This is a genomic window from Halomonas daqiaonensis (assembly GCF_900109725.1).
Classification (GTDB): domain Bacteria; phylum Pseudomonadota; class Gammaproteobacteria; order Pseudomonadales; family Halomonadaceae; genus Halomonas; species Halomonas daqiaonensis.
The window spans coordinates 1-52078 of sequence record NZ_FOBC01000024.1; the positions used below are offsets into that span (position 1 = coordinate 1).

Here is a 52078-nt window from a genome sequence, read left to right on the forward strand (position 1 = left end):
ACTGGCTGCAGAGCGCCCATCAGTGGCCAGGCCTGAAGGCCGTGGGGCGCATTACTCGCCGTCGTGAGCTGGCTGACAAGACCACCGAAGAAGTCGCTTACTATCTCCTGAGTGACGCGCTGTCGCCGGAGCAGCTGGTCGACGTGACACGCGAGCACTGGGGAATAGAGAATCGCCTCCATTGGGTGCTGGACGTCACGATGCAGGAAGACCAGAGCCGCCATCGCCGAGATCATGGCCCTGAGAACCTGGCCCTGCTGCGCCGACTGGCGTTCAATGTGGCCAAGTTAGAGCCTTCCAAAGGGTCTATGAAAGGAAAGCGAAAGCAAGCAGGCTGGAATGACGACTACTTGCTGAGCCTCATTCGTCAGTTCGCTCAACTGCGATAGCCCTGGAGCCGTCCTGCTTCACCAGTTCCGTGTCCAGGAGATCCACCAACTCGTCGCCCAGTACCTTCCTGGGCTCGCCGGCCAGGGCATCCGCCACGCTGATACCCAGGAAATCCTCGATATTGGCACTGACCTGGCGAATCCGTCCCAGGTTGGCATCCAGGCTCACCAGGCAGCCCATCGGCTGGATAGCGCCAGGGATATGCACTGGTTCACGGGCACAGGCCTCGAGGGCGGCAGCGATCTCGGCATCACTGTAATGGGTGTTGGACATGCACGAGCTCCGGGCGGTGGGGTCAAAGGGTGGCCAGGACAGCGACGGGTCGTGAGGCATCGAGGTTCTGACTGAACCTAGCGTAGACCTATCGTGCCATGCTGGCAGTGGTGGTCTTGCCCTGTCGAGCGCGATTTCCGAGGGGATGCCGTACATGTGCCCTCTGGAATGTCCGTCTGGTGGGCCATCCTGGCGAAATGAGCGCAGCAGAAGATGATGCTGCGGGAGCGCCTAGAGATGCCTTAAGAGCCGAGAAAGGTCGTTAGTTTGACGATATACCCACACCGAGCTCAGCAGCCAAGTAGCTGTGCTGCGAGATTCTCGGGAGTGATCCACTATACATGGCTTAACGCCGCGACCGCGGACTTCGGTCTGCCCGCAGGGACAGATCATGATCCAGGTGCCATCAGGTACCGGCTTCATCTCGATCTCGTCCATGAGGGCTCCCACCGTGTCATAGCACCGTAGTCCGGACGGCATATTGCCGCCGTAAGCCAGTGCCGACGGCGGATGTACGATTCGATTGATCCTGAGACGCGCGGGGGTGACCATGCTCGCTTTTTATCAGGAGGTTTGAATGCTCACACGCTGGCTTCTGTCACTGATGGTCGCGTTCCCGGAGTTGGTCCAGGCCGACGATGCTTACCTGGGCGGCGAGCGTAGCGTTGGCAAGGCCGGACGCGGGTCGGAGAACTAAGGTATAGCTCATGGCTACGGTCGCGCTCAACGATGACGGCCATCTCCTTTCCTTTAGGCTCACCCCCTAAGGGGATTACTCAGACGAAAAACCAACAAGTGCCCAGGATGGCGCAGCTCTGTGGTTCTTTATCCGAGGATCGGGAGTCATGTCTATAGCCATGCACCGAAGTTCAACACTATAGACATGCTGTAGTACTATGGCTCGAAGCTGCAATTTTTCTGTGACAACACCCGATCAACCCAGCTGCGATCGCTCTTTCTTGCACGGATCTGCGCCAGCTCCTCCAGTTCAGCACTCTGCTTGGCATTCGCCGTCCTCAGGATTTCCTCAGCCTGGTCCCTGGGGACACAGAGAACACCATCTTCATCGCCGATGACCAGATCACCTGGCATCACCACCATTCCATCAATGGAAACCGGTACATTGATCTCCCCTGGGCCATCCTTGTAAGGCCCCCGATGAGTGACACCGGCAGCGTAGACCGGAAGGCCGAGTTTACGGATCTCGTCCAGGTCACGAATGGCACCATTGATGACGATACCTGCCAGACCGAGCGCTGCCGCATGGTGGGCCATCAGCTCTCCCATCATGGCGTTGGTCAGATCCCCGCCTGCATCCACAACGACGACATCACCCGGAACGGCCATGTCCAATGCCTTGTGGAACATCAGGTTGTCTCCCGGGCGAGTCTTGACCGTCAGCGCTGCTCCAGACAGTCGCCTTCCCCCGCCATGGTAGGGGCGAAGCCTGGTCCCGGCCGACGTCATCCGAAACATCGAGTCGCTGACATTGGCGACGGGGACATCATCAAAGGCTTTCGCCAGGTCAGGGGCAACAGCTGCCGCGCGGTCGAGTACACGAAATCCTAAGCTCATCACTTCATTACCTTTGCTGGTTCGCGCCTGGGCGCATGTTTTAGTTAGCTCTTCGGCCCATATCAATCGACATCGAGCTCCGCCAGAACCTTGCTGACGACTTCGAGTCCTGTTCTTCGAAGCCCCTCACGAGTCGAGCCACCGATATGCGGGGTGGCGATAAACCCTGACTGCTGGAGGAGTGGAAGATCTGGAGAAGGTGGCTCCTGCTCGAAGACGTCAGAGGCAGCGCCGCCGAGGTGTCCTCTTGCCAGCGCCTCGGCAAGGGCTGATTCATTGACGACACCTCCCCTTGCGCAGTTGATTAAGAAGGCCCCTTCGGGAAGCGCTGCCAACTCCTCGCTACCGATCATTCCCCGGGTGGCATCGTTAAGGCCGACATGCAAGAACAACAGTCGGCTCGACGAAAGAAGCTCACGGAGAGTACCGGCACGGCCTATTCCCTTGGGCCAGGCATCAACGGGAATCCCGGGATCATAGGCAGTCACCGAAACGCCGAAGCCTCCTTCAAGCCGCTTAGCAACAGCCTTTCCGATTGCGCCGAGCCCGATGATGCCGGCCGGCAACTCACTGACTTCCCAACCGATCCGCTGCGGCCCCGTCAGGGGGGTTCCTCGCTGCAATGCAAGGGTGTGCCCTATCAGGTTGCGCGTCAGAGATAGCGCCATGGCAACCGCCAGGTCAGCGACGGACGCCGCATTGACCCCCGGAGTGGAAACCACTTCAATCCCCTGTCGCTCCGCTGCCTCTACATCGATCGTATCGGTTCCAGCGCCGTGCTTACCGATCACCTTCAACTTCTGCGCCTTGGCAATGTCGGCAGCACTCACTTGATGGCTGCGAACGATGATGGCATCCGCCTTGTCGAGCCAGTGCTCGATGCCTTTCTCTTTCCAGGTCACCACATGCACGTTGGTGCGAAGCCTTTCGATGGCCTCTTCGTGGATGGGCTCCAGCACATAAACGGTGAACCGCTCTGCACCATCGGGTTTTGTCATTTCTCGTACTCCTGTCTTCAGACGAAAGGAAGGCCTGGGCCAATTCACGTCACTGCCGGCCAACCCCCGGTCATCGCGAGTTGCTGGCGATTACCCCCGACCGGGCCTTTGCACTGGAACCAGCACGAAATGCTCATGGATTCCAAACGCACTCCGGTCACAAAGTGATCAACTCAAGTACAGGAAAAGTACATTGCGGATGCAGATCGAACAAGGAGATTTTGAGGCAGTCCTCGATATTTCAGCTTATACCAAAGGATAACATCATATAATGTATTGTTTTATATGATTAAAATTCCCGATATGTACAGTTGTCATGGATGAACCTAGAATTGCCCTTGACGCAATCATGCGCCAGTCTCAGTGTTCTCTGTATCCAGAGTCTGGATGCGCAATCACTACAAAAGGAAGAGCTCCAATGAATGCAAAAATGCCGATCACCCTTATTGCCGCGGGCCTGCTGGGAGTCGCTGGCATGAGCAACGCCTGGGCCAGCTATCCCGAGCGCCCGGTGACGATGATCGTTGCCTATAGCGCCGGCGGCGGAACGGATGTGGCCGCTCGCACACTGGCCCCCTACATCGAGGAACATCTCGGGCAATCCATCACCGTGCTCAACAAGCCGGGAGCCGGAGGGGAGATAGGTTTTACCGCGCTCGCCCAGGCGGAGCCGGATGGCTACACCTTCGGCTTCATCAACATCCCCAACATGCTGGCGATCCCGATTCAGCGTGAAGCACGCTACTCCATGGATGACATCGATCCTGTCGCCCAGATCGTCTACGATGCCGGCGCCCTCAGTGTTCGCTCGGACAGCGAAATCGACTCACTTGAGGAACTGGTCGCAGAAGCGAAGGAAAATCCCGGCACCGTCACCTATGGCACCACTGGTATCGGCTCCGACGATCACCTGGCGGTGCTCTCGTTCGAACGCAAGGCCGACATCAAGCTGCGCCATATCCCCTTCCCTGGCGCGGCCGACTTACGTGCGGCCACCCTGGGCGGACACATCACCATGGCGAGCATGAACATGAGTGAATCCGTTGATGACATGGAGGCAGGTAACCTGCGCATCCTGGGTCAGATGGCGGAAGAGCGCTGGGAAAGCGCCCCTGAGGTTCCGACCTTCCAGGAGCAGGGCTATGACGTGGTGATGGGATCGCATCGCGGTATCGGCGCTCCGGCCGATCTGCCGGAAGATGTGTTCGCCGCACTGAGCTCTGCAGTGGAGAAGGCTGTTGCCGATCCTGAATTCCAGGAAAAGTCCTTGCAGCAGGGCCTGCCCATCTCCTATCAGGGACCGGCCGAGTTCGATGCGCAGCTGGATATGCTGAATGACGAGTTGCTGGAACTCTGGAAAGACCAGCCCTGGGCACAAACTAACTAAGTCTAATGACGGGGGCATGTCGGCTGGACCGGCATGTCCCTCCCTGTGACGACACCTGGAAGCTACTATGCCAAGGCCCTTGATTGAACTGGTCTGTGCGCTGCTCGTGGGCGGACTGTGTATTGCGGGATTCGTGGAAGCGACAAACTATACGGGACCTTCGGGATATCTACCCAAGGCCGTTATGCTCCTCGCGCTGCTGCTTTCGTTGATCTGGGCACTCCAGAGTGCCTTGTCACTAAGAAGGAGGGAGAAGGGGATCACTCAGGAGCCGGGGAATCTGTCGAGAACAGTCCTGTTCATGGGCTCATCCCTTGCCTACGTCATAGCGATTCCCTTCATCGGCTATTTCACTGCAACGGTAGTGTTCATACCGGTAGTTTCCAGGGCACTGGGGTACCGGAAGATTCATATCCTGCTGGGAGCGCCGGTCGTCTTCGTGGTCGCACTCTACATCCTGTTCAGCTTCGTCCTGCAGGTCCAACTGCCTGATGAACTGCTGCTTCAACTCGTGGGTATCCGCTAATGGACATACTCAATCACATCATGTCGGCACTTCCGCTGATATTTTCCGTAGAAGTGATCATCGCCATGATCATCGGCACCGTCGTGGGAATCACGGTAGGGGCCCTACCGGGTCTGTCGGCAACGATGGGCATTGCCGTGCTGATTCCCCTTACCTTCACTATGGAGCCACTGGTGGCCCTCGGCATGGTCGCCGGCATCTACAATGGGGCCATGTATGGCGGCTCCATCCCAGCCATTCTCCTGCGAATTCCTGGCACACCAGCGGGCATCGCCACCGTCTTTGACGGCTATCCCATGGCGCAGAAGGGCCAAGCTCGCCTGGCATTGAAAATATCGTTGGTCTCTTCTGCCATCGGCAGTGCCGTCAGCGCCGTCGCCCTTCTGGCACTGGCGCCTCCCCTGGCCGCCATCGCCTTGAAGTTCGGTCCCGCCGACTATTTCTGGCTGGCTCTCTTCGGCATGACGACGATTGCTGTTCTGCTGAGCAGCAACCCCGCCAAGGGACTGCTCAGCACTTGCCTTGGTCTGGTGGCTGGGATGGTCGGCATCGACGCCATGACCGGATCGGAGCGCTTCGCTTTCGGAAGCATGGATCTATTGAGCGGCATCAACATCATCGTGCTGCTGACCGGCCTTTTCGCAATTCCACCGGCGATCGACCTGGCGGCAAAGAGCATCTTCGAGAAGAAGGCGACCCAACTCGACTTGCCGGACGAACGGGTCCGGTGGAAACCCTTTATCCCCGTCTGGATAAAGTCTTCCGTCTTGGGGGTCGTCATCGGCATCATTCCGGCGCTGGGCGGGAACATCGCGGCCGTCCTGGCCTGGAACGAGCAGCGACGATCCGATCCGAACAATGACCAGTACGGCAAGGGCGAGCCCAAGGGAGTTGCTGCACCGGAGTGCGCGAACAACGCTGATACCGCGGCAACGCTGATTCCCGCCCTCACGCTTGGTATACCAGGCAGTGCTGTTGCCGCCGTCATCCTCGGTGCCTTGCTCGTGCACGGCCTGCGCCCCGGTCCTCAGCTGTTCAGGGATGACCCCGAGATTGTCTTCGGTTTCATGCTGACTATGTTTGTCACCGCGATCCTGATGTTTGTGATCGGTCGCTTCGGGGCACGGGCCTTTGTCCACGTGCTCAAGGCACCGACCACGCTTCTGGCTCCGATGATCATCTGTCTCGCGGTCGTGGGGATCTACTCGATCCACAACAGCATGTTCGAAGTCTGGCTGATGCTATTCTTCGGCGTGCTGGGGTATGGCATGGAGCGCCTAGACATCCCGACCGCGCCTGCCGTGCTGGCTGTCATCCTGGGCCCCATGGCGGAAGAGTCGCTGCGTCGGGCCCTGCTGATCTCCGGTGGGTCTTTCGACTATCTGGTGCAGAGCTGGATCTCTTGGATCATCATCGCCATGATTGCTGTGACGCTGATCGTCCCTTTATGGAAGCGTCTGCGGAGGTCGCAACCCTCTAGTGGAGATCAGGAATAAGCCCGTGGGGTCTGCCGGCATCAGTGACTGTAAGAGTACTGATGCCGGCAACGCGGGACAGGCCCCGAGGTGAGGGTCACGCCACTAGCTCCAGGCAGAGACGGATTCTTGCGGACCGGGGTGCTCGTTGCAGCCATGTCAGTTATCATCAGCACTAGGACCGCTCCCAACAACCACTTCCTCGGCTCCTTCTCACCCTCTCAACGACGGCTCTCGTAAAACCCATGTTTCGAGTCCTGCAATGAAAATCGGCGAACGAGTCTATCAAACGCTGCGGCGTCGGCTCATGGTGAACCACTACGAACCTGGAGCTCACTTACGCGAAGAGGTAGTGGCAGAAGAGCTCGGCGTCAGTCGAACTCCTGTCAGGAATGCCTTCCATCGACTGATTTCTGAGGGGCTACTAAGTCAGGAAAAAAGCCGCGGAGCGACCGTCACGGGATGGAGCAAATCGGACACAGAGGACATCTTCAAGCTCCGAATTCTTCTCGAAGGGCACGCTGTTGCCCTTTCAGCGCAACATATCACCACTGAACAGCTCGACGAGCTGATCATGGTAAATGACGGCATGCGGGAAGCCATCGCCGGTAAAAGCACCGATCGAATAGAAAAAATCGCTCAGGCAAACAAACGCTTCCACGAAGGGCTATTCGATGCCTCGGGACAGGGATACTTGCGCATGTTTGCTCGAACACTGCTGCATCTTCCTATGGTAAGCGGATTCTTTATCTATAGTCGTGATGAGATGGAAGAAAGCGTCCGTCAGCATCAGGAAATCATTACAGCATTGCAGGCTGGCAACGAAGATTGGGCAAACGCTGCCATGACGTGTCACCTGAACGGTGCACTGGAACGGTTTCGCCGGTCCCGTTGAGCAGAATCGGTATACACACTACCCGACGAGTGCGTCCCGACACCCGCATTGCCACGATCCTGCATACCAGCCCGCTCACCGGCATGAGCATGGACATCGCCGAGATCGCACAGGCGATTCGTGCCGTGACCCCGGAGTGCATAATCATCGTCGACGGCATCCAGCATGCGCCACATGGTTTCCTGGCCGTCGATGACTATGGTGTCGATGCCTACGTCATCTCGCCCTACAAGGCATACTGCCGTTTCAATAACGGCTATGCCTGGCTCTCCGGTCGGCTGAGCGTGGTTGATCATGACCGACTCTCAGGCAAGCCAGCCGATGCCTGGGAGTTGGGCAGCCGCGACCCGTCGGCCCTGGTCGGTGTCAGCATGATGATCGACTATCTCGACTATCTCGACTGGCTCGGCGCGCACTTCACCGATGAATCGTCACGCCGTGCTCGCCTGCTCGCGGCCGGCCAGGCGATGCAAGCCCATGAGCGCGCCCTTGTGAACCGGCTGCTGCATGGTGGCACGGGCCTGCCAGGGCTTTGCGACTATCCCGGATTACATCTGATTGGGCCGGCGGATGCGCCGCAGCGCGAGGGGGTAGTGTCGTTTGCCGTTGAGGGGATCGAAGCCAAGCATATCGTCGCCGAACTCGGAGACCGGGGAATACGCGTCCATGCACGAACCGATGATGTCTTCTCCGGCAATATTCTGCGACCGCTGGGGCTGAAGGCGGTCACTCGCATCTCAATGGCACATTACAATAGCCCTGAAGAAATCGATGCTTGCCTAGCTGCTTTGGCTGAGATATTGCCGCGGCCCTGAGAGCCTTTGATTTGTACAAGTCATGGCCGTGGGTTCGTGGTTATTTTCGGTGGAATTACCCCGGTTTAGTGGACGGTACACGGCTTCAGCCTGAGGCAACCACATGCTGATGTTCGAACTGTATAGGAATGGCATAGCGAATCGCCGAGTGGCGGCGATGTGGGTTGTACCATCCTTCGATGAACGCGAAGTCCGCCTTCTTCGCCTCTGCCGGCGTGGCGAACCGCTTCCTGCCGAGCAGTTCGCATTCCAAGGTGGCAAAGAAGCTCTCGGCAATCGAGTTATCGTAGCAATCTCCGACCGATCCCCTCGAGGGCCAAACGGAGACCTTCCGGCAGCGCTCACCGAAGGCAATAGAGGTGTATGCATTACGTGATTACCGCGCCACCCTGGATTGGTACGGGTTCCAGGCCTCGATGTGCCGCAAAGGGAACTGCTGGGACAATGCGGTCATGGAGCGCTTCTTCCACTCACTGAAAAGCGAGTGGCTGGCAGGCCAACGGTATGCGAGCCGACAGGCAGTACGGCGGGACGTGATCGACTACATCGAGAGTTAGTACAAACAGCGGTTCTTCGTCGTTTCATGTGGATTTGGCCTGATCAAGCAGGCGCCCCACAGGGCTGCCGATCAGGTAGATCATCGCGATGAAGTTGGCCCCGTTCCGGTAGCCGCGTGCGCGTGATCGGGCCGCCTGGAAGAGACCGTTCATGCCTTCCAGACGCGCGTTAGTCAGGCCGGAGATCCAGCGCCTCACCACCTGCTCAGCATGCCGCTCCAGCGTCGTCAGGGCCTTCGCCATCGGCGTGAGCAGTGCCTGGCCACTGACGGCCTCCCGCATGACCCTGAGATAGTTCGTGATGCGCCACCGGGCAGCACGCGGCGTCGGCGCCTTCTGAATCCAGCGCAGCTTTTCCTTGATCACCCAGGCATCGCCAGTGGCCCCTTGGTCGGCCACCAGCTCCTGGAGGGCGGTGATCTGGTTGGCCGTCAGGTTGCCGTTATCCAGGTTCTTCAAGACCGCCCAGCGGAGGGCGTTGGGATGCCCCTTCTCACGGCGCTCTTTCTTGCGAACCTCGTCCAGCGCCTTGGTGAAGGTCTGCACGATGTGGAACCAGTCGACCGTCACCTCGGCGTTGGGTAGGTTCTCGGCAACGCCGCTCAGGAAGGCCTGAGACATGTCGCAGACCACCTCGACCACGTTGTCCGGGTCGCCGCCATGCTCCGCCAGAAAGGCGCTGAAGGCCGCGATGGTGGCCTTGCCATGCCCCGGCACGGCGAAGATCACCGGCTCCTGCTTGCGCTGCATGTCGAGGAACACCGTGACGTAGCGCTGGCCGCGTCGTGAGGCCGTTTCATCCACCCCGACAGTGGCCACGTTGGACAGATCCAGTTCCCCCAGCATGCGGCCCACGCAGTGGTGCACGATGCGCCACAGGCGCTTGTCCGAGATCTCCAACTGCCGGGAGACGGCCAGCACCGGCATCTCTTTGACCAGCGACATGGCGGCCTGCTCGAACAGCAGGGTGAAGTCGCTGCCCGGTCGCGCCCAGGGCACCTCGATGCGCTTGACGCCATGCTCGGGGCACTTGGTGCGGGGCACGCGGGCGTGCAGGTAGCAGTGGTGCTGAAAGAAGTTCAGGTGTCGCCACGTCTTGTCGGCAAAGTCATGGGCCGGGCAGGCCTTGCCGCACTCCGGGCAGGGGTAGAGGCTGCCGCGGTCGGCCTCGACATAGAGATCCAGGCGGTGGGGTGACACGGAGGTATCCAGGTGTTGGTCCTTGAGGATCCAGGGCGCTTCCAGGCCTAGGCCGAGGGTCAGAATCTGGGTGCCGTCCATGCCATACCTCCTGTCCATTGAAGGTCATATCCTGGCCCAGCTCAGGGGGCGAATTCCACACCCAACGACGAAGAGCCATTGAAATAATCATTTGGATTTCCTACTTTTATAAGGTGCAACGAAATCGGAGCAATCGAAATAGGAGCTATAAAGATGAGACAACGCAATCTTCTGCCGCTGTCACCCATCCTAACGGCCGGTGCGGTGTTAACCATCACCAGTGCGGGCTTCTTGCCGGCTACTGCTACGGCGGCTCCATGCGATTCCGCTGCAACCGTCGTTTCTGACTTGTGGAGCGAGCACGAAGACATCGTGAAGCAGACCGGCCCCGGAGATAAGGCCGAAATCGTAGACAAGATGATCACTCGCTGGAATGACCTAGCGGACAATAGCTGGGCGAAGATCGGTCCCCGTATGCTGGAGTTCGGTAGCACCCAGAAAGGGACGATCCGAAGCAAGGGGACGCGGGTATTCGTAAGCCCCCACCCGGTTTACGGCGAGATCGATCTGACGATCGAAAAGGTGGGCATGCGCGGCAAGACGTATGTCGAGGCCTGCAAGTTCCCCGAAGGCTTGGATTCGGGCGAGGAAATCTGGTCGTTCACTATCGATCCCGGCGGTCAAAACGTCGGCAAGCAATGGAGCCGGACATTCGACAACGTCGACAGCCATATCGTCGCGGTTAAGTTCGCGGGCCAGAGCTGGGCTAAGGGAATGGAGTACCAGCTCAGCGCCAGCACGGCAGGCAGCACGAACACGAAGCGGTCCGGAAGCACCGCAGTGTCTCACTCCATCATCATCGACGGCACCGCCGCTTCAGGGCGCACCAAGTACACGATCGAAGGCGGCGGCACACTGAATCAGATGAAGGGCAATTTCGCCGGGCACAACGTCAGCATCCAAGGCAACGACAAGGTTAGCGGCAATCACGCAGAGGGTTACGTAGGCAACGGCATAGATGGCTATGCAGTGAGCGGCGAGTTTCCCGATATCCTGCTTGAGAACCCGGACAACGCGGCGGTCTACGTTGACGGGAAAGAATACCATTCCATCGTGATTGACGGCAGCGCCGGCTCCGGCAGTACGAAATACACAATCTCGGGCGGCGGCGACCTGGAACAGGTAAAGGGTATCCTCGCCGATCACAAGGTGACCATCCAAGGCAATGACAACGTCAGCGGCAACAGCGCTGAAGGATATGTTGCCGGCGGTGAGGACGGTTTGCGGGTGTTCGGGTCCGTGCCGAATGTCAACCTCGCCAACCCCCAAGCTGCCGTGGTCTATATCGACGGCCAGCAGAAATAGTGCTCATGCAATCTGGAAGGGGGCTTCAGCCCCCTTCCATTCTTGCGGGCCTCCTCTCTTCGGCCTATCGCGAAGATCTTGTTCTGAGGCAGCGGCGAGAACGCCGCCGATGCCGTACCGGTTCCTAAAGTTGGCTGAGCCTTATGTGTAATCAGGTTACTTTTTAGACCTTTTGACACCTGCCATGCAAAAAAGAAGCATCTGGCAGATGTTCCACCACAGCGTCTCCTCGCGGGAAGCGCTGTGGTGGCTGGTATGCCGTCAGGTTACAGATACCTTCGCTCCGCAAAGGAGACACACCCCTCGCTCCCAACCACGATGTGATCGATGACCCGGATCTCCACCAAGCCCAGCGCTTCTTTCAGGCGCTGGGTGATGCGCCGGTCGGCGTCGCTGGGGGCCGGATCGCCCGAGGGGTGGTTGTGTACGAAGATCACGGCAGCGGCGTTGTGGGCCAGGGCACGCTTGACGACTTCGCGAGGATAGACGCTGGCCGAGTCGATGGTGCCTCGGAACAGCGTCTCGAAGTGGATGAGGCGATGCTGAGTGTCGAGGAACAGGGCACTGAACACCTCGTGCTCGTAGCCTTGGAAGAGCACCTGCAGATAGTCGAAGACCAGGTCCGGCCGGATGAGCTTGCGTCCTCTGGCCAGCCGCCGTCTGGCGAAGGCCTGGGCGATGCTGACCAGCTCGGCCTCGGTGATCGGGGCGGTGATGTCATAGGTGCCGGCGACTTCGCCGGCCTTGAGCTTGCGGTGGTTCATGGTGGTTCTCCTCAGGCTGCCATCACCAGCGCCATGCGGCGCTCCAGTTCCGCGTAGAACGCCTCGACCCGCTCGGCGATGGTGCGGATCATTGCCTCGTCGCGGTAGGCCCGCTTGACGAACAGCGGCATGCCCGGCCAGTAGCTGACGAAGTCTATCCACTCCCGTTCGCTGACCCACAGGCCGCCCTGGCACTGGGCGACATGCTCCTGGGGCAGCTCTCCCTCGAGCAGCAACTCGATCTGGTACTTGGGCAGCTTGGTCTTGATCTCCACCAGGCCACGGCTGTCCACCAGGCAATCCGGTGAATAGCCCACCCCGTGGTTGAGGATGATGCCGACCTGCTCCAGCCGGGGCAGGCCGGTGGCCTCCTGGTAGAGCTCGCGGGCCACGGGCTCCAGTTCGTGGCCCCGCTGGGTATGGCCATTGCCCTGAAAAACATCGCTGGGTTCGCCGGTGATGCGCTCACCGATCAGCTGGTGCATGTAACTCAGGGCACCGGCACCGAAGCCTGACGGCCCCTTGCCCTTGACCAGCAGGGTCTTCAGCTCGGACATGGTGACGATGCCCAGACGCGCGGCATGCCACTCAGGCGTGCCCTGTTCCAGTGTCAGGATCTGCATGACGATCTCCTTTTCGATGACACGGCATAGGCGGCGAGGGGGGTGCCCCTCGCTGGCCGGTCAGTGACGTTGACGGTTGGGCTGTGCCCGCTTGTGCAGGGAGGCCCGCAGCTTGTCGAAGTCGCCGCGTGGCACCCGTTCAGCCTCGCCGTACTTGCCGACGAACCATTCCTGGGTGGCGGGGGGACAGACGGCGATCAGCTGCCTGAGCTGGCCCGCCTGGAAGGGCGTGACCAGCTTGACCGGAGCAGCGGCATGGCCGTTGTCGTCCTGGCCGCGGGTGGTGATGTTGAGCAGGGCGCAGAGCACGTAGCGCTTGCCGTAGCTGGTCGAGGAGCCGAAGGCCTGCACGGCGTTCTTGCTGCCACTGGTGTCCGCTGGCAGCAGCATGCTGGTCTCCTCGCGGTGACCGTCCTGGTGCATCAGTACCCCGGTCACCTGGATGCCGCGCTCCTGGGTCTGGATCCGGAAGCTCACCGCGAAGCCGTGCTTCTGCATGATCGGGCGCACGGTGTCGACGATGTCCTCCAGGGTGGCGTAGGCGCCGTTGTTGCCCTGGCCGCGCTCGGCGATGCTCGGCAGCTCCGTCTGCATGGCCGCCATGGCGGCGCTGTAGGCCATCAGGGCCTGGCGATCGAGGACGCGCTCCTGCATCTGCAGCAGACGCTCCATCTTGTCGATGTCGACCTCGGGATTGAGGGCGGCCCGCTCGATCACCTGGATGATCGCCGTGCTTTCTTGAAGGGGCTGGGTGACGGGTGTCTTGCCGTTGGTATCGGGGTGGATGGGAGTGGCCATGGGGATCTCCTTACTGGTAGCGGTTGATGACGTCCTGAAGCTGGTCGGTAGGGACCGGCTCCAGCGACACGACCACGCGATAGAGATGGCCCTTGGCCAGCACGTGGGTCTGGGCTTGGTGCTCCCTGGCCTCCAGCAGCTGACGGGTCAGCTGGGTCAGGGCGCGGCAGATCTCGAAGGTCATGGGCGGTTGCATCGGCGCCTCCAGAAACAAAAACGCCCAGCCGTAATGGGCTGGGCGCTATGCCGTGGTGTGGGAATGAGTAAAGGAATAACGAACTACCAAGGAAGGGACGACGACGATCAGCTCACCAGCGCCATGGCCGATTCCAGGGCCTTGTCCTTGAGACTGGCCCCCTGGCCGAACCAGGCCGAGTCCATGCGATAGTCGTTGCTGCGCGCCCGCTTCTCATGGTCGACGTACTCGGTCACCGCATTGAGCAGGCCCCATGCCGTGTCCCTGGCGGTACACAGCTGGGAACCACGTCCCTCTCCCTGGTAGAGCGCCTGTACCCGATTCAGGGCGCGGACGTTGGGCAAGCCGGCGGGATCCGCCAGCGGCGCCTCGGCATTGCAGATCACCGACTGGAAGTAGGCCTGGGCCTCGGAACGGGTGACCCGGCGCTCGGCCAGGGTCTTCATGCGGACCATGAAGTCGTCCCATTGCGCAACCGAGATGCCCAGCTGCTGCTTGACCAGTTGCGGGCGGAACTCGGTGCTGTGCGGTACCTTCACGCCCTGAGCCATGCCATCCACGGCGATGGTCAGGGTGTTGTTGCAGACCACCCGTACCGAGGTGGGCGTGGCCACCGTCGCCAGCGAGCCATCACAGGACGTGGCCAGCAGCAGGTAGGCATTCACCTGGTCCTGGCCCTTGATCGCAGCGCCCAGCCCACTGCGGGCCAGTGCCCAGAACTTGCGCCCGCCCTTGAGCACCCCGGCGGTCTCCAGTTCATAGCCGGCGTACTCGGTCAGGTCGCGATAGAACTCCAACACCTCCTCTGGCTGGACTACCTTGTAGCGCTGGGAGACCACCGACAGCGGGGCTCGAGTATCTGAGCGGTAGAGCACCTTCTGCTCCGGGAAGGAATGGATGCTGCCCAGGTGCCCCGCGTCATCGGCGATAAAGCGCACCGGGGAAGCCTCGATGTGCCAGTCCATGCCGGCCTGCTGCCGCCAGACCTCCAGCGGTTGATGACGCGACAGTTGCTGCCCCAGGCCATGCCAGGGGGTGTCGCCGACGTAAGCCATGTGTTCGATCTGATGTGCCATGAGAAACCTCCAAGATGAAAAAAGCCGGCAAGTCGCCGACAGAGGGGAAGAAAGTGGGGGATGGATCAGTCAAGCACCCGAAAGGCATGGCCGCAGCCCAGGCAAAGCCAGGGCGAGCCTTCGCCGGGCGGAAACAGGTGCTGGACCATCTGATGGCCGGCGGCAGCCCCGGCGATACCGCTCGATGCGGCGGCGATCACGGCAACGGCGACACGACTGAGGGGGAAGTGCGCCGAGGAAGCCGGTAACCGGCCAGGCGTATAGAGCGCTACATAGGCGCCCTTGAGGGAGCCGGCCAGCGCGCCGGTCGCCGTCCCCAACTTACGGGCGGTCTCGAGGTTGATCACGCGCGGCGAGACACAGCGCGAGCAGGATGGGGGCATGTCATGTCTCCTGTGCCGGTGGAAAAAGCCTGGGAAGGGCTTGGCTCACAGGAGTGATATAGGTCTGAAAAAAAATACAATCGTCGCTCATGGTGTGAGCGAGTGCCGAGCCTCTGTGGCTCGTCGTTATCTCATCAATAAAATGGAATTATTTTCTATTAGCTGGGATAGACGGAAAGCCGGGATCGGAACGCCGCAATGGCTCATGGAGAGTGGGACACAACCCCCCTACTCCATCGGGCTGTTCCCCGCATGACTGACGGTACTAAGTAGTATGCATACGCAGAACACCACAGGAATACCACCAGGGAGGAGGCCTAACAGAGCCGACGATCCTTACCTATAGAACCACAGGAGATAACCCGTAGGGGGAAAGCCATAGCCAACAGTAGGAGGTCGCTTACCTAGCGACCCTCCCTCAGAGACACATACCGACAGTGACACCAGTAACGGTCCTTCCAGAGAACCAGGGGACCTGACCCCTCAGTAACCCTGATGCCTTCACCAGGGCTATCAGCTGATCAGTGACTGACACGGGGCGTGGGGCCGAAGGCCATGACCACGCGCGTGTCATACCCCGCCAGAGCCTATCCCCTTCCTGCACAGGACGATGGCTGCGCGTTGTAACGCGCCATCGCCTTGGTGTGGGCTAACCCTTCGACCCTTTCACGATGACACCGCCCCGTTGGACACGGCCTCAGTGCCGTGGGCATCCGCGTGGCTGTCTACCAGGAGACAGATGATCATGACACTCAAGCCAACCGTCGGACAGCGCTTCCGTAAACGCCACCCCGACAATCCCGCGCTACGCCTGTGGTTCGATCAGTACTACCACGACATGCGGGTCCAGACCTCATGGGGACCGTTGATCGAGAACTACCTGTATACCCTCCTCCGGGTGATGAACCGAGCACGCCACGCCAATAGTCGAACCTACGCGATCCGCATCGATCTGCGTTTCCCCGAGGCCATGCCGGTCAGTTCCCTGTTGGCCAGTAATGCCGCGATGAACAAATTCTTCAAGGGACTGGACTGGGAACACGGCCTGATCAAGCTCAAGTACCCGCATGACATGCGCTACGTGTGGGTACGGGAGCAGAAGAACAGTGACAAGCCCCATTACCACGTCCTGCTGTTGTTCAACGGCAATGCCCTGCAAAGCCTCGGGCCGTTAAGCGCCTACGTCGGCAAGGGCGCCACGGAGGCATTCGCAGCGGACACCCTCTACCACCGCATTGTGCGCGCGTGGGAAGGGGTCATCGGCTGGCCAGCGGAACATATGGTGGGACTGGTCAACGTCTCCAGGGATAAGGTCACCGAAAAGGTCATTACCTTTGACTTCAAGAAAGACGACCAGGCCACCTTCGAGCAGCTCTTCTTCGCGGCGAGCTATCTGTGCAAGGCGCACACCAAACCCATCGCTCAAGGGGTGCATTGCTGCGATGGGAGTCGCCGGTAGCCACCCTCCTGCCCAACCACATAAGACTAATGTCTAGTGACCAAACGCCAGCCTTAATTTGGCTTTCTCCTATCTCAGTGGGCGGAATTCTTCGCCGATTCCTCTATGCCACTGCTTTTTTCGCTATGCCATAGCGAGAATATCAACAGCACCGGGGCAAGAGCTGTATGGAATACAATTCCTCAATCACAGAAAACACTCAATGTCAATAGATGTACTTGATTATCTACTCCGAAATTAAGCACAGCTCCTGACGAGCATTGCCGGGCTTCTCTACTGTGGCGATGTCGAGTTTGATGCTCGGCATTTTCAACAACCACAGGAGATGCCACATGGCCTATCCGTTTAATCAACACCCTCGCCTGCTGCTACCACCGGGACAGCTCCACTTGAATGAACCTGCAGATACACTTTTTGTACGAGCGGCGATGGAACTGAGCAATAACCTACAGGTACCACTTGACATGGTGCTGTATGCATTGGCGTCGGTGATCAGCACCACAGCTCAAGGACCCTACCGTGTCCGGTTACCAAATGGTCAGATCAAACCACTCAGCTTGGCGGTTCTGATCATCGTTGCCTCGGGTGGACGTAAGTCGACGCTGCTCAAGCACTTGCTCGCTGCGATACTGAAAATCGAACGGGAGGAGCGTCAAGCCTACCACAAGCGCTTGGAGAGCTATGAAGCTGAGCTGGCCCAGTGGGAGGCAGAACGTGATGGTCTATTGCGTGCCATGAAACATCAGCGCAGCAAGGGGCTTCCGACCGAGGAGGCCAAACAAGCCCTGAATGAACATGAGACCTTGAAACCGACTCGTCCGCGACGGTTTCGTCTGGTCTTCGAGGATACCAGCCCATCCCCCTTGTTCACCCACCTCGCGAAGGGAATGCCCAGTGCCAGCCTGATTACGGCAGAAGGCCAGACGCTGTTCGATAGCGCGATGCTCAAGTCCGTAGGTAAAATATGTGGGCTGAACAGTGGAGATCACGTAACCGTGGATCGTGCCAACCAGCCACCGCTAGAGCTGGATGAGGTAAGCTTAGGGATTTTGGCCATGACGCAACCTGGCGCCCTCCAGAAACACCTCGAGACCATGGGTGAAGAGGCAAGAGAGATCGGGCTCTATGCTCGTATGCTGGTTTGCAAGCCAGCATCCCTAAATGGTCAGCGTTTTCTCGACCCAGAAGCCCCCACCCCAACCTGGGATGCGTGGCGGGAATGCGAGGCGCGACTGGAAGCGCTGACTCGGGAAAATCTCCAATTGCTGCGTGCTCCCGAAACAGAGCCCACTATCGTAACCTTTGACGATGAAGCGGGGAGCATGTGGGTTCAGTATCACAATGAGATCGAGGCGGAAATGCGGCCGGAGGGTCGCTTCCCTCACAGCCAGGATCACGCTTCCAAGATATCGGAAATAACCGCACGGATTGCTGCGAGTCTTCACCTGCTTATAGCACAGGATGACCTAATCACCAAAGCGACGCTGCTGCAGGCCATCGACTTGTCCAACTGGTCCTCAATGCAATTCCATGAGGTGTTCGAACCATTACCACAGGTGTGCCGGGATGCTCAACTCCTCAACGTGTGGTTTCAGGATCACCGCAATCGAAACATCCGTTTCCTGCCCCGCACGTGGGTCCGCCAGCGGTGCCCGAATTCGTTGCGCAAACGCGACCGACTCTTGGGGGCCCTTGATGAATTGCAGGCGCATGGACAAGTCATGCAATTCATGGACGGCAAGACTGGAATGCTGGACTTGATGCCTTGGATGCCATTCTAACCGCCGACGGCTCAATTCGTAATGCCAAAGCTGTAATTCAGGCATTATACAAGCGATGCCCCCACCCTTCGGGATGGGGGCATTTTGCGTTTTATGTCACGCGAATAAGCTGTATAGAGCAGTCAGCGTACAGTCAGTGGCTACTTACGAGGGCGACTTTTGCTTCGGTCAAACTTATCATAAACCGATTTAACATCTTTAGTATGTTCTAATAGATCATAAATTTCGTCCATGAGTTTATCGCCCTTCTGTCGGACGGGAAAATGCTGCTCCTCAGCGATACGCTCAATCGCCTTGGCAAGCGTTCGGGCTGCATGGTCAGTATCAGCCCAACCTCTTTGTGCGTCTGGATGGTGCTCTAGCTGTGCTTTAACCAAGGCGATAAGGATGACGTCTTCTTCATTCCGCTTCAATGATCTGGCATTCCCACCGCTTTTTACTTTTTCGGCATGGGCACGCTCTCTTCTTCCACAAAAATCTTCGGCACATGCCCAGTGATAGAACCCCCACCCCAAAGATTCTGCCATCTCAACAGAAATCTCAATGTGATGCTTTATACGGGCACCCCCCTCAGGCATATCCTTCCGCTCGGAATAATACTGAATCATTAGGTGTCGAAAATAGGCTTCCTGGACCTGTGAAGCAAACCAATGCCAGCACATCTCCTCAGTAAGATTCATTGGACGGTCAAGTATTTCTGGCTCATCCAAACGCCAGTATTCTTTTGGGTTAACTACTCCGTTAAAAATATCATCCTCAATATCCTCAAGAGAAGGACCAGGAGCAATGCCATTAATGGCAAATTTACGATCTCGCAATTTTTTTTGTAGCTGAAGGGCCTTTATATTCATGTTGGAAATGAGATCCACAAAGCCTCCTATCAAACAGTATAAATACAGACCTTGAATATACCCTATTATCAAACAAAACAACACATAAGAACAACTTTTCCGGGCTGCCATAGCCTGCCACACACAGACACCTCGCTCACAAAAAAACAACAATGTCAAGAGGAGCGCTTCTTCCTTTATTAAAAATTAAGCACAAAGATTAAAGCGCGCAAATGATCCCGCCATGATCTCCCAGACCATTAAGCCAAGGTAGTGAGCATGAGCAACAAACTACTTAGACCAGAGCACGTGGCTGAACGCTTGGGGATGAGCCTCAGCTGGGTGTATGGCAACAAACACAGCATCGGCTATGTCCAACTGGGCAACGCCGTTCGCTTTGAGTCCGAGGTGGTTGAGGAGTACGCTAAACGTTGCAGGCGCGGTCCTCAGCGGAAGGAGGACCGGAAATGGGATACACAGTCTCGCACAGGAAAGATCGCGGCGCGTGGGTCGTCCGCTGCACAGTCAACGGCCAGCGTACTCAGCGAACTTTTCGCACAGAAGGAGAAGCAAGGCAGTACGCGCTGAAGGCAGAGGCTCAGCGCCAGGAGGACGAGTTCAATGGTGTCATGGGCCGCAAGCCCAAGTACACCTTCTCCGAGGGGCTGCAGCGCATGGTCAGCGAATACGATGTCCGCTCTCAGAAGCAGCACATCCTGCTGGTTGCCAGGTGGATGGATGAGCATGCCCCTGGCGTGATCGTTGGGCAGGAGCTGCTGGACGCAGCGCGAAGGATGCAGAAGGCTCTCAAGGAGAAGGGACTGGCGCAGTCGACCATCAACAACCGCACTCAGGTCGTCAAGCGGGTACTCTCGCTGTCGTACCGCGAGTGGGACTGGATCGACCTGCCGCTGGACGGCAAGCTCCGCAAGCCATCTCCCAAAAACGAGCGCCATATCTACCTGTCCGAGAAGGAGCTCGCCGAACTGCTTGCAGCAGTGCCGGAGCGCTACAAGATCGAGCGGAAGGTCATTCTGCTGGCGATGCTGACCGGCATGAGGCGTGGGGAGTTGATGGCACTGGAATCAGGGAACGTCTACAACGGCCGCATCGTGCTCAGGCCCAACCAGACGAAAAACGGGAAACCAAGGATCATCCCCTTGACGGATGAAGCTCTACCGCTGGTGGAAGGCCTGCCGTTTGATACGACTGGCGATAGGGTACGTGGTGCATTCGAGAAAGCCAGGGAGAAGATTGGTCGCCCTGATATTCGCTTTCACGATTTGCGTCACTGCTACGCCTCACTGCTGGCCAGCAAGGGTGAAGCGCTGACAAGCATCAGGGATCTACTGGGTCATTCGTCCCTAACGGTGACAAGCCGTTATGCCCATGCAGATCCGGCAAGGTGGGAAGGTGTGGTAGCGAAGTTGCCGCGGATCAGCAACCAAACCGCAACCACACATTGATTAAATGTGAGCCTTGGTCACGCAACCACTTAATTTCAATGGTGGGCCCAGTCAGACTCGAACTGACGACCAAGGGATTATGAGTCCCCTGCTCTAACCAACTGAGCTATAGGCCCTTTTTGAGGAAGGTGCGTCGAAACGCCGGAGTATGATAGCGAAAGGCGAAGGAGGTGGCCATAGCCCGCCGCCCTCGCCTGGCCGAATGTCCCGCCGCGACACCGCCTCCCTCGGCTGCGCCCCGCTGCAGACCTGCCCTTCTGGAAATCGAACGGTACGAGGTCGTCCCCTTTCCGGTTTCCCTGCCCTTCCGGCACTGAGCCGGGAAAGGATCAGGGCACGGTGATTTCCAGGATCGTGTAGGGCGCCTCACAGGCGTGGCGCTCGTCGCGTTCGTCGATGCTGCCCAGGCCCAGGTGGCGGTCGTTGTCGTAGGCGACGAACAGGCGATCATGGTCCAGCACCGCCAGGCCCTCGGCCTTGTGTTCGAATTCCAGTTCCGTGCCCGCCGGGGTGGTGACCAGGGTCGGGCGCCGACCGGCCCGGAAATCCTCCAGGCTGATCTCCCACAGGTACCCGCCGATGTGCTCCTCGCCGTCTTCCTCCACTTCGTAGCTGTTCAGGAGATACAGCCGCGCATGGTAGGGGTCGTACTCCAGGCTCGATAGGCCGCAGTCGTAGCGGACCGCGGGATGCTCGCTCGGGTCGAAGGCATAGTGCTCGCGCATCTTGTCGATGAATACCAGATTGCCGCTTTCGCTGATCTCGTAGTGGGCTCCCACGACCCGGCTCACGTAGTCGAAGTCATCGTGGGCGCGACCCTGCTCGCGCACGCCGAACAGCAGCAGGCCGTCGCCCCGCTCCCCAGGGATCGCGGCGAGCCCCTCGATCTTGTAGTAGGGAAAACCGAGGGCGGCATTCAGCTTGTTCCGAAGCTCCAGCGACCCTTCCACGCCGTCGCGCGGGTCGGGGTCCACTACCTGCACCCGATCAGGCTCGCCCAGCGGCCAGATCAGCAGATGATTGTAGTCGTTCAGTGCATGGCTCTCGTCGTCGATGCGATCGAAGCCGGTGGTGGCCAGCACGTGACGGCCGTCGGCGGTCAGCGCGAAGTCCTCGTACTTGGTGGCTTGCTTGATCAGCGGCTGCGTAAAGTAAGTCAGTTGGGTGTCGTCGGGCCCTTCGGGGGTGAGGGGCAACGCGAAGACGGCCGAGCGTCGCTCACCGGGAATCGGCTTGTCGCTGGCCAGCAGCAAGCGCTCGCCGTCGTAGGCCACCGCAGAGACCTCGGCGTTCACGATCCGCCCCTGTTCATCCTTGAGGCCGGCGGGAAAGCAGTGGATGGTTCCCTGCTGCACTATCCTGGCATTCGCCATGTCGTGCTCCTCTGGATTCATTGATGACTCACCCTACTACGGTGAAACGTGCGCCGGGAACCGCTCGGGAAGCAAGACAGCCACTTTATTGATAATGATTATTGTTTGTATAATAGAGCTTTCCGCGGATCCTATGGTCTCGCCATGCCCTCAATCCTGGCCCAGCTCTACGTCGGCCCCCTGCAGCACCTCGCCCCGCCGACGATGGGGTTGGAGGCGCCCGATGGCGTGCCCGCCCAAGCCCTTATCGACCCGGCCTATCTGGATACGCTATTGGAACGATTCGGCGCCCAGTACGGTCACGGCGACCGCCGGGCGGTGGCCTCGCTGTGGTCGAAGTGGCACTTCAGCGCCCTGGCGGCCCACGGCCTGGCGGCCAACCTGCTGCTCGCGCGCGACCTGCCGCTGGGCCTGGACGAGCTCCATCTCCAGCAATCTCCCGAGGGCCAGACCATAGGGTACAGCCTTCGTCACGCCGGCCGCCCCCTGGCCAAGCTCGATGACCTGTCGCGCTTCGCCACCCTGCTCGAGGGCCACCTGGAACCACTGATCGAGGCGCTGGCCGCGGCCAGCGGCGCCTCGCCCAAGGTGTTCTGGAGCAATGCCGGCAACTACCTCGAGTACTTTGCCGGCGCCCTGAAGGACCATCCCCTGGCCTCTCCCGGTATTGCCGAACCCGCCCGGGAACTGATGGCGAGCCGCACGCTGCCCGGCGGCGGTCGCAACCCGCTCTATCGTCCGGTGCGCTACGTCGAGGGCGATATCGCCGGAAACCCCCGACGAGTGCGTCGTCTGTGCTGCATCCGCTATCTGATCGATGAACTGGGCGTCTGCGGCAACTGCCCGCTGGCCTGCCGAGACAGGGCCCGCTCCCTCGAAACACCCTGACCACTACGCAAAGAGCTGGGCCCACCCCGTTGCCGGGATGGGCCCTCGTTCCATGCCTGGTCGTGGAAAGGCTCAGTAGGTCCAGGTCAGATTGGCCATGACATGGCGTGGGGCGCCGTGGAAGGCCTGATCCCACTTGAGGCTGGTCAGGTACTTTTCGTCGGTGACGTTGTTGAGGTTCAGAGAGCCGGTCAGGTTCTCGCTGAAGTCGTAGCTCACCATCAGGTCGACCAGGGCATAGGCGCCCTGGCGGGTCTTGCCCTCGGCGAGGTCGCGGTCACGCTCGATATCATCCTGCCAACGCAGTCGCGCCCCGACCTTGAGCGCATCCAGGGCGGCCGGCCGATAACTGGTGGTGGCGCGCACCAGATGGCGCGGAATGTAGGTGTTGGCGGCCTCGCCCTCGGCGTCCTCGACCTCCAGGTACGTATAGCCTACGCTGGCCTGCCAGCCCGGGGCCAGCTCGCCGGCGAGGGTGGCCTCCACGCCCTCGCTGGTGATGCCGTCGCCGCCCGTGAAGAAGGCGGTGCCATCCGGCCGAGTACCCGCCGGCTGGGCCACGTTGTCCTGCTCGATGCGGAACAGCGCCAGCGATGCATCCGCGCCGCCGTCGAACAGCTCGGCCTTGATACCCACCTCCTGGCTGACGCCGTCAACGGGGTCGAGGTAGTCGCCGTTGCTGTCGATCTCGGTCTGCGGATCGAAGATCTCGGTGTAGCTGGCGTAGAGGGACGCCCGGTCGGTGACGTCATAGATAAAGCCGGCATAGGGCGTCAGCACCCGGTCGTGGTCGCTGGCCTGGGAGACCCCGTACTGCTCGCCGGCGGTGTCGGCCCAGCTCAACCGGGCACCCGTGAGTGCGGTCCAGCGCTCGGCGAGGTCCAGCTTGGCTGCCCCATAGAGGCTGCGTTCCTTGACCGTAGCATCCCCGTCGGTGCCGGGGAAGGCCACCCAGGCATCGGGTTCGGGGTAGCGACCGTTCCAGTCGTCCAGCGGCGGCAGTCCCTGACCGCCCGCATCGAAGCCGGCCGTGGGGTAGCGCGAGAGCTGCTGATTGCGGCTCTGACTCCAGTCCGTGCCCAGCACCAGTTGATGGCTGCGCCCGAAGGCGTCGACGTCGCCCTTGGCGTGCAGGTCGGCCACCCACTGCTCCAGGTGGCGATCGTAGCGGCTCAGGGTCAGCTGGTCGTCGCCGATGCGCCCGGTTGTGGCATCGGGCCCTCCGTAGATATAGAGCAATTGGGTATCGGAGAGCATGTCCAGGTGGGTGAGCGTGCCCTTCAGCGACCAGCTGTCACCGAGCGCCTGCTGCACTTCGAGGAAGCTGCGGTGGGTTTCCACATCCCAGTAGGACCAGTCCGGCGCGGAGGAGGTGCTGCGATCATAGTTGGTCGGGTTGCCGGCCGAATCATAGAGCGGCAAGGAGCCCCACATGTTGCCGTCGGTGTTGTTCTGCTGCCAGGTGTGGCCGAGGGTCACCAGGGTGCTGTCAGTGACATCGGCTTCCAGCACGCCGTAGAGCAGCCCCCGCTCGCGGCTCAGCCGGTCCAGGTAGAAGTCGCTCTCCATCCCCGCCACCACCAGGCGTCCGCGGACGCGCCCCTCGCCGTCCAATGGCCCGGCCACATCGGCCTCCAGGCGCCGCTGATCCCAGGAGCCGACGCTCGCCGAGACCGAGGCCTGGGGCTCGTAGGAGGGCCGCTTACGCACGAAGTTGACCGTCGCGGCCGGGTTACCCGAGCCGGACATCAGGCCGGTGGCGCCGCGCACCACTTCCACCCGGTCGTAGATCGCGGTATCCACGTCGCCGTGCACGTTGTTATAGGGCATCGGTACGCGCAGGCCATCGACCTGGAAGTTCGAAATCTCGAAGCCCCGCGCCATGTAGTAGGTACGGTCCGTCTCGAGGCGCTCCACCGTGACCCCGGGGGTGCTCTCCAGGACGTCGTTGGTGGTGTCGAGGTTGAAGTCGTCGATCTGGGCGCGGGTCACGGTCGAGACGGACTGGGGCGTCTCGCGGGGCGTGAGGTCGAGCCGCGTGGCGGTGCTGGTCAGGGGCACCCGGTAGCGTTCCGTGCCCTCGGTAATGATCGACAGGGCCTCGGCCTCGACGGTGAGGGTCTCCAGAGCGGTGGTCGCGTCCGGGGCCGTGGTCTCCTGCTGGGCCAGGGCAACCGGGGCGAACAGCAGGCTTCCGGCGGCGGTCAGGCCCAGGCAGCCACGGATGGCACGGGTCAACGGATGGATGTCGCCGCGGCGGCGGGGAGGGAACGGCATGGGGGACGAGCCTCGTGTCATGGATTAGAATAATTATGATAATGATTCGCATCTGCCTTAACAACGATAGGTCGCCCTCTCGTGGCACCGGGGCCATGCTGGCCCCGGTGCTGTCATGCTAACGGGGCGTCCGCCGCCTCGATCTCGCCGGTCTGCACCCGCCATTGGGCGGTGTAGCGCCCGTTGCGCGCCAGCAGCTCGCCATGGGTACCGCGCTCGACCACCCGCCCCCCATGGACCACGGCAATCTCGTCAGCGTGGACGATGGTCGAGAGCCGGTGAGCGATCATGATCACGGTGCGCTGGTGGGCGATGCGCTTCAGTGAGAGTTGGATGGCCGCCTCGGTCTCGTTGTCCACGGCGCTGGTGGCCTCGTCCAGCACCAGAATCGGCGGGTCCTTGAGCAACGCTCGGGCCAGCGAGAGGCGCTGACGCTGACCGCCGGAGAGACGCACGCCGCGCTCCCCCACCGGGGTATCGAGCCCCTGGGGCAGCGCCTGGATAAAGTCCCAGGCCTCGGCGGTGCGCGCCGCCTCGATGATAGCGGCCTCCGGGGCATCCGGCTTGCCATAGGCGATGTTGGCCCGTACCGGGCCCTCGAACAGGTAGACGTCCTGGCTGACCAGGCCGATGGCCCGGCGCAGCGAGGTCAGGTCCAGTTCTCGGATCGGCTGGCCGTCGATGCGGATCTCCCCCGCCTGCGGATCGTGGAAACGCAGCAGCAGCTTGATCAGGGTCGACTTGCCCGACCCCGTGGCGCCGACCAGGGCCAGGGTATGGCCCGCTGGCACCGCCAGCCGGACCTCGCTGACGCCCTCGTCGCTGCCCGGGTAGCGAAAGCTCACGTCAGCGAAGGCCACCTCGCCGCGCACCGGCTCGGCCAGTGCACGTCCGCTGTCGTCGCGCACGACGATCGGCGTGGCCAGCAGGTCGAGGATGCGCCGCGTGCTGGCCATGGCGCGCTCGAAGAGGTCGATGACCTGAGCCAGGCCGGTCAGCGGCCACAGCAGCCGCTGGGTGAGGAACACCAGCACGCCGTAGGCGCCGACATTCAGGTCGCCCTGTAGGGCCATCATGCCGCCCACGGTGAAGGTGGCCAGGAAGCCGGCCAGGATCGCCATGCGGATCACCGGGATAAAGGCGGAGCTGATGCGAATGGCCTGCTGATTGGCCTCCACATAAGCCTCGCTGGCCTGGCGGAGCCGCTCGGCCTCGCGAGCCTCGGCGGTGAAGCTCTTGATGGTGGCGATGCCGGCCAGGTTGTTGGAGAGCCGGCTCGAGAGGTCGCCGACCCGCTCACGCACCTCGGCATAGAGCGGCCCAGCCTTGCGCTGGAAGTAGAAGGCGCCCCATACGATCAGCGGAATCGGCGTGAAGGCAAGCAGCGCGATCAGCGGCGAGAGCACGAAGAACACCGCCCCCACCGCCACCACGGTGACGCCGACCTGGATCATGGCGTTGGCGCCACCGTCCAGGAAGCGCTCGAGCTGGTTGACGTCGTCGTTCATGGTCGCCACCAGCTGGCCGGAACTGCGCGACTCGAAGAAGCCCATATCGAGCCGCTGGGCATGCTCGTAGGCATCCTGGCGCAGGTCGGCCTGCAGCCGCTGGGCCAGGTTGCGCCACAGCACCTGGAAGAGGTACTCGAACAGCGATTCCCCGGCCCAGATGAAGAAGGTCAGTACGCCGAGTATCAGGATCTGCTCCCGGGCGGACTCGAAGCCCAACCCCGCCACGAAGCTCTGTTCCTGATTGACCACCACGTCGATGGCCACACCGATGAGGATCTCCGGAGCGATATCGAACAGCTTGTTGATGACCGAGCAGACGCTGGCAGCGATGATCCGGCGGCGATAGCCGCGGGCATAGCGCAGCAGGCGCGCCAGGGCGCGGAAGCTGGAGGTGGTGGAGTCAGACATGGTGAACGGGTCCTGGCGAATGAAACGCCACAGCATACCGGGAAGGCGACCAGTTCGAAACGGATCATATTGATAACCATTACCATCGGAGCTAAGGTAGCGCCCATCGCCCGCCCCGCCCGGGGCCCGCCGAAGGAGCGTCCTGCATGTTCGAACTGCGCGGAGCCGGTTTCGCGATCGCCGACCGGCCGCTGCTCGCCGCCTCCGACCTGACCCTGGAGGGCGGCCGGGTGCATGGCCTGATCGGCCATAATGGCTCGGGCAAGTCGACCCTGCTCAAGCTGCTGGCCCGCCAGCAGCCGGTCAGCCATGGCGAACTACACTTCGCCGGCCGCCCCCTGGCCCGCTGGGGGCAGCGCGAATTCGCCCGCCGTGTGGCCTACCTGCCCCAGCAGCTGCCCGCCACCGAGAATCTGCTCGGCCGCGAGCTGGTGGGCATGGGCCGCTACCCCTGGCGCGGCCTGCTGGGCCGCCACACCGACGAGGACGAGGCAGCCATCGACCGGGCCATCGCTGCAACCCACACCGAGGCCTTTGCCGAGCGCCTGGTCGACACCCTCTCCGGCGGCGAGCGCCAGCGGGTCTGGCTGGCCATGCTGCTGGCCCAGGGCAGCGACTTCCTGTTGCTCGACGAGCCGCTCGCGGCGCTCGACATCGCCCACCAGGTGGAGGTACTGGCGCTGATCCGCCGGCTTAGCCAGACGCTGGGGCTCGGCGTGGTCATCGTGCTTCACGACGTCAACATGGCGGCGCGCTACTGCGAACATCTGGTCGCCCTGCACAACGGGCGCGTGCTGACCCGGGGCACCCCGGCCGAACTGATGGACGAGGCCACGCTGGAGGCCATCTACGGTATCCCCATGCGGGTGATGGCGCATCCCGCCAGCCGCCATCCCGTCGCCCTAGTCCATGCCTGACGCGCTCGCCTGGCTGCGCCGCCGCCTCGTTCCCACGATGCTGCTGGCCCTGGTGCTGCTGCCAATCCCCCGCGCCCAAGCCCAGCAGGACGTCGTCACCCTCGACTGGACCCTGGCCGAGACCCTGGTGGCACTGGGTGTCACCCCGGCCGGCGTTGCCCAGCGCGACGCCTACCATGCATGGGTCAGCGCGCCGCGACTGCCCGAGGCGACCGTCGATCTCGGCCTGCGCAGCCAACCCAACCTGGAGCTGCTGGCGAGCCTCGCTCCCGACCACATCTTGATCTCGCCGATGTTCGCCAACCTGGCGCCGCGGCTCTCGCGCATCGCCCCGGTAGCGACCCTGCCGCTTTACACAGCGGGTCACCAGACCTGGCCCCAGTTGCGTGAACTGACCCTCGAGGTCGGCCGCCTGGTCGAGCGCGAGGCGGCCGCCGAGCGTCTGATCGACGCGACACAGACGCAGCTGGAGACCCTGCGGCACCGACTTCCCGAGCGGGTGCCGCCGCTGCTGGTGGTGCAGTTCATGGACGAGCGCCATGTCCGGGTATTCGGCGCTGGTGGCCTCTACCAGGCCGTGATGGCACGTCTGGGGCTGGACAACGCCTGGCATGGCGAAACCAACGCCTGGGGCTTCTCGCTGGTGGGCCTCGAGCAGTTGGCCGGCTTGGAGGCGCGGCTAGTGGTAGTCGAGCCCTACCCGGTGGGAGTCGAGGCGGCGCTGGCCGACAGCGGCCTCTGGCAGCAGCAGCCGAGCGTGCGCGATGAGTCCCTGGTCACCCTGCCGCCGGTGTGGAGCTTCGGTGCCCTGCCCTCGGCGCAACGCTTCGCCGAACACCTGGTCGCCGCGCTGGAGGAGACGCCTCATGGCAACTGAGGCCGCCCACCGCCAGGCCCCCGCCCTGGTCTGCCTGCTGCCGGGCCTGGCACTGCTGACCCTGATACTCGGCTCGCTTGCAGAAGAGGGACTGTTCGATGGCCTGCGGGCGCTCACGACCGTGACGCCGACGAGTGCCGAGGCGCTGGTGCGCCACTACAGCTGGTGGCCACGCCTGGCCATGGCGCTGCTGGCCGGTGGTGGCCTGGCCCTGGGCGGAGTGCTGATGCAGCAGGTGCTGCGCAACCCACTGGCCGCCCCCACCACCCTGGGAGTAACCAGCGGCGCAAACCTGGCGCTGATGGCCGCCACCCTGCTCGCCCCGGGCCTGCTGCTGGCCGGACGCGAATGGGTGGCCCTGGCCGGTGGCGGCGGCGCCATGGCGCTGGTCTTCGCCCTGACCTGGCGCCGCGGCCTTTCGCCGGCGTTGGTAGTGCTAGCAGGACTGGTGGTCAACCTCTACTTCGGGGCCCTGGGCATGGTGTTGCTGCTCTTCCATCAGGAGACGCTCAAGGGGCTGCTAATCTGGGGCGCCGGCTCACTGGCCCAAAACGGCTGGGACGACGCCGCCTTCCTGGCCCCTAGACTATTACTGGGCGGCCTAGCGGCTTGGCTGCTGCTGCGCCCGCTGACGGTGCTCGAACTCGACGACGCCAGCGCCCGCAGCCTGGGTGTCTCGCTGAAGCACCTGCGCCTGGCGGGGCTGGGGCTGGCGATCTTTCTCACCGGCTGTGTGGTCAGTGTGGTGGGGGTGGTCGGCTTCATTGGCCTGGCGGCGCCCAATATCGTGCGCCTGGCCGGCGCGCGACGTCTGGGGCCACGGCTTGTCTGGTCGACGCTGCTCGGCGCCCTGCTGCTCGCCACCACCGACCTGCTGCTGCAGCGCTTCGCCGGCACCCTGCCGACCCTCATTCCCACTGGGGCTACCACCGCCGCCCTGGGGGCACCGCTGCTGTTGTGGTTGATTCCGAGGTTGCGCCTCGAGGCCGGTCGTCCACCCAACCCAGCTACCACTCTGGCCCCACGCCATCCCGCTCCCGGGCGCCTGGCCACGAACCTGGCCCTTGGCCTGCTCGCGGCGATCGTGCTCGCGCTGATGCTGGGCCAGAAAGCCGGCGGCTGGTTCGCGACCCTCGACATCGCGGTGCTGGAGTGGCGCTGGCCGCGGATGTTGGCCGCCGCGGGCAGCGGCGTGATGCTGGCCATCGCCGGCACCCTGATCCAGCGCCTCACCGCCAACCCCATGGCCAGCCCCGAAGTACTGGGCATCAGCGGCGGCAGCGCCATCGCCCTGATCGCTGCGCTATTCCTGCTGCCGGCCCCCGGCAACCTGACGCTTGTCGCCGCCGGCACCCTCGGCGCGCTGACCAGCCTGGCCGTGCTGGTCGTGCTCAATCGGCGCAGCGGCTTCGTACCCGAGCGTCTGCTGCTCAGTGGCGTGGCCATCACCGCCCTGTTCGATGCGGTGCGCACCATTGTGCTGGCTGGCGGCGACCCCCGCAGCCAGCAAGTCATCGCCTGGCTCTCGGGCTCCACCTACTACGTCGACCCCGTCAGCGCGATGCTGGTCGCGGGCCTTGCCGTGGTGCTGGCGCTGGCGGCACACCCTTTCGTCCGCTGGCTGGATATCCTGCCGCTGGGCGCCGCCACGGCCGTGGCGCTGGGGGTGCGGGTGGAGCGTGCCCGGCTGTCACTGCTGCTGCTGGTCGCGCTACTGACCGCCTGCGCCACCCTGGTGGTGGGCCCACTCTCCTTCGTCGGCCTGCTGGCTCCCCACATGGCCCGCCTGGCGGGCTTCTCACGGGCCCGCGCCCATCTGCTCGGGGCCGCACTGATCGGCGCCCTGCTGACGGTGCTGGCGGACTGGCTGGGCCGCCAACTGCTGTTTCCCGCGGAGATACCCGCCGGCCTGGTGGCCTCATTGCTGGGCGGCGCCTACTTCATGTGGGGCCTGAGGCGCCGATGACCGGGCCTGCCACGAGGCAGCCATTGAACTTGCCAGCCGCTGGCCACACTAATGAGGGAGGCGTCGACAGGCGTCATCGGTCATATGGACCTTCACGAATCACAAGGAGTGAACGAATGACCCACCGCAACCCCCTCCATCACGTTATTAAGCAGGCCTCCCTCGGGGCGCTGCTCGCCGGAGGCCTGGCCGCTGGCACTGCCATGGCCGAGCCCCAGGGCCTCTATTCGACAAGCAAACTGCTCGGTGCCGATGTCTATGCCACGTCCGGCAGCGAGCAGATCGGCGACGTCGAGGACATCCTGCTCGACAACGACATGCAGGTTCGTGCCCTGGTCATCGACACCGGTGATCTGCTCGACTTCCAGGGCGATCAGCATTTCGTGATCGAATCCGGCAAGTTCACCGTCGAGACCCAGGACGGCAACAGCCTCGATGAGATCGACTACCGGGTGAACGTCGACCTGAGCGAGGAGCAGATCGCTGAGCAGCCGCAATACACCAACGACTGGTGGCAAAACGCCCGAGAAGGGGCCCAGCAGGCCTGGGAAGAGACCAAGGAAGGCGCCGCCAGTGCCTGGGAGACCACGCAGGAAGGAGCTACATGGGCCCTGGACCGCATCGGCCAGGCCTTGGAGAACGTCGGCGAACAGACCCAGGAGGCTGCCGAGCGTTCCAACGAGTAACGCCTCCGCCGCTATCCGCCCGCCAAGCCCGGTCATCGACCGGGCTTTTTTCATTGTTGCGAAATCTGCAACTCAGCGTTTTATGAGAATAAGTATCAATTGTTGGACTTTCTCCACTAGAATAAATTCGCTATTAATAATCAATATCATTCAAGGATTCCCATGAACTGCTTCCCTCCTCATGCCCTGGCGAACGCCGTGGCGCTGGCCGTCACCACCTCCGTCCTGCCGGCCCTGGCTCAGGATAGCCAGCGGCTGGATAACATCGTGGTCACCGCCGCCGGCTTCTAGCAGGCCATGGCCGAGGCGCCGGCCAGCATCTCGGTGATCACCCGCGAGGAACTGCAGCAGAAGCGCGTGGCCAGCCTCGCCGACGCACTGCGCGACGTGGAAGGGGTCGACGTCGGCGGCCAGGTCGGCAAGACCGGCGGGCATAACATCAGCATCCGCGGCATGCCCAGCGACTACACCCTGGTGCTGATTGACGGCCGCCGCCAGAACACCGCCGGCAGCGTCACCCCCAACGGTTTCGGCGAAACCGCAACCAGCTTCTTCCCGGCGGTATCGAGTATCGAGCGCATCGAAGTGATCCGCGGCCCGATGTCGACCCTCTACGGCTCCGACACCATGGGCGGGGTGATCAATATCATCACCCGCAAGGTGGGTCGCGAGTGGAGCGGATCGGTGCAGGTCGAGAGCACCTTCAACCAGCACGACGAGTTCGGCGACAGTCGCGCCACCAGCCTCTATGCCACCGGCCCGCTGGTCGAGGACACTCTGGGCTTGCAGGTGCGTGGCCGTTTCTTTGATCGCGACGCCTCGAACCTGACCTACACCGAGGCAGACGGTACCGAAGTACCCGTCAGCCAGCGCGGCCCCAGTCCTGTGGAGGGCGATGTCTACAACCTGGGCGCCAGATTGACCCTGACGCCGCACGAGAACCAGGAGCTGTGGCTCGACGGCGAGACCAGCCGCCAGCGCTACAATAATGATGAGGCCCAGTTAGGCACCTTAGACGATTCTCAAGGGCGCGTTGGAGGCTACTCGGATGAGTTGCGTTTCGAGCGCGACCAGCTGGCCATCGGCCATACTGGGCACTTCGCCGCCGGCACCCTGGAATCCAGCCTGATGCGCAACACTACCGAGACCACGGGGCGCACCATCCCAGGACGCCGCAGCGGAGGAGATTTCGGGCAACCCCTACCTGCCCTGCCTGAGCTGACCATCGGCGACCCGCGCAAACTAAAGACTACCAATACGGTGCTCGACAGCAAGTTCACCCTACCGCTAGGCGAGCATATGGTGACCCTTGGCGGCCAGTGGATGGATTCCGAGCTGACCGACGGCCTGGCCACCGAAACCTTCGAACAGACCACCTGGGCGCTCTTTGCCGAGGATGAGTGGTGGCTGGCCGACGACTGGGCGCTGACCCTAGGCGGACGCTACGACCATCACGACGCCTTCGGCAGCCAGTTCAGCCCGCGTGGCTATCTGGTGTGGAGCGCCACCGACGCGTGGACGCTGAAAGGCGGCGTCAGCCGGGGTTACAAGACACCCTCGCTCAACGACTTGCACGATGGCGTCAACGGCGTGACCGGCCAGGGCACCATCCTGACCATCGGCAATCCCGATCTGGAACCGGAAACGAGCACCAGCAGCGAGCTGAGCGCACAGTACGACAATGGCAAAGGCTTCCTGGCCAGCGCCACGCTCTTCCACAACCAGTTCGACGACAAGATCGCCGACGGCCCGGATATCTTCATCGATAACGATCCGCTGATTCCCACCGGCAGCTATGCCCAGCAGATCAATATCGACGAGGCCGAGACCCAGAGTATCGAGCTCACGACCCGTGTTCAGCTGTCCCCGACGGTCAACCTGAGCGCCAACTATACCTACACCGACAGCGAGCAGAAGAGCGGTGAACAGAAAGGCGAGCCGCTGACCGATACCCCGGAGCACGCCGTCAACACCACCCTGCGCTGGCAGGCCACCGATAAGCTGAGCACCTGGCTCACGGGTGAGTACCGCAGCGAGCGTTACCGCGCTCGTGAACGTGTGCGCGGCGCGCCCTCCTTCGACGACCTGGGCGACTTCAAGGCCTACGCGCTCTTCCACCTGGGCGGCAGCTACGCCGTGTCGGACAGCGTCGAGGTCAGTGCCACCCTCTACAACCTCTTCGACAAGGACTTCGTCGACTACCGCGCCTACGACGATGGAGGCAGCTACGGCAACGTCTACGCCAACAGCGAAGAGGGCCGGAGGCTGTGGCTCTCCGCCCGCTACGAATTCTGAATCCCCATGCACGACTTCCTCCGCGACGCCGTGCCAAGGGAGTGGCAGGCAGTCGCCTGATCGGCTGCCTTGCCAGGACGGTCACCGATTCACGACAATACCCGGCACTCATTCCTCAGGGACGACCAGATGCTCGCCGAACTCTTCGCCGTGATGGCGCCCGTGCTCACCGGGTCGGGACTCGGCTTCGCCTGGGTGCGTCTCGGCCACGACTTCCCGGTGGCCTTCGTGACTCGGCTGGTGTTCAACATCGGCACCCCGGCCCTTGTGATCGCTTCGCTCTCCGGGGCCGAGATCGACGCCGGCAGTTTCGGGCGCACCATGCTGGCCACGGCGCTGGTGCTCACCGCCATGGCGGGCATGGCTTTCGTGCTGGCCTGGCTTCTGAAACGCGACTGGCGAGTCTTGCTGGCACCGACCATGTACCCCAATACCGGCAACATGGGGCTGCCGGTGGTTCTCTACGCCTTCGGCCAGTCGGGCTTCGTGTTCGGCATCACGGTGATGGTCACGGTGGCACTCTTTCAGTTCACCCTGGGCACCATGCTCATCAGCCGCGGCAATCCGCTGAAGACCCTGGTAAAGACCCCTACCGTCTACGCCATCCTGATCTCGCTGGTGCTGCTGCTCACCGACACTGCCTTGCCGCTGTGGCTCGACAACAGCGTCGACCTGATCTCGGGCTTTACGGTACCGCTGATGCTGATCACCCTGGGCGTCTCGCTGGCCAGCATCCAGGTGAGGAGCCTGAAGTCCGGTATCGGCTTCAGCCTGCTGCGGATCCCCTTGGCCGCCGGGGTCGCCTGGGTAATCGGCACCCTGCTGGCGCTACCGCCTATGGCGCTGACCATTCTGGTGCTGCAGATGAGCATGCCGGTGGCGGTATTCAACTACCTCTTCGCCCAACGGGCCAAGCGTGAGCCCGCGTACACGGCGAGCCTGGTCTTCTGCTCCACCCTGCTATCACTGATCTATCTGCCGATCCTGCTGGCGATCTTGATGTAGCGCCAACCCGTCGACGGTGCTTACGGGGAACACCCTCTTGCCGGCAGCGTCCTGGTGTAGAGTCCTTGTGTAGAGCCCCTATACGAGAACAACCTTCGAGGGAGAAGCCGCATGCACACACCACGTCAAGCACTCTCGACCGCGCTGCTGCTGGGCGGTGCCCTGGTCGCCGGCCCGGGCCTGGCCGCCAAGGTGATCGAGGAGCGCATCGCCACCGACCACCATGATCTGCGCCTGGAACGCGTAGCCTCCGGCCTCGAGCACCCCTGGTCGGTAGCCGAGCTACCCGACGGCCAATGGCTGGTTACCGAGCGCCCCGGTCGCCTGGCACGGGTCACCGAGGAAGGTGAGGTAACCCGCCTGTCCAGTGTCCCCGAGGTTTCTACCCGAGGCCAGGGTGGCCTGCTCGATATCGCCCTGCATCCCGACTACGGCGAGGGCAGCGACTGGGTCTACTTCACCTGGAGCCAGGCCCGCCATGGCGTCAGCGCCACCACTCTCAGCCGCGCGCGGCTAGAGGGCGACGGACTGGTGGATGTGGAAGAACTCTTCGTCCAGGACCGCTTCTCCCGGCCGGGCCGCCATTATGGCTCGCGGCTTGCCTGGCGGGACGATGGCACCCTGCTGATGAGCGTCGGTGAGCGCGGCAGTCCGGAGCGCGCCCAGGACCGAGGCGACCACGCCGGCAGCATCCTGCGCCTCACCGAGGACGGTGAGGTCCCCGACGACAACCCCTTCATCGACGACGCGGACGCCCGACCCGAACTCTTCACCTACGGCAATCGCAATCCCCAGGGGCTGGTCGTAGCCGCTGACGGCACTGCCTGGTCCACCGAGCACGGCCCGCGCACCGGCGACGAACTCAACCGCCTCGAGGCCGGCGTCAACTACGGCTGGCCGGAAGTGAGCCGCGGCAACGACTACGCCACCAACCTCCCCATCGGGCTCGACAGCGCCCCCGGCATGCGTGATCCCGTGCATGTGTTCGAGGGTCGCTTTGCCCCCTCGGGCCTGGCCGAGGTGACCGGCGACACCTTTCCCAAGTGGGAGCACGACCTTCTGGCTGGCGGCCTGGCCAGCGAGCGGCTGGTACGCCTTGCCCTGGACGGCGACGAGGTGGTTGAGCGCGAGGTGATCCTCGAGGGCGAGATCGGCCGCATCCGCGATGTGCACCTGGGTCGCGACGGCGCCCTCTACCTGCTCAGCGACCACGCTGACGGGGGGCTGTATCGCCTGACTCCCGCCGAATAACCTCGACACCCTGGATTTTAATTTGAATGATCATTCAATAACCGCTAGGGTAGGTTCCACTTCATCGTCACCTGATGCGCCGTCAATGCTGCAGTGAAGCATCATGGCGTCGTTTTTTTACGTCACGACACTCGACCCTTCGGCGCAACCCGCCCGATGACGGGAAGCCGACAAAAGGCAGAGCCAATGAACGAGAACCGAAACGTCAAGATTCGGGTACGCAACCTGAGCAAGGTCTTCGGCAGCCAGCCGAAGAAGGCGCTCGAACTGCGCGAACAGGGACTGAAGCGCCCCGAGATTTTCGAAAAGACCGGCCTAACGCTGGGGCTGTCGAACATCGACTTCGATGTCTACGAGGGCGAGTTGCTGGTGATCATGGGTCTGTCCGGCTCGGGCAAGTCGACCCTGATCCGCTGCCTCAACCGCCTAATCGAGCCCACCGAGGGCGAGATCGTCATCGACGGCGAGAACATCCCGGCGCTCAGCGAAAAGGAACTGCTGGATTGCCGCCGCCGCCACTTCTCCATGGTGTTCCAGAACTTTGCCCTCTTCCCCCACCGCACGGTACAGCAGAATGCCGAATTCGGCCTCGAGATTCGCGGCGTGGACAAGGCAGAGCGGGTCAAGGTGGCGCGCAATGCCCTTCACCACGTCGGCCTAGATGGTTGGGAGGATGCCTATCCCAACCAGCTCTCCGGCGGCATGCAGCAGCGGGTGGGGCTGGCCAGGGCACTGGCCAACGACTCGACGGTGCTGCTGATGGACGAGGCCTTCTCGGCGCTGGATCCGCTGATCCGCGGTGACATGCAGCAGGAACTGCTCGAGCTGCAGCATCGCATGCAGAAGACCACGGTGTTCATCACCCACGACCTGGACGAGGCGATCAACATCGGCGATCGCATCATCCTGCTCAAGGATGGCGAGATCGTACAGATCGGCACGCCGGAGGAGATCCTCACCCACCCCGCGGACGACTATGTGGCGCGCTTCATCGAGGGTGTGGACATGTCCAGGATCCTCACCGCCCAGCATGCCATGCGGCCGGTGCGCGCTACCGCCCGCGCGGAGGACGGCCCGCGCACTACCCTGCGCAAGATGAAGGAGAACGGCATCGATTCCATCTACGTCACTACCCGCGACCGCAAGCTGCAGGGTCTCGTCGAAGTGAACGCCGTGGAGCAGGCCGAAAAGCAGGGTCAGGAGAGCATTCGCGACTTCATGACCCAGGACTTCCGGGCCGTCGGCCCCGGCGAGCCCCTGCACAATCTCTTCGCCATGTTCAGCGAGAAGAGCTTCCCCATCGCCGTGGTTGACGACAACCGCAAGCTGCTGGGCGTGGTGGTCAAGGGCGCCGTTCTCGACGAACTGGCCCGGGCCGCCGAACCTGCAGAATTGAGCGAAGAGGGGAGTGAAGACGGAAACGAAAACGCCAACGAGAACATGGCATCGGCAGGAGACGCATGATGGCTATCGAGATTCCGAGCATCCCGCTGGGCGACTGGATCGAGGGCGGCCTCGACTGGCTGACCAGCGAGTACTCCATCGTCACCCGTGCCATCTCCCGGGTGACCCAGACCGGCATCGACGGGCTCAACGATGGCCTGATGTGGCTGCCCGAATGGGGCCTGCTGGCGATCGTCGTCGGCCTATGCTGGTGGGTGGCAAACCTTCGCCTAGGCATCGGTGCCGCCCTCGGTCTGGCGCTGATCTGGAACCTGGGGCTCTGGGAGCCGATGATCGAGACCCTCACCCTGGTAGTGATCGCCACCTTCGTGGCGGTGGTGATGGCCCTTCCCGTGGGCATTGCTGCGGCACTCTCGGAGCGGCTCTACAAGACGATCATGCCGATCCTGGACTTCATGCAGACCATGCCGGCCTTTGTCTACCTGATCCCGGCGATTCCCTTCTTCGGCATCGGCTCGGTGTCGGCGATCTTCGCCACGGTGATCTTCTCCATGCCGCCGGCGATTCGTTTCACCACCCTGGGCATCCGCCAGGTCCCGGTGGAGCTGATCGAGGCCGCCGATGCCTACGGTGCGACCCGCAGCCAGAAGCTGATCAAGGTGCAGTTGCCGATGTCGCTGCCCACCGTGATGGCAGGCATCAACCAGACCATCATGCTGGCGCTCTCCATGGTGGTGATCGCCGCCATGATCGGTGCCGATGGGCTGGGCAGCGAGGTGTGGCGCGCCATTCAGCGCCTGCGCCCGGGCGACGGCTTCGAGGCCGGCATCGCCGTGGTGATCCTGGCCATGCTGCTCGACCGTGTGACCCAGTCCCTGCGCAAGGGCCGCAAGACCTGAGCGTTGAGGCGGCATCTTGCATCTCGCCAGGAGCACCTCCAAGGTAAGTGGTTGAACGTCAAGAAAAGGGGAACACGATGAAGAAGCATCCGCTGAACCGTCGCATCCGTCTCGCCGGCCTGGCCATGGCCACTGGCGCCGTACTCACTGCCGGTGCCGCCCAGGCCCAGGACAAGGGCAGCGTACATCTGGCCTACGTGGAGTGGTCCTCCGAAGTCGCCTCCACCAACGTGGTGCGTGCCGTGCTCGAGCAGCAGGGCTTCGAGGTGGACATGACCTCACTCTCGGCCGCCGCCATGTGGCAGGCCGTTGCCACCGGTGATGCCGACGCCATCGTTGCCGCCTGGCTGCCCACCACCCATGCCGACTACATGGAGCGCGTGGGTGATGAGGTCGTCGACCTCGGTCCCAACCTGGACGGTACCAAGCTGGGCCTCGTGGTTCCGGCCTACACCGACGTCGATTCCATCGCCGAGCTCAACGAGAGCGCCGAGGACTTTGAAGGCAACATCGTCGGCATCGACCCGGGCGCAGGCATCATGAGCCTCACCGAAGACGTCCTCGAGGCCTATGAGCTCGAAGAAATCAACCTCCAGAGCGGCAGCGGCGCCACCATGACCGCCGCGCTGGACAGCGCCATCAAGAACGAGCAGGACATCGTGGTCACCGGCTGGACCCCGCACTGGATGTTCGCCCGCTGGGACCTCAAGTACCTAGAGGACCCCAAGAACGTGTACGGCGGCGCCGAGCAGATCCACACCATCGCCCGCCAGGGGCTCGAGGAGGACATGCCGGAGGCCTACGCCATCCTGGACGCCTTCGAGTGGACTCCGGAGCAGATGGGCGAGGTCATGCTGATGAACCAGGAGGACGACGCCGACCCCTACGAGAATGCCAAGCAGTGGGTCGAGGAGAACCAGGACGTTGTCCAGCAGTGGCTGCCCGAGTCGTAAGGGCATGCCGGGCCTCGCGTTTCTCGCGAGGCTGACTGCATCGACTCCAAGGGGAGGACCGAAAGGTGCCTCCCCTTCTCTTGGGCGCTCGGGCGACAGTCCAGGGCTGTCGCACAAAGCAGACATACCCAGCAATCCTTGCCGGGTATGGGTACCATGGAACCGGACGCGAACGGCGGCCGTTGAACTCTCGCCTGGCAAACTGGCGGTAAACGGCCACACTGAGCACCTCGCATCACCTTTGCGATCAACAAGGAGATACAAGCATGTTCCAAAAGATCATGGTGCCGGTCGATCTGGCACATCTCGATGTGATCGAGCCGGCGCTGGAAAAGGTGGCGGACCTTGCTCGACACTACGATGCCGAAGTCTGCTATGTGGGCGTCACCTCCAACGCACCGAGCAGCGTGGCGCGGACGCCCCAGGAATACGCGCAGAAGCTCGAAGCCTTTGCAAAGGAACGGGCCGAAGTACATGGTCAGCCGGTCAGCACCAAGACCATCAACAGTCCTGACGTGATCGCCGATCTCGATGACATCCTGATCAAGGCCATCGATGAAGTCGGCGCTGATCTGGTCGTCATGCCGACCCATCCGCCCAAGCACCTGGACGTCATCATACCGTCCCATGGTGGCAAGGTGGCCAGCCATACCAAGGCCTCGGTCTTTCTGGTCAGGCCCTTCGACAACAAATCCAAATGAGTTCTCAGATGATTTCCAACCCGACGACACTAAGGGAGATGTCTCGTGGCTAAAGATCCTCACGATCAAGACGAGAAACCCCAGGAGCCGGATACCGGTTCCGAGGGCATTCCCGCCCCGCAGGGGGCGGCGAACCTGATCGACACCGACTATGTGATCGGCCAGGACAACATCGTCACCAACAAGTTTGGCGTTGACCTGGACCTGCATGGCAAGGTCTTTATCTTCTCTTCCATCGTGATCCTGCTGTTCGTAATCCTGACGCTGGCCTTGCAGGATCAGATGGAGCCGATCTTCAACAGCATGTTCAACTTCCTGACCACCAATCTTGGCTGGTTCTTTATTCTCGGAGCCAACGTCTTCGTTATCCTGGCGCTGGTGCTGATCTTTACCCCGCTGGGCAAGGTACGCATCGGCGGCGCCGATGCCACACCGGACTTCGGCTACGCAGGCTGGTTCTCGATGCTGTTCGCCGCCGGCATGGGCATTGGGCTGATGTTTTACGGCGTATCTGAGCCTTTGGGCCACTACGGCACCGCCATGGGTGGTATCAGCATGGGCGAGGATGGCGTGCGCACCGATTGGGCACCGCTGGGCGGTGCCGAGGGTGACCAGGCCGGCGCCATCGACCTGAGCATGGCCGCCACCATCTTCCACTGGGGGTTTCACCCCTGGGGTGCCTACGCCATCGTCGGCCTGTCGCTGGCGATCTTCGCCTTCAACAAGGGCCTGCCGCTGACCATGCGTTCGATCTTCTACCCCATCCTGGGTGAGCGCATCTGGGGGTGGCCGGGGCACGTGATCGACATCCTGGCGGTATTCGCCACCTTGTTTGGCCTGACCACCTCGCTGGGCATCGGCGCCACCCAGGCGGCCGGGGGTCTCGAGTATCTGTTCGGCATCCCCGCCGGCGACACCACCCTGGTGCTGCTGATCCTGGGGATTACCCTCGTGGCCCTGGGCTCCATCCTGCTCGGCGTCGACAAGGGCGTACAGCGCCTCTCCCAGTTGAACATGGTGCTTGCCGCCCTGCTGCTGCTGTTCGTGATTGCAGTCGGCCCCACGCTGATGATCGCTACCGGCATATTCGACAATCTGATCGGCTATGTGACCCACCTGCCGGCGTTCTCGATGCCGTTCGGGCGTGAGGATGCCAACTTCAGCCAGGGCTGGACGGCCTTCTACTGGGCCTGGTGGATCGCCTGGTCGCCCTTCGTCGGCATGTTCATCGCCCGCGTCAGCCGCGGCCGTACCGTGCGTGAGTTCCTGATCTCCGTACTGCTGGTACCGACCTTTGCCTCGGTGGTGTGGATGACCGCCTTCGGTACCACTGCCATCGACCAAGTGGTAAATTCCGGCATCACCCAGGTGCAGGATGCGGCCCTGGAGCTGCAGCTGTTCACCATGCTCGAGCAGCTGCCGCTGAGCGCCATCACCTCCTTCGTCGGGATCACGCTGGTGATCGTGTTCTTCATCACCTCCTCGGACTCCGGTTCGCTGGTGATCGACTCGATCACCGCCGGCGGCAAGGTGGACGCTCCCAAGCCCCAGCGTATCTTCTGGGCGCTGATCGAGGGGGCACTGGCCATCGCGCTTCTGCTCGGCGGCGGTCTCGCCGCGCTGCAGACGGCCGCCCTCACCACCGGCTTGCCCTTCACCCTGGTGCTGCTGGTGGGCTGCTACGGCATCGTCAAGGGTCTGATGAGCGAGCCACGCGCCAAATAGTAGCAACATTCATGTCGGCGCTATTGGCGCCGACCTGCAACCAGCCTGCAACCAGGAAGGCGGCCTCAGAGCCGCCTTCTTCGTTATTAATGCCGGCGGGGGCCGGCCGGATCAGCTCCAGAGCACCCTCAGCGGCGTCGTCGGGCTGTAGTGGCGAGACACCTGGGCCTGCAGCAGCTCGGCAGTGGCCAGGGCATCGATCAGCGCATGATGCCCCGAATAGGGCGGGAGACCGTAACGCGCGCGACTGTCGTTGAGGCGAATCGAAGCCGGCGGTCGCCCGACCCAGCGCTTGAAGCGGGCCAGTAGCGACTGGCGGTGGATGCGCGCCTCCAGCGACATGGTGTCGATTACCGGAAACATCACGCCCTCTCCGACCCGCGCCTTCACCGCGGCGTCCAGGAAGGGGCGCTCGATATGGCGAAAATGCACCACCACCATGCGCCCCGCCAGAACCTCGAGCAGTTCATCGAGAATCTCGTCGAGGTCCGGGGCCTTGGCGATATCGGCATGGGTGATGTGATGAAAGGTCACCGATTTGCTGCTAAGCGGACGCGGAGGACGCAGGACCCAGTGGCGACGTTGTGCCAGGATGATGCGTCCCAGTGTGAAGGGCACCACGCCGATGCTGACGATGGCGTGGTGATGCTCGTCCAGGCCGGTGGTCTCCATGTCCATGGCCACCATCGGCACCTCGCCGATGGGGGTCTCGGGGTCCGGCAGGCCGGCGGCGAAATAGCGGGCCAGGCGTGGGTCCCTGGCCGTTGCGGCGCGGCCAGCTAGGTAATCTGGCCAGCCCGGTTTGGGGGGCGACGCTCTCGGACGTAGACGAATCATGGCCATCTCAGCGAGACCGTGAGGGCATGGGGTAGCGGAACTTGAGAAATTTCTGGGCGTTGCTCAACACCTGGAAAGCATCCTTGAGGTTGTGACGTTCCGTGTCGGAGATGCTCTCCGGCTCGATGTTGTTGTCCGGCGTCCTCTCGTGCTCGATATCGATCACATGGTGGCGAATCCGCGAGATCGAGAGGAACTCGTGGGCATAGCGCAGCTTCTGGCTCACTCCCGTGGCCAGCAACTGGGTGCGGTCGATATCGTCGAGTCGCGTGAAACTGTTCTGGGCACGCGACCCACAGGCCAGGGCATGCACCCGGATCAGATCCGTCATCGGCGCAGTGCCACGACGCTTGAGGTTGATGGAGTTGTTTTGCTTGCCATCCTTCTCCATCACGAAGGTCCGGAAGAAGCCCAGCGGCGGGGTCCGATTCAGGGCATTGCGAGCCATGGCGGCCAGGAACAGCGGGCTCTTGGGGGCGCGGGTCGCGACCAGATCCTGGAGCTGCTCGACGAGGGCATTCTCACCGTAGACGGCGTCCAGGTCGAAGAAGATCGAGCTATGCAACAAGCGTTCCGGAGAGGGGTGATCGATCCAGTCACAAAAATACTGCTTCCACACCGACAGGGGCTGCCGCCAGCGGGCGTTGGTCGCCATGATGTCACCCTTGCAGTAGGGGTAGCCGCAGGCATCCAGACCATCGCTGACCCGCTGTGCCAGCGCCAGGAAATAGGCGTCGTGGCGCTCAGGATCGAAGTCGTCGGCGAGTACCAGGGCATTGTCCTGGTCGGTGACGATGGACTGCTCGTTACGCGCCATGGACCCATTGGCCATGAAGCAGTAGCCCACCGGTGGCGGGCCCAGCTCCTCCTCGGCCAGCTCCAGCAGCCGGCGCGTGAAGCTGCGCCCGATGGTGGAAAGTGCGCTGCCCACCATGCGCGAGTCGGCGCCCTCTTCAACCATGCGCACAAAGGCGGCACGCACGTCGGGGGCCAGCCGCGCCAGCCCCTCGACGCCGGACTGGTGGAAGATGTTGCTCACCAGGTAGAGGCTGCTGCCGGTCTCGTAGCGGATGATGTCGGAGAGGTGCACGATGCCGACGGGATGGCGACGGTACATCACCGGCAGGTGATGGATATTGTTGCGCAGCATGCACAGCATCGCCTCGTGCACCGACTCGTCGGACTGGATGGCAATCAGCCGGGAGCCTATCACCTCCCCCACAGGCGTCTCGGAGGGACGTCCCTCGGCGACGACGTGCTTGCGGAAGTCACTGTCGGTGAGGATGCCTCGCACCTGCCAGCGGCGATCCTCGCTGTCGCGGAAAGTATAGCGAGGGTTGTCACCGGGAGCATCGAGCACCAGCACGGCAGAGGCGCCGGACTGGGTGACCTGACGGGCAGCCTCCTGCACCGTGGCGGACGCTTCGACCATCACCGGGTAACGTGTCAGCAGCTTGCGCACCCGGGTAATCAACATGTCGCTGTTCTTCTTCTGCTCCTTGACCGTCGATTCCAGACGCGGTCTTTCCAGCTCGACGAAGTCGGCGAAGTTGTCGTCGGCCTCGCAGAGCCGCTGAAAGGCGGGCTCGGGGATGAAGTAGATCAGGCTGTCTTCCATGGCGCGGGCCGGGAAGCGAGCACGATGATTCCGCATCAGGCTGAAGTGACCGAAGATGTCGCCCTCGCCCAGGCGGTTGTAGAGTTCACCGCCGCGACGATAGACTTCCACCGCTCCGCTGCGAATGTAGCAGAATTCGTGGACCTCCTGATCGAGCTCCAGGATATCGCTGCCGGCCTTGAAGTAGGCCACCTCCACGCTACCGGCCACCTCATCGAGCAGTTCGTCGGAGAGTCCGTCGAAGGGAGCGAAGCGTGCCAGATGCTGGCGGATCTCAAGCAGTTCCACGTCCATGCGTCACGCTCCCACCAGTGTCATGTATGGCATCAGTCTGGAATGCCCGCGAGAGGCTGTAAAGGGGACGGGGGCTGACCACCAGACATGACGAGGGCCACCCCGTGGGGTGGCCCTCGTCTGCCGATTACCTCGGCCGGGATATGGCTGTCCTTACGACTCGACCATCTCCTGAACGCGCTGCATCATCTCCGGGTCCTGCTGGATGGCCTGACCGATGGCATTGAAGGTATCCACGTCGAGACCGCTGTCCTCGACCACCTCGACCATTTTGTCATTGGCCTCCATGCGGACATCCTGCTGGGCTTGCTCATCCTCTGCCGCCTGCAGCTCCGATGTGTACTCCTGGGAAATCACGGCGATCTCCTGAGACGCGTTGGCGAACTGCTGAAGCTGCTCGTCAGAAAAGTCCTGAACCGGCGCCTGAGCCTGCGGCTGGTCCGCGGCGGCCGAGTCCTGGGTTTCCTGCGCCTGGGCGGTGGCAGCCAGGCCGAGAGAAAGTAGTGCAGCCGAGAACAAAGCAGTCATCCGTTGCATGAATACCTCCAGGGTGTTGCGTTATGAATGTGCACCTCTGTGACGCCCGGTGGAGCGACGAGTTCACAGAGTGTTGTTACAGGTTGTAAGAGACGGCGCCCCCTGCCGGGAGCGCCGTTGATACTTCAATAGTTCGAACGCCTGGCGTCAACCATAGGCCAGGTTGGGCAGCCAGGTCACCAGTGCCGGGAAGAGGATCACCAACAGCAGCCCCAGCGCCTGGATACCCAGGAAGGGGAAGGAGGAGCGGAAGATCTGCGCCATGGTGATGTGCGGCGGACAGACCCCCTTAATGTAGAACAGCGCATAGCCGAACGGCGGGCTGAGGAAGGACATTTGCATGTTGACCAGGTATATGACGCCGAACCACAGCGAGACGTCGGTGGGGTCGACCCCTGGCAAACCGAACATGCCATCGAAACTCATGCCCTGGATCAATGGAACGAAGATCGGCACGGCCAGCAGCAGGATGCCCACCCAATCGAGGAACATCCCCAGGGCCACCAGCAGCACCATCATCAGCAACAGCACCGCATAGGGGCCGAGACCCGCGCCGGAGATCAACTCCTGAACGAAGGTCTGACCACCCTGCAGGATGTAGAAGCCGACGAAGATGCTGGCGCCGAAGATGATCCACATCACCATCGCCGAGGCTACCAGGGTGCTCATGCAGGCAGCATGCAGGTTGGGCCAGGTCAAGCGCTTGTGCATGGCGGCCACCACCAGAGCACCAAAGGTACCGATACCGGCGGCCTCGACCGGCGTCGCGATACCGGTGAAGATGATGCCCAGTACCAGTATCACCAGGATGATCGGTGCCAACATGTTGCGCAGCAGCCGCACCTTCTCCTTCATGTCGACCCGGTCCTCGACCGGCATCGGTGGCGCCAGCTTGATGTTGAGGGTACCGCGCATCCAGCAGTATAACCCGTACATGAAGGCCAGCATCAGGCCGGGGATCAGCGAACCGAGGTAGAGCTCGCCCACCGACTGCTGGGCAATTACGCCGTAGATGATCGCCAAGATAGACGGTGGAATCAGGATGCCCAGGGTCCCACCAGCCATGATCGAGCCGATGGCAATCTCCGGGTCGTAGTTGCGCTTGAGCATCGCCGGCAGGGCGATCAGGCCCATGGTCACAACCGCGGCCCCGATCACGCCGACCATGGCGGCAAGCAGGGTGGAAGCGATGATGGTAGCGATGGCCAGGCCCGCCTTGAGACCGCCCATCCACTTGTAGACGACGTCGAACAGCTCCTCGATGATCCCCGCCTTCTCCAGTACCGAAGCCATGAAGATGAACAGCGGAATCGCCGAGAGCTGGTAATTGGTCATCATCGGAAAGATGCGCGAGGGCATCAGGTTGAGCATATTCTGATCGCCGATCAGGTAGAGGAAGGCCACCCCCAAGCCGCCGGTAACGAAGGCCAGCGGCAGACCCGCTACCAGTACCACCATCAGCGAGCCGAACATTACCAGCGTCAGGGCACCAATGCCTACGGAGCCAAGGCTATTCTCGAGGCTGCCGGCGAGGCTGTCGTAGTCGGTCACTGCGATATTGATCATCTCGAAGGCCAACCAGGCCGCCAGCAGCCCAGCGATGATCAGCAGCACACGGGCGAAGGTCCGGCTGCCGTTATGCAGGCGCCAGTGATAGCGATAGGATTGGGCGTCACGCATCAGCTGGCCAAATCCCTGCAGCAGCAGCAACAAGGCACCGAAGAAGAGCATGAACTTCACCGGGTAGAACTGGATGGCCCATTCGGTGAAGGAGGTCTCGTTGGCGTAGCTGGACCCGAAGAAGAACTCGTCGCTCACCGACTGGGAGAAGAACTTCCAGCCGGTAAACAGCAAGGCGATGGTAAAGATGAAGAAGAAGATCGAGGTGACCAGGTCGAGCGCCGCCCTGTTGAGGGGCTTGGCTCGGCTGTAGAGGATATCGACCCGCACATGCCCTCCCTCGCGCAGGGCATAGGCACCGGCCACCAGGTACTGCATGCCGAACATCAGGGTCATCGACTCGTGGGCCCAGTTGGTCGGCGAATTGAAGGCGTAGCGAACCAGCACTTCGTAGGTGAAGATGAAGGGTGCGATCAACGCCCAGTAGGCCACATAACGGCCGGAAAACCCGGAAATGCGGTCGACGACGTTGGTAAACAGATTGCCGGGGGGCTGATAGGCAACCTCGACTTCCTGGCCGGGCGGCACCTCGGCGGTGTCGCCACCGTCGATGGCCCCGCCACGCCGGAAACTGCGATCGACGAAGAACATCACCACCAGCGGCAAGATCAGCAGCACCGACCAGTAGAGCCAGTGCGGAAGAACAAATTCGATATCAAGATTCATGGATACTCCTCCGCGACACCATCACCTCCCGGCGATGGCTACGGATCATCGAGTCGACGGGATGCGAGATCAGTAGTGGTTACCCTACCCAAACCGGGTGTTGCGGCCCACGGCCTACAACACCCGGTTTGGTCGTACAGGCGGTTCAGACGTTGAGTTCGTAGCCCTTGATATCTTCTTCGGTGATCAACGCCACCGCCGGATCCATCATGGTATCGAGATGCGCCTTGAACAGTCGCGCGGCATCCGGGTCCTTGTTGGCCCACTTGAACCACAGCGGGATGGCAGCATCACGGAAACGGCTGGCATCGTCCTCGGAGAGGTGGATGATTTCCACGCCCTTCTCGCGATACTTCGGCCAGGCCTCGGCATTGGCCTTCTGGATCGCCGCATAGTGCTCGCGGGAATACGCGGCCACAAGATCATGCATGAGGTCCTGGGTCTGCGGGGACATGCGCTCGAAGGTGCGACGGTTGACGGCGATGTCCATAAGGTCGACGGCCTGGTGCAGGCAGGGAGTGGAGGGCGGGCCCATGATGATGTAGTCGGCGACCTGCCAGAAACCCAACTCGTAGTTCACCGCAGCGCCGGTGTAGTCGGCAGCATCGATGGTGCCCTTCTCCAGCGCCGGATAGACCTCCGAGCCCGGCAGCAGGGTGGTCTGGGCGCCGATGGCAGCGAAGGTCTCGGCGACGATACCGCCCGGCATACGAAGCTTGATTCCCTTGAAATCGTCGAAGCTACGCAGCGGAATCTTGGAATGGATCAGGTTGAGGTCGTGGTGGACATAGCCCAGCAGTTCCTGACCCTGCTTGCGATAGAGGTCCTTGGCGATGCCGAAGCCACCGTAGGCGCCGAACATCATGTCCCACTGGTGGGGTACGGAGAGGCCCATCGGATAGGCCGTCAGGAATACGCCGGCCGGCATCTTGCCGGGCCAGTAGACGGTGAACCAGTTCTGGCCGTCGATCACGCCGTTGCGTACCGCATCGGCGACCTCGAAGGCACCGGCCACGGCACCAGCGGGGAAGGGCTCGATGCGCACCTCGCCCCCTGTCAACTCGGCGACGTTGGCAGCCCACTCTTCGAAAATCTTGTAACCGGTGGTACCCGGCTGCCAGGAGGACTGCATGCGGATACGAATGCCCTCCTGGGCCTGGACGTTACCGATCCAGGGGGCCGCCACGGCCGCCGCCGATCCGACGGCTGCAGCCTTCAGGAAGTTACGTCGGCTCGGGGTCTTGAATTCCTCGAGGACTTTCGTGTTGTCGTTGTCGACGGATGAAATGCTTGACGGCTGCTTGTCGTCTTGCATGGCATGGACTCCTGATGTGGTGGCGTCCGCGGATGCCGCGAACGTAGACGAACACTTGTTGTTGTCATCCATGGCCGACCTCGTGCGCCGGTAATCACGGAGGATTCACCGTACGGCTGACACCGCCTTCCCTGCGGGGCCCGGGAAAGGTTTCGTAATCTGGAAACGTCTTCCAAGGCGAAACCTAAGCGAAACCTAGCGAAAAGCCCGCCTCCGGCCAATAGCGACATTCAACGCAAGCCAGCTTCGAAAATTGGTCAGACCAAGGAGTTGCGGAGGGCAACACTCTGTCTATACAGGCAAAATTTTGGTCTTACCAATTCTCCGTCGACACTTCGCCTACGACCAAAGCACAATCCGCAAGATTGGCATCGCGTGCCCCGTGCCGCGATGATGCCCACATCCCCTGACCCTGGAAGCCCTTAGCCATGACATCGGCACGTCAACGCCAGGCCTGGCTGGCCGCCATGCCCTTTCTCTTCGTGGCCCTCTGGAGCACCGGCTTCATCGGCGCCAAGTTCGGCCTGCCCCATGCCGAGCCCTTCACCTTCCTGTCCGTACGCTTCATGCTGACCCTCGCCCTGCTGGTCCCGCTGGCACACTGGCTGTCCGGCGAATGGCCACGGGGCGCGAGACTCTGGGGCCACATCGCAATCTCCGGCCTGCTGGTCCACGGCGCCTACCTGGGCGGCGTCTTCTATAGCATCTACCAGGGGATGCCAGCGGGCCTGGCCGCCCTGCTGGTGGGGCTGCAACCCCTGCTGACCGCAGGGCTTGCCGGCCCCCTGCTGGGCGAACGGCTGGGACGTCTCCAGTGGCTGGGACTGGTGATGGGACTCGCTGGCATCGCCCTGGTACTGGGCGGCAAGCTCGACCCTGGCGAGATGCTGTTTCAGGGATTCGGCCTCGGTGCCCTGGCCAGCGTACTGGTGGCGCTGGTGGGCATCTCGCTGGGCACCCTCTACCAGAAGCGCTTCTGCACCGGCATGCCACTGCTCTCCGGCACCGTGGTGCAATATCTCGGCGCCGGGACGCTGCTGGGCCTGGGAGCCCTGCTGTTCGAGACCCGGGAGATCGACTGGGCTCCCACCTTCCTGCTGACTCTGGCGTGGCTGGTGCTGGTACTCTCCATCTCCGCCATCCTGCTGCTGATGGCGCTGATCAAGCGTGGCGAGGCCTCGCGAGTGGCCAGCCTCTTCTATCTGGTTCCGCCCGTGACCGCCCTGGAGGCGTGGTGGCTGTTCGACGAGCGACTGACGCCGCTGTCACTCGCCGGCATGGCCATCGCCATCGCCGGCGTGGTGCTGGTGGTGCGAAGCGGGCCTGGCAGCCCTCAAAGCCGCTCGAGATAGTGAGGACCGCCAAGGTTGCGTATCTGCTGACGAATCCAGACGCTGCGACGTTCCACCTGGGGACCGGGGCGCGCCGCATCACGTCCGCGGGGGTCGGGCAGGATCGCCGCCAGGCGACTGGCCTGGGTCTCGGTGAGCTGGCCGGCGGCGACACCGAAGTAGTGGCGTGAGGCGGCCTCGAGGCCGAATACCCCGCTATCCCATTCGACGATGTTGAGATATACCTCGAGAATGCGCTGCTTGGGCCACAGCGCCTCGAGCAGCAGGGTGAACCAGGCTTCCAGCCCCTTGCGTACCCAGCTGCGCCCGGTCCACAGGAAGAGATTCTTGGCGGTCTGCTGGCTGATGGTGCTGGCCCCGCGCAGGCGACCCCCGCTACGACTGGCCTCCCACGCACGGCGCATCTCGCCGAAGTCGAAGCCATGATGAAGCGGGAAGCGCTGGTCCTCGGCGGCGATCACCGCCAGCTTGGCGTGGTCGGAAAGGCTCTCCCAGGGCTGCCACTGATGGCGAATGTCGAGGGACTCTCCGGCGAACCAGGACTGTACCTTGCGCTCCACCATCACCATGGAGCCGAACACCGGCACCACACGAAGCAGCAGCACCAGCACCATGGAACCCACCACGAAGCCCAGTAGAGTGCGCCAAAGCACCCGCCAGGCCAGCTGCCGCCACTCCCTCATCGTGCATCTCGCTCGTCCATGGGCTCCTCTCGCCTCATCGTCAATACCCGCCAGTATAACGACGCTGCCTCCTCGAAGGGAGGCAGCCTGTCACCCTGGTACGAGCATGCCCCCGCTCAGCGCTTGCTCAGCCGCTCGGCATGGTAGCGCAGGTGCTCCTCGATGAAGGTGGCGATGAAGAAGTAGCTGTGGTCATAGCCCGGCTGTCGCCGCAGGGTCAGCGGATGGTCGTGCTCAGCGCAGACCGCCTCGAGCCGCTCGGGACAGAGCTGCTCCTCGAGAAAGTCATCGGCGTCACCCTGGTCGATGAACAGCGGCTGGCTCGAGGCCCCGCGGGCCACCAGCTCGCAGGCATCGTACTGGGTCCAGAGGCCGCGGTCCTCTCCCAGGTAGCCGGAGAAGGCCTTCTGTCCCCACGGGCACTCGCTAGGATTGACGACCGGTGCGAAGGCCGATACTGAACGGTAGTGGCCGGGGCGCCGGAGCGCCAGGATCAGCGCGCCGTGTCCGCCCATGGAGTGGCCGCTGATCGACTCGCGACCATTGACCGGGAAGTGCTGGCGCACCACCGAAGGCAGTTCCTCGGCCACGTAATCGTACATGCGGTAGTGCTTCTTCCAGGGCTGCCGTGTGGCATTGACGTAGAAGCCGGCGCCGCTACCGAAGTCATAGCTGTCATCCTCGCCCGGCAGGTCGGTGCCCCGCGGGCTGGTGTCGGGACAGATGATGGCAATGCCGAGCTCGGCGGCGACCCGGTGGGCACCGGCCTTCTGCATGAAGTTCTCGTCAGTGCAGGTCAGTCCCGAGAGCCACCACAGCAACGGCACCCGCCCGGCCTCGGCCTGGGGCGGCAGGTAAATGGCGAAGGTCATCTCGCAGTCCAGTGCCCGAGAGCGGTGGCGATAGCGCTTGTGCCAGCCATCGAAACTCTTGTTGGCCGAGACCAGTTCGAGGTGTTCAGTCATGGTCATGGGTCAGGCTCCTGAAGACTCAATAGTGGAGGACGGTGCGGATGCTCTCGCCTCGGTGCAGCAGCTCGAAGGCCTCGTTGATCTTCTCGAAGGGCATGTCATGCGTGATGAAGTCATCGATGTTGATCTCGCCCTT

The 52078-nt window shown here is 62.2% G+C and carries 46 protein-coding genes, 1 tRNA gene and 3 pseudogenes; 26 read left to right on the plus strand and 24 right to left on the minus strand.

Annotation, left to right across the window (positions count from 1 at the left end; translation table 11 throughout):
• The coding region (locus BMY30_RS15585; protein ID WP_139195535.1) for an ISAs1 family transposase at positions 1-389 on the plus strand (389 nt) is incomplete at its 5' end.
• On the opposite strand, the gene BMY30_RS15590 is transcribed toward BMY30_RS15585, so the two are convergent.
• The 3 genes from BMY30_RS15590 to BMY30_RS15600 all read right to left on the minus strand — a co-directional run bounded on the left by BMY30_RS15590 (position 361) and on the right by BMY30_RS15600 (position 3236).
• Positions 361-663, minus strand: coding sequence for a hypothetical protein (locus BMY30_RS15590; RefSeq protein WP_089715389.1), 303 nt, complete (start codon positions 661-663; stop codon positions 361-363). The two genes, BMY30_RS15585 and BMY30_RS15590, sit on opposite strands and share 29 nt — an antisense overlap.
• An 894-nt stretch (positions 664-1557) precedes the next feature.
• Positions 1558-2238, minus strand: coding sequence for an RraA family protein (locus tag BMY30_RS15595; protein ID WP_089715391.1), 681 nt, complete (start codon positions 2236-2238; stop codon positions 1558-1560).
• Positions 2239-2300: 62 nt separating this feature from the next.
• Positions 2301-3236 (minus strand): NAD(P)-dependent oxidoreductase, encoded by a 936-nt coding sequence (locus tag BMY30_RS15600; protein ID WP_089715393.1) that lies wholly within the window; start codon positions 3234-3236, stop codon positions 2301-2303.
• A gap of 418 nt (positions 3237-3654) precedes the next feature.
• Here BMY30_RS15600 and BMY30_RS15605 point away from each other — a divergent pair, with 418 nt between their 5' ends.
• The 5 genes from BMY30_RS15605 (at position 3655) to BMY30_RS15625 (ending at position 8334) form a co-directional block, all read left to right on the plus strand.
• Positions 3655-4623, plus strand: coding sequence for a tripartite tricarboxylate transporter substrate binding protein (locus BMY30_RS15605; RefSeq protein ID WP_211607373.1), 969 nt, complete (start codon positions 3655-3657; stop codon positions 4621-4623).
• A gap of 67 nt (positions 4624-4690) precedes the next feature.
• Complete coding sequence (locus BMY30_RS15610; RefSeq protein WP_089715395.1) at positions 4691-5149, plus strand: tripartite tricarboxylate transporter TctB family protein; 459 nt, start codon at positions 4691-4693, stop codon at positions 5147-5149.
• Positions 5149-6645, plus strand: a complete 1497-nt coding sequence (locus BMY30_RS15615) for a tripartite tricarboxylate transporter permease (protein ID WP_089715398.1) — start codon at positions 5149-5151, stop codon at positions 6643-6645. The genes BMY30_RS15610 and BMY30_RS15615 overlap by 1 nt, the downstream gene beginning before the upstream one ends.
• A gap of 241 nt (positions 6646-6886) precedes the next feature.
• Positions 6887-7519, plus strand: a complete 633-nt coding sequence (locus BMY30_RS15620) for a GntR family transcriptional regulator (protein ID WP_089715401.1) — start codon at positions 6887-6889, stop codon at positions 7517-7519.
• A 29-nt stretch (positions 7520-7548) separates the two neighbouring features.
• Complete coding sequence (locus BMY30_RS15625) at positions 7549-8334, plus strand: aminotransferase class V-fold PLP-dependent enzyme (RefSeq protein WP_244516243.1); 786 nt, start codon at positions 7549-7551, stop codon at positions 8332-8334.
• 85 nt (positions 8335-8419) lie between these two features.
• Here the strand turns inward: BMY30_RS15625 and BMY30_RS15630 are convergent.
• A pseudogene (locus BMY30_RS15630) lies at positions 8420-8698 on the minus strand (integrase core domain-containing protein); the annotation flags it as partial.
• On the opposite strand from BMY30_RS15630, the pseudogene BMY30_RS15635 reads away from it, so the two are divergent.
• Positions 8667-8885: pseudogene (locus BMY30_RS15635) on the plus strand (integrase core domain-containing protein); the annotation flags it as partial. The pseudogenes BMY30_RS15630 and BMY30_RS15635 sit on opposite strands and share 32 nt — an antisense overlap.
• A 30-nt stretch (positions 8886-8915) precedes the next feature.
• Here the strand turns inward: BMY30_RS15635 and BMY30_RS15640 are convergent.
• Positions 8916-10172, minus strand: a complete 1257-nt coding sequence (locus tag BMY30_RS15640; RefSeq protein WP_089715407.1) for an ISL3 family transposase — start codon at positions 10170-10172, stop codon at positions 8916-8918.
• Between the two features lie 153 nt (positions 10173-10325).
• Here BMY30_RS15640 and BMY30_RS15645 point away from each other — a divergent pair, with 153 nt between their 5' ends.
• Positions 10326-11477: a hypothetical protein gene (locus BMY30_RS15645; RefSeq protein ID WP_089715409.1), complete on the plus strand. Its 1152-nt coding sequence runs from the start codon at positions 10326-10328 to the stop codon at positions 11475-11477.
• A gap of 266 nt (positions 11478-11743) precedes the next feature.
• Here the strand turns inward: BMY30_RS15645 and radC are convergent, their stop codons facing one another.
• From radC to BMY30_RS15675, 6 genes are all read right to left on the minus strand, one after another.
• A complete protein-coding gene (radC, locus tag BMY30_RS15650) occupies positions 11744-12241 on the minus strand; it encodes a RadC family protein (protein ID WP_089715411.1) in 498 nt (165 codons plus the stop codon).
• Positions 12242-12252: 11 nt separating this feature from the next.
• Positions 12253-12864: a lambda exonuclease family protein gene (locus BMY30_RS15655; RefSeq protein ID WP_089715413.1), complete on the minus strand. Its 612-nt coding sequence runs from the start codon at positions 12862-12864 to the stop codon at positions 12253-12255.
• A 60-nt stretch (positions 12865-12924) separates the two neighbouring features.
• Positions 12925-13662, minus strand: a complete 738-nt coding sequence (locus BMY30_RS15660; RefSeq protein ID WP_089715415.1) for an ERF family protein — start codon at positions 13660-13662, stop codon at positions 12925-12927.
• Between the two features lie 10 nt (positions 13663-13672).
• Positions 13673-13858 carry a hypothetical protein gene (locus BMY30_RS15665; RefSeq protein WP_089712602.1) on the minus strand — a complete coding sequence of 62 codons (186 nt, stop codon included), beginning with the start codon at positions 13856-13858 and terminating at the stop codon, positions 13673-13675.
• Between the two features lie 107 nt (positions 13859-13965).
• Positions 13966-14934, minus strand: a complete 969-nt coding sequence (locus BMY30_RS15670; protein WP_089715417.1) for a DUF932 domain-containing protein — start codon at positions 14932-14934, stop codon at positions 13966-13968.
• A 65-nt stretch (positions 14935-14999) separates the two neighbouring features.
• On the minus strand, positions 15000-15317 hold the full coding sequence (locus BMY30_RS15675) for a hypothetical protein (protein WP_089715418.1): 318 nt from the start codon (positions 15315-15317) through the stop codon (positions 15000-15002).
• A 745-nt stretch (positions 15318-16062) separates the two neighbouring features.
• Between BMY30_RS15675 and BMY30_RS15680 the strand changes: the two genes are divergently transcribed.
• A complete protein-coding gene (locus tag BMY30_RS15680) occupies positions 16063-16776 on the plus strand; it encodes a YagK/YfjJ domain-containing protein (RefSeq protein ID WP_170840169.1) in 714 nt (237 codons plus the stop codon).
• A 332-nt stretch (positions 16777-17108) separates the two neighbouring features.
• Positions 17109-18557: a YfjI family protein gene (locus tag BMY30_RS15685; protein WP_170840170.1), complete on the plus strand. Its 1449-nt coding sequence runs from the start codon at positions 17109-17111 to the stop codon at positions 18555-18557.
• A gap of 140 nt (positions 18558-18697) precedes the next feature.
• Here BMY30_RS15685 and BMY30_RS17710 read toward each other — a convergent pair whose 3' ends face one another.
• Positions 18698-19426 carry a hypothetical protein gene (locus BMY30_RS17710; protein WP_139195537.1) on the minus strand — a complete coding sequence of 243 codons (729 nt, stop codon included), beginning with the start codon at positions 19424-19426 and terminating at the stop codon, positions 18698-18700.
• A gap of 428 nt (positions 19427-19854) precedes the next feature.
• Here BMY30_RS17710 and BMY30_RS15690 point away from each other — a divergent pair, with 428 nt between their 5' ends.
• Positions 19855-20853, plus strand: coding sequence for a tyrosine-type recombinase/integrase (locus tag BMY30_RS15690; protein ID WP_089715426.1), 999 nt, complete (start codon positions 19855-19857; stop codon positions 20851-20853).
• A 39-nt stretch (positions 20854-20892) separates the two neighbouring features.
• Here BMY30_RS15690 and BMY30_RS15695 read toward each other — a convergent pair.
• Positions 20893-20969, minus strand: a tRNA-Ile gene (locus tag BMY30_RS15695).
• Positions 20970-21182: 213 nt separating this feature from the next.
• Positions 21183-22226, minus strand: a complete 1044-nt coding sequence (locus BMY30_RS15700; protein ID WP_089715428.1) for a hypothetical protein — start codon at positions 22224-22226, stop codon at positions 21183-21185.
• A 144-nt stretch (positions 22227-22370) separates the two neighbouring features.
• On the opposite strand from BMY30_RS15700, the gene fhuF reads away from it, so the two are divergent.
• Positions 22371-23114: a siderophore-iron reductase FhuF gene (fhuF, locus tag BMY30_RS15705; protein ID WP_089715430.1), complete on the plus strand. Its 744-nt coding sequence runs from the start codon at positions 22371-22373 to the stop codon at positions 23112-23114.
• Between the two features lie 72 nt (positions 23115-23186).
• Here fhuF and BMY30_RS15710 read toward each other — a convergent pair whose 3' ends face one another.
• The gene (locus BMY30_RS15710) at positions 23187-25391 is read right to left on the minus strand and encodes a TonB-dependent siderophore receptor (protein ID WP_089715431.1); all 2205 of its coding nucleotides are present in this window, start codon (positions 25389-25391) and stop codon (positions 23187-23189) included.
• A 113-nt stretch (positions 25392-25504) separates the two neighbouring features.
• Positions 25505-27310: an ABC transporter ATP-binding protein gene (locus tag BMY30_RS15715; protein ID WP_089715468.1), complete on the minus strand. Its 1806-nt coding sequence runs from the start codon at positions 27308-27310 to the stop codon at positions 25505-25507.
• A gap of 146 nt (positions 27311-27456) precedes the next feature.
• Here BMY30_RS15715 and BMY30_RS15720 point away from each other — a divergent pair, with 146 nt between their 5' ends.
• The 13 genes from BMY30_RS15720 (at position 27457) to BMY30_RS15775 (ending at position 41989) form a co-directional block, all read left to right on the plus strand.
• Entirely contained in the window at positions 27457-28227 is a 771-nt protein-coding gene (locus BMY30_RS15720; RefSeq protein ID WP_089715433.1) for an ABC transporter ATP-binding protein, read from the plus strand.
• Positions 28220-29104 carry an ABC transporter substrate-binding protein gene (locus tag BMY30_RS15725; protein ID WP_089715435.1) on the plus strand — a complete coding sequence of 295 codons (885 nt, stop codon included), beginning with the start codon at positions 28220-28222 and terminating at the stop codon, positions 29102-29104. Before BMY30_RS15720 ends, BMY30_RS15725 begins: the two co-directional genes overlap by 8 nt.
• On the plus strand, positions 29094-31070 hold the full coding sequence (gene fhuB, locus BMY30_RS15730; protein ID WP_089715436.1) for a Fe(3+)-hydroxamate ABC transporter permease FhuB: 1977 nt from the start codon (positions 29094-29096) through the stop codon (positions 31068-31070). The genes BMY30_RS15725 and fhuB overlap by 11 nt, the downstream gene beginning before the upstream one ends.
• A gap of 116 nt (positions 31071-31186) precedes the next feature.
• Positions 31187-31756 (plus strand): PRC-barrel domain-containing protein, encoded by a 570-nt coding sequence (locus BMY30_RS15735; RefSeq protein ID WP_089715437.1) that lies wholly within the window; start codon positions 31187-31189, stop codon positions 31754-31756.
• A 162-nt stretch (positions 31757-31918) separates the two neighbouring features.
• The gene (locus tag BMY30_RS18325; protein WP_280140910.1) at positions 31919-32047 is read left to right on the plus strand and encodes a hypothetical protein; all 129 of its coding nucleotides are present in this window, start codon (positions 31919-31921) and stop codon (positions 32045-32047) included.
• A 6-nt stretch (positions 32048-32053) separates the two neighbouring features.
• A complete protein-coding gene (locus tag BMY30_RS15740) occupies positions 32054-34051 on the plus strand; it encodes a TonB-dependent receptor domain-containing protein (protein WP_244516244.1) in 1998 nt (665 codons plus the stop codon).
• Positions 34052-34180: 129 nt separating this feature from the next.
• Entirely contained in the window at positions 34181-35056 is an 876-nt protein-coding gene (locus BMY30_RS15745) for an AEC family transporter (RefSeq protein WP_089715439.1), read from the plus strand.
• A gap of 111 nt (positions 35057-35167) precedes the next feature.
• Positions 35168-36307, plus strand: a complete 1140-nt coding sequence (locus BMY30_RS15750) for a PQQ-dependent sugar dehydrogenase (RefSeq protein ID WP_089715441.1) — start codon at positions 35168-35170, stop codon at positions 36305-36307.
• 186 nt (positions 36308-36493) lie between these two features.
• Complete coding sequence (locus BMY30_RS15755; protein ID WP_089715443.1) at positions 36494-37771, plus strand: quaternary amine ABC transporter ATP-binding protein; 1278 nt, start codon at positions 36494-36496, stop codon at positions 37769-37771.
• Positions 37772-37776: 5 nt separating this feature from the next.
• Complete coding sequence (locus BMY30_RS15760) at positions 37777-38610, plus strand: ABC transporter permease (RefSeq protein WP_089715470.1); 834 nt, start codon at positions 37777-37779, stop codon at positions 38608-38610.
• Positions 38611-38687: 77 nt separating this feature from the next.
• Positions 38688-39563 (plus strand): glycine betaine ABC transporter substrate-binding protein, encoded by an 876-nt coding sequence (locus BMY30_RS15765; RefSeq protein WP_089715445.1) that lies wholly within the window; start codon positions 38688-38690, stop codon positions 39561-39563.
• A 266-nt stretch (positions 39564-39829) separates the two neighbouring features.
• On the plus strand, positions 39830-40264 hold the full coding sequence (locus tag BMY30_RS15770; protein ID WP_089715447.1) for a universal stress protein: 435 nt from the start codon (positions 39830-39832) through the stop codon (positions 40262-40264).
• 45 nt (positions 40265-40309) lie between these two features.
• Positions 40310-41989, plus strand: a complete 1680-nt coding sequence (locus tag BMY30_RS15775) for a BCCT family transporter (RefSeq protein ID WP_089715449.1) — start codon at positions 40310-40312, stop codon at positions 41987-41989.
• A gap of 111 nt (positions 41990-42100) precedes the next feature.
• Here BMY30_RS15775 and BMY30_RS15780 read toward each other — a convergent pair whose 3' ends face one another.
• From BMY30_RS15780 to dctP, 5 genes are all read right to left on the minus strand, one after another.
• Positions 42101-42826 carry a 3'-5' exonuclease gene (locus BMY30_RS15780; RefSeq protein WP_089715472.1) on the minus strand — a complete coding sequence of 242 codons (726 nt, stop codon included), beginning with the start codon at positions 42824-42826 and terminating at the stop codon, positions 42101-42103.
• Between the two features lie 7 nt (positions 42827-42833).
• The gene (locus tag BMY30_RS15785) at positions 42834-44738 is read right to left on the minus strand and encodes a DUF294 nucleotidyltransferase-like domain-containing protein (RefSeq protein ID WP_089715451.1); all 1905 of its coding nucleotides are present in this window, start codon (positions 44736-44738) and stop codon (positions 42834-42836) included.
• 153 nt (positions 44739-44891) lie between these two features.
• Entirely contained in the window at positions 44892-45275 is a 384-nt protein-coding gene (locus tag BMY30_RS15790; RefSeq protein ID WP_089715453.1) for a DUF4168 domain-containing protein, read from the minus strand.
• A 147-nt stretch (positions 45276-45422) separates the two neighbouring features.
• Positions 45423-47621, minus strand: a complete 2199-nt coding sequence (locus BMY30_RS15795; protein ID WP_089715454.1) for a TRAP transporter large permease subunit — start codon at positions 47619-47621, stop codon at positions 45423-45425.
• 145 nt (positions 47622-47766) lie between these two features.
• On the minus strand, positions 47767-48936 hold the full coding sequence (gene dctP, locus BMY30_RS15800; protein ID WP_089715456.1) for a TRAP transporter substrate-binding protein DctP: 1170 nt from the start codon (positions 48934-48936) through the stop codon (positions 47767-47769).
• 428 nt (positions 48937-49364) lie between these two features.
• Here dctP and BMY30_RS15805 point away from each other — a divergent pair, with 428 nt between their 5' ends.
• The gene (locus BMY30_RS15805) at positions 49365-50288 is read left to right on the plus strand and encodes a DMT family transporter (protein WP_089715460.1); all 924 of its coding nucleotides are present in this window, start codon (positions 49365-49367) and stop codon (positions 50286-50288) included.
• Here BMY30_RS15805 and mtgA read toward each other — a convergent pair.
• The 3 genes and pseudogenes from mtgA to BMY30_RS18215 form a co-directional block, all read right to left on the minus strand.
• A complete protein-coding gene (gene mtgA / locus BMY30_RS15810) occupies positions 50270-50971 on the minus strand; it encodes a monofunctional biosynthetic peptidoglycan transglycosylase (RefSeq protein WP_089715462.1) in 702 nt (233 codons plus the stop codon). The genes BMY30_RS15805 and mtgA overlap by 19 nt on opposite strands.
• A 116-nt stretch (positions 50972-51087) precedes the next feature.
• The gene (gene fghA / locus BMY30_RS15815) at positions 51088-51942 is read right to left on the minus strand and encodes an S-formylglutathione hydrolase (RefSeq protein WP_089715464.1); all 855 of its coding nucleotides are present in this window, start codon (positions 51940-51942) and stop codon (positions 51088-51090) included.
• 19 nt (positions 51943-51961) lie between these two features.
• Positions 51962-52078, minus strand: a pseudogene (locus BMY30_RS18215) (S-(hydroxymethyl)glutathione dehydrogenase); the annotation flags it as partial.

Excerpts from the sequence above, each read along its gene's own strand:
- BMY30_RS15725 (WP_089715435.1), top strand. The coding sequence starts at position 28,220 with ATGCCTGACGCGCTCGCCTGGCTGCGCCGCCGCCTCGTTCCCACGATG.
- BMY30_RS15755 (WP_089715443.1), top strand. The coding sequence starts at position 36,494 with ATGAACGAGAACCGAAACGTCAAGATTCGGGTACGCAACCTGAGCAAG.
- BMY30_RS15795 (WP_089715454.1), bottom strand. The coding sequence starts at position 47,621 with ATGAATCTTGATATCGAATTTGTTCTTCCGCACTGGCTCTACTGGTCG.
- BMY30_RS15780 (WP_089715472.1), bottom strand. The coding sequence starts at position 42,826 with ATGATTCGTCTACGTCCGAGAGCGTCGCCCCCCAAACCGGGCTGGCCA.
- BMY30_RS15720 (WP_089715433.1), top strand. The coding sequence starts at position 27,457 with ATGTTCGAACTGCGCGGAGCCGGTTTCGCGATCGCCGACCGGCCGCTG.
- BMY30_RS15640 (WP_089715407.1), bottom strand. The coding sequence starts at position 10,172 with ATGGACGGCACCCAGATTCTGACCCTCGGCCTAGGCCTGGAAGCGCCC.
- BMY30_RS15600 (WP_089715393.1), bottom strand. The coding sequence starts at position 3,236 with ATGACAAAACCCGATGGTGCAGAGCGGTTCACCGTTTATGTGCTGGAG.
- fhuB (WP_089715436.1), top strand. The coding sequence starts at position 29,094 with ATGGCAACTGAGGCCGCCCACCGCCAGGCCCCCGCCCTGGTCTGCCTG.
- BMY30_RS15620 (WP_089715401.1), top strand. The coding sequence starts at position 6,887 with ATGAAAATCGGCGAACGAGTCTATCAAACGCTGCGGCGTCGGCTCATG.
- BMY30_RS15745 (WP_089715439.1), top strand. The coding sequence starts at position 34,181 with ATGCTCGCCGAACTCTTCGCCGTGATGGCGCCCGTGCTCACCGGGTCG.
- BMY30_RS15680 (WP_170840169.1), top strand. The coding sequence starts at position 16,063 with ATGACACTCAAGCCAACCGTCGGACAGCGCTTCCGTAAACGCCACCCC.
- BMY30_RS15685 (WP_170840170.1), top strand. The coding sequence starts at position 17,109 with ATGGCCTATCCGTTTAATCAACACCCTCGCCTGCTGCTACCACCGGGA.
- fghA (WP_089715464.1), bottom strand. The coding sequence starts at position 51,942 with ATGACCATGACTGAACACCTCGAACTGGTCTCGGCCAACAAGAGTTTC.
- BMY30_RS15665 (WP_089712602.1), bottom strand. The coding sequence starts at position 13,858 with ATGCAACCGCCCATGACCTTCGAGATCTGCCGCGCCCTGACCCAGCTG.
- BMY30_RS15740 (WP_244516244.1), top strand. The coding sequence starts at position 32,054 with ATGGCCGAGGCGCCGGCCAGCATCTCGGTGATCACCCGCGAGGAACTG.
- BMY30_RS15770 (WP_089715447.1), top strand. The coding sequence starts at position 39,830 with ATGTTCCAAAAGATCATGGTGCCGGTCGATCTGGCACATCTCGATGTG.
- BMY30_RS15590 (WP_089715389.1), bottom strand. The coding sequence starts at position 663 with ATGTCCAACACCCATTACAGTGATGCCGAGATCGCTGCCGCCCTCGAG.
- BMY30_RS15790 (WP_089715453.1), bottom strand. The coding sequence starts at position 45,275 with ATGCAACGGATGACTGCTTTGTTCTCGGCTGCACTACTTTCTCTCGGC.
- BMY30_RS15700 (WP_089715428.1), bottom strand. The coding sequence starts at position 22,226 with ATGGCGAATGCCAGGATAGTGCAGCAGGGAACCATCCACTGCTTTCCC.
- BMY30_RS15715 (WP_089715468.1), bottom strand. The coding sequence starts at position 27,310 with ATGTCTGACTCCACCACCTCCAGCTTCCGCGCCCTGGCGCGCCTGCTG.
- BMY30_RS15655 (WP_089715413.1), bottom strand. The coding sequence starts at position 12,864 with ATGCAGATCCTGACACTGGAACAGGGCACGCCTGAGTGGCATGCCGCG.
- fhuF (WP_089715430.1), top strand. The coding sequence starts at position 22,371 with ATGCCCTCAATCCTGGCCCAGCTCTACGTCGGCCCCCTGCAGCACCTC.
- BMY30_RS15645 (WP_089715409.1), top strand. The coding sequence starts at position 10,326 with ATGAGACAACGCAATCTTCTGCCGCTGTCACCCATCCTAACGGCCGGT.
- mtgA (WP_089715462.1), bottom strand. The coding sequence starts at position 50,971 with ATGAGGGAGTGGCGGCAGCTGGCCTGGCGGGTGCTTTGGCGCACTCTA.
- BMY30_RS15710 (WP_089715431.1), bottom strand. The coding sequence starts at position 25,391 with ATGCCGTTCCCTCCCCGCCGCCGCGGCGACATCCATCCGTTGACCCGT.
- radC (WP_089715411.1), bottom strand. The coding sequence starts at position 12,241 with ATGAACCACCGCAAGCTCAAGGCCGGCGAAGTCGCCGGCACCTATGAC.
- BMY30_RS15605 (WP_211607373.1), top strand. The coding sequence starts at position 3,655 with ATGAATGCAAAAATGCCGATCACCCTTATTGCCGCGGGCCTGCTGGGA.
- BMY30_RS15670 (WP_089715417.1), bottom strand. The coding sequence starts at position 14,934 with ATGGCACATCAGATCGAACACATGGCTTACGTCGGCGACACCCCCTGG.
- BMY30_RS15595 (WP_089715391.1), bottom strand. The coding sequence starts at position 2,238 with ATGAGCTTAGGATTTCGTGTACTCGACCGCGCGGCAGCTGTTGCCCCT.
- BMY30_RS15660 (WP_089715415.1), bottom strand. The coding sequence starts at position 13,662 with ATGGCCACTCCCATCCACCCCGATACCAACGGCAAGACACCCGTCACC.
- BMY30_RS15735 (WP_089715437.1), top strand. The coding sequence starts at position 31,187 with ATGACCCACCGCAACCCCCTCCATCACGTTATTAAGCAGGCCTCCCTC.
- BMY30_RS15675 (WP_089715418.1), bottom strand. The coding sequence starts at position 15,317 with ATGCCCCCATCCTGCTCGCGCTGTGTCTCGCCGCGCGTGATCAACCTC.
- BMY30_RS15690 (WP_089715426.1), top strand. The coding sequence starts at position 19,855 with ATGGGATACACAGTCTCGCACAGGAAAGATCGCGGCGCGTGGGTCGTC.
- BMY30_RS15610 (WP_089715395.1), top strand. The coding sequence starts at position 4,691 with ATGCCAAGGCCCTTGATTGAACTGGTCTGTGCGCTGCTCGTGGGCGGA.
- BMY30_RS15805 (WP_089715460.1), top strand. The coding sequence starts at position 49,365 with ATGACATCGGCACGTCAACGCCAGGCCTGGCTGGCCGCCATGCCCTTT.
- BMY30_RS18325 (WP_280140910.1), top strand. The coding sequence starts at position 31,919 with ATGAACTGCTTCCCTCCTCATGCCCTGGCGAACGCCGTGGCGCTGGCC.
- BMY30_RS15765 (WP_089715445.1), top strand. The coding sequence starts at position 38,688 with ATGAAGAAGCATCCGCTGAACCGTCGCATCCGTCTCGCCGGCCTGGCC.
- BMY30_RS15615 (WP_089715398.1), top strand. The coding sequence starts at position 5,149 with ATGGACATACTCAATCACATCATGTCGGCACTTCCGCTGATATTTTCC.
- BMY30_RS15785 (WP_089715451.1), bottom strand. The coding sequence starts at position 44,738 with ATGGACGTGGAACTGCTTGAGATCCGCCAGCATCTGGCACGCTTCGCT.
- dctP (WP_089715456.1), bottom strand. The coding sequence starts at position 48,936 with ATGCAAGACGACAAGCAGCCGTCAAGCATTTCATCCGTCGACAACGAC.
- BMY30_RS15750 (WP_089715441.1), top strand. The coding sequence starts at position 35,168 with ATGCACACACCACGTCAAGCACTCTCGACCGCGCTGCTGCTGGGCGGT.